The organism is Aliikangiella sp. G2MR2-5 (genome assembly GCF_015687155.1).
GTDB lineage: Bacteria > Pseudomonadota > Gammaproteobacteria > Enterobacterales > Kangiellaceae > Aliikangiella.
In genome coordinates this window covers 346029-403699 of record NZ_JADPQF010000001.1, presented here as the reverse complement: position 1 = coordinate 403699, position 57671 = coordinate 346029, and the positions used below count along the sequence as shown (strand labels likewise).

The window sequence follows — 57671 nt, the reverse complement described above, 5'->3', positions numbered from 1 at the left end:
GTCATTCAAAATAGGCATTTCCTGACGACATGGACCACACCATGATGCCCAGAAATTAAGTAATACAACACTACCACGCATTTCTGAGAGGCGCACATTTTCACCACTGCGACTTTTCAAAGTGAAATCAGGAGCTGGAATTTTCTTTTCAGCCAAAACTGAACCAGCACCGCCAATCAGTAAAATTGCAACTAAGCTTCTTATCCACTTTATCTTTAACATTACCTTTGGTCCTATAGTATCTGTATTAAATTCACTTTACAGCAAGCATCATACATCAATGAAGTTGCTTAACTGTCTTATTGATAAGATTATAACCGGCTATCAGAAAAATATTGTGAATCCTGTAGAGAATTCCAGATCGTTTGCCGTTTTTGCACTACCGAGTAACTCAATATCATAGAAGTGATCTTTCAGCTGAAAATGAACTGAAAACCAGTCATTGAAAAGTACCTGATAGCCGCCACCAAGGGTGACACTTGAACGATTATCTCCAGCAAACTTGGTACTACCAAGTCCTCCCATTAAATAAAACGAGCTGGTAAAAGCCAGATCTCTCCCTATAAATCCTTCGCCTGGTAGAACATTAAATCCTAGAGCGACATTATAGTGACTATACTCTCGCTGCTCTTCCGTCAGCAGAACAACATTGCCACTCAACCTCTCAAAACTACTTTCGCCAGCAGTTGCTTCACCGTAAGCTGCAGTAATGAAAAAATCTTCGGTTACATGATATGAAGCAGAAAGAGTAGAGATTCCTGAAGAGCCAAAATCCTCAATACTGATGATCCCGTAGTGAACACCAATTTCCCAGTTTTCATTATCTATCGCATCTCTATCGACTTCTCTGCGCTCAACCTGAGGATCGAAGATCTTTATGTTCGAAAGACCACCATCTTTGTCTTCGCTGCTAGTTTCTTCCTGTGGCTCTTGCGCGTTCGCCGATGGCGAAAGTATCACTGCTGAGCCAAGGCCAAGCACAATGGCTGGTACTAAAAATATACGCTGAATCCTAATTTCCATTCTTCTATTTCGTCGTTATCGTTTCTACTGGTTAATATGGTATGAGCATTATACTCTGCTCTTAGAAAAAACTGCCTGGATATGTAAACCCTCATTCCCACGCCCGCGTGTACCATTTCATCTTCTCTATCTTGTGGCTGGATGATGGTCGCATTTGGAGAAATTTTTACTCGTCCCGTTCCTATTTTCACGTAAGGAGAAAAAGTCCACTCAGGAAATGGCTGATGCATGATATTCAAATTGATAAACTGAATATCTGAAACATTACCCAGCGCCTGTGAAACAGCAATTTCAGTTGAAATATTCTGAGTCCAGCTCCAGCCGCCATACAGAGTCATCACATTAGCGCCTCCGAAATCGCCCGCTAACATCCCTGCTTCAAAATTTCGATCCACAAAACCCTCCTGATCCGGCTTGTTGATCTCAAAGTTTTCACCGCTTGGTGTTAAGGTTCTTCGAAGTTGATCCTCATGTACCCAACCGAGCTTGCTACGTTTTGCAAGTACCTTGTACCATTCTGTTCGTTTTTTGATCAGCTGGATTGTTTGGCCTTTTTCAACGACATGAAAAACTGGATACCCCCGCCCGGGCCCGGTGTGCATTTCGATGAAAGGCTCGGCAATTTCGACAACCTGATAGTCGTCTTCAGCAAGCGCCGAGAGGCTCGCTACTCCAGCCAATAAAATGATGCCCTGCAGGCTCCAGCTCAGAAATCGGCCTGCGGCAATTAGAATTATTCTCAATGTTATATCTATCCCTAAAACTGACAGCCCTATTGAATACCAAATTACTGTGGTACGTCAAAGGGATTATTGTAGTATTGCCCACCGATATCTAACCATTCAGCAATTAGCTTCAACTCCGCCGGAGTCAACCATCCTTGATGAGAGCCTCCTGCATCAAACAATTGAAAGAATCGCTGATTCGCGGTCGCAGAAGCGACATTCATTATCGCCTGCGTTGTAATAGGCACCATGACAGGAATTGGATCACCGTTAGCGTCCAAAATCAGGTTACCATCTGCATCTGTCTCATAAACAGGATTGCCATCACCATCAGTAGCTTGAACTAATTGATCCACCAGAACGCCATCAACTAGCTCTTGTATATTATCGGGAAACAGTAATTCACGATACGAAGTAATTTGATCAGGTTCGTCAACACTTGGTGTGCTGACCAGTTCTAACTGGGCAACTGGAACCTGAGTCTGTCCCATTGAATCCTGATTACTATGGCATCCAGTACAAGTATTATCCTGAATTAGATTCCCCATTCCATCAGTCACCTCTCGGGATAACTCCCACAGTGGTTGTATTGTGTCCAAATAGTTAATTGTAATCCGGCACCTTCCCGCCCATTCGGTTACACAGCCGATATCAGTTGGTGCAGGAGTCAAAAGGTCACTGTATGAATAACTAAAAGACTCATCAGGAGTTCTTACAGCGGGATCTGTCCAGACATCATCAAAACGGATATCAAGCGATAAATCCCTGATACCGTTTAACCGAGACCACACCTCCGCCATTGTCTCACCTTCATCAGCAAATAAGTCAGGGTTAGTGTTTGGAAAAGGAGCTCCGGTTGATGTCGCGCCAGCATTAATTGATTGAGCCTGAGCATCCAGGCGACCATGAGGTAAACTGCTGTCTCTGGTATGACATCCGTTACACTGCTTTACTTCTCCCGCTTTGACGCTCATCCAGTTACTATGGCGGCCACCGATCCTGCGACCGTTTGCATCAAGAACGCTCAGTGAAAATGCAATATCGGCAGGAACTTTAAACATAGCAGAACCATCTGGTTCAACCATGGTATAGCCAACAATGTCTCTCATAAGTTCGGCCTGACTGCGACCAAAATCTGCGCCGTCAAGATCGACCAGATCATCGTCAGGCATAGACACCGGTTTCACAATTCTGATAAATCTGGCCGGCCTGTTCGCAGCTAAAGTCTGTGCAGGATCCGCCAGCATAGAAATACCATTAGGGCTGGTATCGACACCGTCAAAGTCATAAACACTTCGAATATGGACCACTCCCATATTTTCTTCAACAAGCTCGACTTCGGCAGAAAATTCAATATCCTGTATCACTGCCGGTAAATCTCTCGGCCCCATTGCGACAACTTCGTGTGCAATCATACCTTCTACTGGAGTAACTATCGGTAGTTGAGTCCCATCTTGTGGATCATAAATCCATATACCATAGAGTGGCTGTGCTTCTTCGACATCAGGCTCAGCAAGAGCTTCTTCAGTGCAAGGGATAATGATCGGGTTGTCATCTTCATCCACCGCATTCAGACGACATTGTGTCCAGCTAATCAATGTACGGCCACTTCCATCATACAAGGGGTAGACACTGGCAAAACGACCTCCGCTCGAAGGTTCTTCGTCAGTCCTCACATCAAACGGTGTAGCCGATACCTGGCCAGGCCCAGCCATACCTGTTGCAGGAACTGTAGTCTGGTTGATATCGATAAAATTTTCCCAATCGATATAGACTAATTCTCCACCATAATGCGTGGTAGAGTTTGGACGGATTTGAACAAGTAATCGACCGTCTTCAGCTTCCCTTGGGTTTACAAAATCGATAACGGAATCATCCGATCCGGTGTTATGGCTTTCTATTCCATAGAGAATTTCAAGATTGCTGCCGTCCGGATTAACCTGGTACAGATTAATCGAATCACGCGAATAATTATCCCAGCGGCTAAATACTATTTTACCATTAGATAAAACTGTCGGATCAGTATCATGACTTTGATTGAAGGTAATTTGCTTGATTTCACTGCCATCATCATTCATCACGTGTAGCGCTAATGCCTCTACATTTCGATCTTCATCCAGTCCAGCATATTGAGGCTTACCTTCATCTAGCAATACAGCTTTTGCTAAACGTTGTCTGGTTGATGCAAAAACAATTCTTCCGTCAGGTAAATAATGTGGAGCAACATCCTGACCTTCTTCAGCGGTAATATCAGAATCAATGATTCGTCTTAATGTTTGAGTTGCTCGATCATATTCCCATATATTCCAGGTTGGTTGCTCATCATCATCGACTCCCTCAATTTCTGGTGCTCGCATCGCAAAAACCAGCTTGAGTCCATCAAAAGAAACCTCTACATCTTTGACATCATACAGCGCTCCTTCATCAAAAGCTGATGAAGTTATATCCACTTCTGAAGCACTTGGCGTAGCCCTGTCTTTAAGCATCAGCTGCGCGCCAGGGTTAAAGCCAATAGGTTCTCTTAAATCAGAAGGGATCGGCGTACTGTTTCCAGCATCATCCATTTCTTGTGGTAAAGGTCTTGTCACAAAGGCTATTGGAAAATCTACTACAACAGGATCCGCGTCCTGGCCTCCCTGTTCGCTACCAGACTGTTGACCACAGCCAGATAAAAAAGCGACTAATAAGGCACAAAAAGGCCCAAACCTTTTTAATTTCAAATCGACTTCTGAAATCTTCATTCCTGTGCCCTACGAAAATTATGTGGTTAATCTGAATTACCTAAATACAAATGACTTTAACTTTTCAAAAATTTCTTCGCACAAAATAAATAAAAAAAGCTGGCCTTATATCAAAGTTACTAAACACTTCAATTTAGCGCAACTCGATACAAGTTTATGAGTTAACATCAATAGCCATTTGATTTTTAGTGCAATAGCCAAATCAATTTTTATACCGTCGGTACTTTAATGTTTGGCCCTGGCTGAAAAGAATCATACCGAAAATGCAGACTAATTCGTTAATTGAATTAACAGTTTGCATAGTTCATCTTGTAAAACTGGCTAAACGGTTTCTTTTCTCTATTGGACGGTATTATGCACTTCTTCATTATTGATTTCTGTGCAAGTAATCACGAAAAACTTGGAGAAATTTAGCTATGCTAGCCTCTTTATAGTGTTGGCCGTAGAAATAGATTATCACTCAATAAGGATATATTAGCATCAACAGACATCTCATGACGAGAACAACAAACAATAATAACACAAGGCCTTTATTAGAAAACTTCGGATTTAATTAGTTCATTTATAACGAAGTTCACAGGATCAAGAGCATGAAATTGAATAACCTCCATATTGAGCAGAGAAAAAAATTTCTCGTTAAAAAATCGCTCGCAGCCACGGTCGCGTTTGCGATCGGCTTATCCTCTATGACTTCGACAGTTCAGGCTGGAGCAAGAGAACAAGCAAAACGAATCCACGACCGGCTCGCGGGTATTCCACCAACAGAAGCTGTTCTTGATCAAATGGAAGCGTCTATCAATGCCAGCGATCCTGTCGGCGCTGCGTATACCGCAATGGATAATGACAGGTTTTATACAGTAACCTTGAAAAACTGGGTAACCCCCTGGACCAATGAGTCACAAACGGTGTTTGCTCCACTTAATGACTATTCTGCTACTGTAATTGGGATGATTCGAGATGATATCGATATTCGCCAAATGCTGTATGGCGATATCATTTATACGGGCCAGTCAGGAATGGGGCTTCCAGCATACTCTAATAATAGTAATGCGCACTATGAACAAATTGAAATGCAGGCCCTGCCTCTTAGTACAACATTAGCCCAAGCGGCACAATCTAGCGTAACCGGTTTGGAAACAGCTGCCACAGCGGGAATCCTTACCAGTAGGGCATCAGCAAAAGCTTTCTTAATCGATGGAACCAATAGAGCTTTGTTTCGATTTACCCTGATCAACCATATGTGTGATGATCTGGAGCCACTTAAAGATATCGAACGTGCTGCTGACAGAATTCGTCAGGATGTTTCTCGCAGTCCCGGTGGTGACAGTCGTATCTTTATGAACTCCTGTTATGGCTGTCACGCAGGCATGGATCCTATGATCCAGTCTTTTGCCTACTATGATTATGACTATGACATTGAGGCCGATCCCGAAGGAGAGAGTGGGCGCCTGACATACAATAGTGCCGGAGTAACAGATCCAGAAACAGGTACGCGTGTCGTCTCAAAATATCACAATAACAAGTTCAACTTTCCACCCGGTTTCATTACTGAAAATGACGACTGGATAAACTATTGGCGTAAGGGCCCTAACCAGCTCATAGGGTGGGATTCTAGTCTTCCAGGCAGCGGCAGCGGCGCCAAATCCATGGGCCAGGAACTGGCGCACAGTGATAAGTTTGCTCAATGCCAGGTGAAAAAAGTGTTTGAGAATGTTTGTCTGAGACGGCCCGTCGATAGTAGCGACAGAGCGCAAATTGAATCAATGGTCAATTCATTAAAAACTAACGGATATCAGCTCAAGCGAACCTTTGCTGAATCAGCCGTTTATTGTATGGGAGAATAGCAATGCGATTAATGGAAAAAATCACTATTCTTCCGGCAAGCTATAAAGTAGCTATTCGAGCAGGACTATTAAGCGCTTCAGCTGTTCTGATTTCAGCATGTTCTGGAGGAGGTGCCGAGGTAGAAGATAACCCACTGGTTATTGACGAGCCCTCCTCTAACTATTCAGGTCCACCGCCTGCTACAGATGACGTCCAGGCATTTAAACTAAATGTGTGGGACAACTTGTCTGCACAAAACCGATGTGGAGAGTGCCACGGAAATGGTCAATCACCGGAATTTGTTCACCTGGGAGACGTCAATATTGCCTATGCTGAGGCAAATACAATTGTAGACCTTGACAGACCAAGTGAGTCTAGGATGGTAACTAAGGTTGCAGGTGGCCACAATTGCTGGCTGAGTAGTGACTCGGCCTGTGCAGATACCATCACCAGCTATATTACTGCCTGGGCAGGCGGCGCCAGTGGTGCGAGCACTCAGATAGAGTTTACCGCCCCGCCAATCAGAGATCCGGGAGCAACTCGCTCATTCCCGGAGTCTCCAGCACTATTTGCAACAACAGTTTACCCATTACTTGATCAATATTGTTCCGGTTGCCACGATGAAAGCTCACCAAATCCAATTTCACCATTCTTCGCCAATGGTGATCGCAACACAAATCCCAACGAAGGTATTGATTCTGCATATGCCGCGGCCAAAGCCAGAATCGATCTCGATACAGCTGCAAATTCGCGATTCGTCCAACGCCTGAGAAGTGAGTTTCATAACTGCTGGAGCGACTGTGAAAGTAACGCCAATGAAATGCAGGCAGCAATAGACGCCTTTTCAAGCCAAATCCCCTTGACTGAAATAGACCCGAATCTATTGATCAGTAAATCTCTATTTTTAACAGACGGTATTGTTGCCAGTGGCGGCGGAAGGTTTGATTCTCATGTTATCGCTATGTGGAATTTTAAAACAGGTCTAGGAAACACTGCTTTCGATACCAGTGGTGTTGAGCCTGCCATCAACCTTAACTTGCAAGGCCAATATAACTGGGTCGGTGGTTGGGGTATCCAGATCATCGATGGAAAAGCACAAGGCTCGACCAGCTCAAGTAAAAAGCTACATGATCTAATAAAATCCACTGGCGAATATTCGATTGAAGCCTGGGTTGCACCAGCCAATGTTACCCAGGAAGGTCCGGCGGTAATTGTAGGTTATTCTGCAAGTACCAGTGAACGTAACTTCACTCTGGGTCAAACCATGTACAATTATGAATTTCTCAATCGAAGTAGCGAAACAGATGGAAATGGTGAACCATCTTTGTCTACGGCTGATAACGATGAAATCGTTCAAACCGCACTACAGCATGTAGTTGCGACTTTCTCACCTACAGAAGGCAGAAAACTCTATGTTAATGGAGAGCTAGTTGCCGAAGAGCAGGTAGAGTCAGGCGGCAACCTGAATGACTGGAATGATACCTATGCTTTTGTATTAGGACAGGAAGCATCAAATTCACGCCTGTGGCAAGGTACCTATCGCATGGTTGCAATACATAATAGAGCCTTGTCAATGGAGCAGGTAACACAGAATTTCGATGTTGGTGTTGGCGAAAAATTCTTTATGTTGTTTAGTATTTCTCACCTAATCGACATGGAAGAGTCATACGTGGTTTTCGAAGTTAGCCAATGGGATAGCTATGGTTATTTGTTCGATAAACCCTTTTTCCTCAACCTGAATGACCAATCTATTCCCGATAATATTGATATGGAAAAAATCAGAATTGCGGTCAACGGGAAAGAAGTGAAGAACGGTCAAGCCTACAAAAATTTATCTTTGGTTCTTAACAGCTCTGAGTACACACCAAAACTGGGTCAAGCTATATCAAGGTTAGGAACGATAATCGCTTTGGAAAAAGGTACGACATCCGACGAGTTTTTCTTAACTTTTGAAAAAATCAACGGAGCAGAAAATCCGTTTGTGGAACCACCCCCTCCTTCCCCTTCTACACCTGTCGACTTACCGGCACGTCCTGAGTTTGGGGTAAGAGACTTCTATGAAATACATGCGACACTATCGAAAATTACCGGCATTAGTATGGCACAAACTGATGTTGCTCAAACTTACGAGAGAGTCAAACAACAACTGCCGACTTTGACTGATATCGACTTTTTCAGCAGTGCACATCAGATGGGAATAACACAGCTTGCCATAGAGTATTGTAATGTTCTAATTGAAGATACTAGTGCAAGAGCCAGTTATTTTCCCGGTTTCGACTTTGGGTTACCGGCCAGTCAGGCATTTGATACTCAGGCGGAAAGAAACCTGCTGCTAGATCCTCTGATTTTAAATGCAGTTGGTACAAACCTGTCTGTGCAACCAACCGATGCAGATATCAGAACTGAACTAAACACTCTGATTGATAACCTAACGGCTTGTGGTGGAAGTTGCGCAGCAGACCGCACTGAAACTGTGTCCAAAGCGGTTTGTGCAGCGGCAACCGGCAATGCAGCCGTGTTAGTACAATAGTGGTAATAATGGAGCAAGTAAGATGAAGAAGCTGACAAAAGAACAACTACTTAATGCACCATTGTTGCATAATAATCACAAGCGCCCAGTTACTCGAAGAGACTTTATCGGCCAAGGATTTCTCGCGGGAACAGGGACTATCTTAGGTCCATCTTTATTATCAATACTGACCGGCACTGGAAATGCCCACGCGGCGCTTTCTACCGAGTTAGAGAATATGAAAGTGGCTTGTGGCCTGGACGTAGCTGGAGCAGATAAAATCCCTTTCATCTGTTTTGACCTTGCTGGTGGCGCCAATGTTGCGGGCTCCAATGTGCTAGTTGGTGGTCGTGGCGGACAGCTTGACTTTATCTCTTCTGCCGGTTACGCAAGACAGGGGTTGCCCGGAGACATGGTTCCCTCAGTCGTTAACCCACAAACGGGACTTTCAGATTTTATCAACACAGATTACGGCCTGGCATTTCACAGTGACAGTGCTTTCTTGCGAGGAATACAAGATAAAAGTACAGCAGAAACTGCAGCCAATACCAATGGAGCAGTTATTCCCGCTCGCTCGGATAATGATACTGGCAACAATCCGCATAACCCTATGTATGGGCTCAACCACTATGCTACCAGCAATTCGGGTTTAGTCTACGGAGAGTTACTCCCCTTAATTGGTTCGCAGAATAGCGACTCGGGCGGTAACTCCATGTCGCCAGCTTCAATGATTGATTTAACTTACCGACCAACCAAAGTTGATCGACCGAGTGATGTAACCGGTCTAGTGGATGTTGGTGACCTGGTTGGACTATTGAGTCAACAGGATGCGGTTCATGTAATGGAATCAATGGCAAAAATCTCGAATCACAAGCTCAACCAAATGGGCTATGGTCCTCTTTATCCAGCTGACCCGGCTCAGGCACACACGATCGGTAAACCAGTCAGCTGCGGTTACGTCAAGAGTGCCGATCTTGCCGATCGTTTTGGCGACCCGACATCACTTGACCCTTCAATCGACCCTGACATAGTTGGACCGAGCGGAATCTTCACTCAGGAAGAATTTGATTCAGATTCTGAGTTCAGAAAAACCGCTTCAGTAATGAAAATGGTACTTAACGGCTATGCAGGCGCTGGAACTATCACCATGGGAGGATATGACTATCATGGACAAGGCCGCTCAACAGGAGAAGTTCGAGATTTTAGAGCAGGTCGCTGCATGGGAGCCTGTCTTGAATACGCCAAGCGACTCGGAAAGCCGCTGATGATGTACGTTTTTAGCGATGGTTCAGTGAGCAGCAATGGTGTGGTTGATAACAGCGAAGAAGGTCGGGGCAAGTTTATGTGGCAGAGCGACAACTCTTCAACCGCAGCCTCTTTCTTTATGGTTTACAACCCCGATGGCAGAGCCCAGCTCATTGGCGGCACGCCAGATGAACAGGCAATACATCAACAAATAGGCTATATGCGAACCGATGGCTCAACAGAGACTGCAAGTTCACCCGCAGCTAACAACCCTAATTTGCTGGTTGAAACTGTGATACTCAATTATATGGCGCTTCATGGTGAACAAAACCAGTTTGAAAGCTTTTTCCCTAATCACGGCTTGGGAAGTTCAGGTTTAAGAGACAGTTTGACTGCCTTTGAACCTATCGTTAATGGTACTATCGGAGGCTAGTTTAATTAGCTTCCGATAAAATGAATTACACAGAAACTCTCGACAAGGCTTTATCGTTCATTAGAGAACTAGATTTCGATAAAGCCCTTGCTCTTTATTATCAACTACTCGAAGAGCACCCTGGAGATATCCAGCTAATCAAACGCATTTACCCAATTGAGAAAAAACGTCCACATAGTGACGGCTTCGAGCGTATTTCCAAGCGTATCTTCAGACTTAAGAGCAAGCAACCAGAATGCAGGCAATTACTTGAGCAGGCATACATTGATTTTCTCTCTGCCAAGCGCCCTTTGCCGACCGACGACTTTACCATTTTAGGTAATTTAATGATTCAACTACCTTTCAAGCGATTTAAAAAAGAGCTGGAAAAAATTCATTCAATTATTAAGAGTCAACATCCTAATCACCAGGATACTCCAAATTTACTTATGCTTTACTGTGAACGACTTATTGAAAATAGTCACCTGATCGAAGCTAAACAGGAGCTTAAATACATGATGACTTACTATGCAGAAAGCAGTGCTGGTCGTTGGGCAATCAACCAGCGGAAACTTGTTGAAAACTTGATAAGAAAGTAACTTTCGACAGTCATAGGTATGACCAGAACTCACGGTATTGTGTCTAAGTAAGTCTGAGCCCTGTCAATAGCCTCTTGTTCCCCTCCTCGTTCAACAATAGTCGCGAGAATAACTTTTGCTTTATCACCTTTATTCGCAAACTCATTCAGCAACTCAGCGTAAACTTGATAGAGCCTTTCCCAACCAGGGACATATGGTTTTTCATCAATATAACTTTCTATCGCTTCACAGGCCGTCAAGAACTGTTTTTTGTTTTTCATTTCCTGAGTAATTGCGGTTAGAACATCAATCGATTCTATATGGTATTCTAGATGTCTGGCCTTTAGTTTATGAAAAAAGTCTGCGGCATGACGAGACTTATTATGCTGAATTAAATTAAGAAAATATTTATCTGCAATTTTTTTCAAAAAAGAATTCTTTTCTTCCACAGCATAAAGCAAAATTAGTTTTTCACTTGCCTTATAGTCAAGCGGATTATCAGAAATTTTTGCTAATAATATTTTTCTCGCGTCTTCAAATCTTCCCTCCTGCAACATGATGTCAACCTCAGCCATTGCGTTAGTTCTTGCATATGGAATCTGTTCTCTGATACTGCGACGATTAATCGTAAAGTTCAGCTCTTTATGATATTGATAAACCAGGTAGCCAGCCATCAGAAATACTGATAAAACCAGATAGAGAATTAATAAATTTAATATCAGCGCCTTTAAAAAGCCTCCCGAATCTAGTGCTAATTCAAACGACACGACGGACAGGTATGTAGCTAAGCCTATAGCTCCATAGAGCACAAAATAGGCACTACCAAAGCAACGTATTATGTAAATTATCTTGACGGGGTTCAACATTTCCTTAATCGATTTTTCCATCATCAGAATGATACATGCGGCGGGAAACCCCAAAGCGAAAAATGCTGCAAGCGCAAAGGCAATTAGTGGTAAAGAGCTGCTCAACTTAGCCACCAGCAACACGATAAAAACATAGGCAAAAAGCAACTTCAAAAACATGCTTTTGTTTTTAAACTTAAGAAAAGCTGACAATTTAACATTCAATTTATCGCCACTGGCAACCAACTCCATGTTGCTAAACAGATACTCGATAACGGGGATAAGCGAGAGTAAAAAAAGAATTGCTCCAATTTTGCCAGTAGGTAAAAGAGAAAACACAAATGCAAAAATAAAAATAAAACTTAATTGACTAACAGCAAATGGCAATTGAAGTAAATGGCCAAGCCTCCGCCAAAAAGGAGGGATTTTTTCTGCAATACTTAATGACTGAAGGCTGCGACGACATAGTACACATTTAGGCAAGTACTCATTTTCTGGGTGTGGTGCACATGTATTGCAAAATTTCACATTACAGGTTCGACAATACCAATGGGCATATTCCTTAGGGTGATATTTACAAAAGTCCGTCATAGATAAAATATTTTTATTAATTTTGTTATTGCCAGATTAGCTTATCCCCGCATGTTTTTTTCATTTTTTCCAGGAATTCTCGGTGAGCAGCTTCCTCTTCTGAGCTTGCAGTCAAGACTTTAAATGCTTGACGATTCTTCGATAAACGACGAATTCCACCATCATCTTTTGGCGCACTATAGTAGTCCTGCTTCTGAATTAAACTCAAGTCAGTCTGACCACCTGTCATTTGAAGATATACATCCGCCAAAATCTCAGAGTCGAGTAAAGCGCCATGCAATTCACGATGTGAGTTATCAATACCGTATCTTTTACAAAGCGCATCCAAACTATTTTTTTGTCCAGGATGCATTTGACGAGCTAGTACTAATGTATCTAGTACTGTACAGTGTTCCTCGAGCTTACCTAGTGAGTTATTTAATAAACCAAGCTCATGATTCAGGAAGCCGACATCAAAGGGTGCATTATGGATTACCAGCTCAGCGCCTTTTACGTACTGCATAAATTCTTCGGCAATATCTTCGAAAAATGGTTTGTCTGCGAGAAACTCATTGGTAATTCCATGAACTTCTATCGCACCATCATCAATTTCTCGTCCAGGATTAATATAGACATGAAAATGATTTCCGGTAAGTCGCCGATTAACCAGCTCGACACAACCAATTTCAATGATTCTATGTCCCCGGGTGGGTTCAAGACCCGTAGTTTCTGTATCTAGTACAACCTGTCTCATCTTTACTGTCTACTTCTTGACTATTTGCTTTTGATTAACATTATTTACTTAACTGGCATGAGCAAATTACAGCTCATCGATACCTCTATTAGCCAATTGATCGGCAATCTCATTTTCAGTATGTCCGCTGTGACCTTTCACCCATTTCCAGGTAACCTGATGGCGTTCATTCTGTTCATCAAGCAACTTCCATAAGTCGGCATTCTTTACCGGTTTTCTTTGCGAGTTTTTCCAGCCCTTTGCTTTCCACCCGGTTAACCACTCAGTAATCCCCTTTCTCACATATTGTGAATCAGTAGTTAATACCACCTGGCTCGGATTTTTAATTTGTTGTAGTGCCTTAATGGCCGCAGTGAGTTCCATACGATTGTTGGTAGTTTCCTTTTCTCCACCATATATTTCTTTCTGGTGCTTGCCTGCTCTAAGTAAGGCCCCCCATCCGCCAGGCCCGGGGTTACCACGACACGCTCCATCGGTAAAAATTTCAATTTTACTCAAAAAGGATATTCCCTGAATTTCATGCTTAGAATAACAGGCAATTTATCACAGATTGCCTGAAAACGGCAGTAGAGGCTCCACTTAGCAATAAATTGTTCGCTTTTTAAGAGCCTCCAAGTCGCTTAAACCAATGTTCTACCTGGGAACGTACACTTGGTTCCGCTAGCCTGGATGGGACAAGCTGTTTATTTCGTCTCCAGCTCGGACGGATGGGTGTTAAAGTAGATACTTTTTTCTTCGCTATAATGATGTAATAACTACAAAATAGATTGCAAAAGGACTGCCCTATTTTTTTGAGCCAGTTGTAAAATATTCCTTTTTGTAAGCGATCATTAGTGGCGCTGACATTGATCAGCCTTTCAGACTCAAACCCAAGCAGGTTGAACCAGTCATCTATTCTACGCCTACTAATATCCCGCTCGATAGCATTCGGCTCGTTACGCCACTGCCAATAACGTTTGCGGAGTCCTTTCCAACTAAAGGGATTACGTCCAACGATTATCGCAGTACCTTCGGGGATAAGAACACGTTCTACTTCTCTAAGAATTTGATGGGGATTCTCGCTATTTTGCAGAATATTGGGCAACACGACCAAATCTATTGAGTCTGAAGCAATAGGCAGCTCTTCGAAGCTCGCTACAAGATCGAGGCCAGATTCATCATACCCGATTAAAATCTGATGCTGAATTGCAAGGTTGTCCCTGCATATTTCATGGGCCAAATTTGAATAAAGTAATGCGTGGTAGCCAAATATTTGAGCTAGGTGCTCTCTTAACTGGTCCTGGATTATACGGCGGTAATGACTGGAAATATGATTCCAGTACTCAAAGTTTTTGGGTGACATAAATGCCTCCTTACTCAAATAGGAAACCAAGCTTTGACTAGCTTGACTAATCCTTACCCCACCGAAACAATTGGTAGTAGTAAAAAGCTGACTCGTGCTTAAGCTATTCGCATCAACTTGCCAAGTCCGCTAAAATTGGCTCACCTTATACACTATTAATGATAGCGCAAGAAACTTATGTTCTCCATCACTCCTGTACCCGCATTCAATGATAATTACCTATGGGTTTTACATAACTCCAAGCATGCACTAGTAGTTGATCCAGGTGATCCGGTACCGGTTATCCGCTATTTGACAGAAAAGAATCTAAAACTTTGCGCCATTTTAATAACTCATCATCATGCGGATCATACCGGAGGAATGGCAAAACTAAGTAATGAATATAAATGCCCAACTTATGGACCCGAAAACGACCCTGTAGCTAACTTGGACCACGCACTAGTTAATGGCAATACCATCGAGATTCCAGAACTTGAGTTGGGCTTCAATATTTTGGGGGTACCCGGACACACACTGGGTCATATCGCATATTACTCTGACTCTGCAACCTTGCCCGGACCAATTTTGTTTTGTGGCGACACCCTGTTTTCAGGCGGTTGCGGTCGTCTATTTGAAGGTAGTCCTGAGCAAATGTGGGACTCGCTCCAAAAACTCCGCGCTCTTCCTGACAGCACACAAGTATTCCCAGCCCATGAATATACACTGGCAAACCTGAAATTTGCTCAAGCCGTTGAACCCAAAAATAAAAAACTTGCAGACTACTTGATAAAAGCTCAGCAAACTCGCTTACTGGGAAATCCCACATTACCCTCAACAATAGAGCTCGAAAAGCAAATTAACCCGTTTTTAAGAGTCAATGAGGATACAGTAAAAATGGCGGCGGAACTCCACTCAGGACACTCTCAACTGGAAAGTACCGAGATATTCTCGGTAATTCGTCAGTGGAAAGACAATTTTTAACGCTTTTTAACCAATTTGTGAGCCAGAATTTGACATGATTGAGTATTAAAAATAACATTTGACGCGCTTAAAGCTTTTGAGATTATTTTCGCATCAAAAAATACTAAATCTGGCTCTGAGTTACCCGAGAAGAATTCCTGTTGAGGTTGGTTCGTTGAATTTGCAGTTTACGCTTAAAATATTATCGATTTGTCTGACAACTCTGTTGTTTTCAGGCTGTAAGACACTAGAGTTTACCGATGCTTCACAACAAACTCAGACAATAGAGCCCGCTGTTATTTCGGAGCCTCTCCAACACAGCAAACCATCCTTCTATGAAGAGATAGGCTTCTGTGCCAGTGAATCAGATCAGGTAGATCCAGAAGCTTACTCTGATGTTTGGGAGCGAGTACAGAAGCAACTGAACTTCGAAATTCCTGATAATCGTAGAGTCAGAGCTCAGAAAAGCTGGTATTCCAGTCATCCAAGCTATATGAAACGAGTAACAGAACGGGCGACACCTTACCTGTTTTACATTGTTGAAGAGCTTGAAAAGAACGATCTACCACTGGAACTAGCCTTATTGCCCATTGTTGAAAGTGCATTTGACCCTTTCGCTTATTCGCACGGCAGAGCATCAGGAATGTGGCAGTTTATTCCCGGAACGGGAAAGAACTTTGGACTTAAGCAAAACTGGTGGTATGACGGAAGGCGTGATGTCTACCTTTCAACCCAGTCCGCGATTCAATTTTTAAAATACCTTAATAAACGGTTTGACGGTAACTGGTTGCATGCACTAGCCGCCTATAATTCAGGCGAAGGCAATGTCAGACGAGCAATCAGGAAGAATAAAAAGCGTGGAAAACCTACTGATTTCTGGTCACTTAAATTACCCAAAGAAACCAAAGCCTATGTTCCCAAACTTCTGGCCTTAGCGGAGATGCTTTCAGAAAGAACAAATGGAGATGAAAACTGGACACCAGTTGCGAATTTACCTGTTTTTGAACGTGTCGCTACCGAAAGTCAGATAGACCTCAGTCTAGCCGCAGCTCTGGCCGATATTTCGATGAACGATTTTTACCAGTTAAACCCGGCATTCAATCATTGGGCAACCTCTCCCAAAGGTCCTCATTACATCCTGCTTCCGCTGGAAAAAGTTGAGACCTTTAAGGAAAACTTAAAAACGATTCCACAAGATCAACGAATATCCTACAAAAAATATACTATAAAACAAGGCGATAGTTTGATCAGTATCGCAAGAAAGTTTCGTACTACAGTTGAATTATTGCGTGAAAACAATGGCATACGCGGCAACCAGATACGAGCAGGAAAATCACTCCTTATTCCAGTTGCATCAGAAGCAAGAAGCAAGTATCACAAAAGCGCTGCACAAAGATTGATAGCTTCCCAAAATACCCAGAGAAAGGGTCAGAAATTAACGATAACAGTTAGTGAGGGGGACTCTTTCTGGGACCTGTCTCGTAAATACAAAGTCAACATTCGTCGCCTTGCAAAGTGGAACAACATGGCTCCGACGGATCCATTAAGAATTGGACAGAAACTGGTAGTTTGGACAGAACAGCCTCAAAAAGTAGCAAGCCTGTCAAGCAGCGATCGTAAAAAACTAAGAAGATTTACTACAAGGTAAGAAGAGGTGACTCCCTGGCCAGAATTGCCGACAAATTCAATGTAAGTCTTGCGAGTGTAAAACGATGGAACAAAACCGCTGGTCGTAAAAAGTATTTACAACCAGGAGACTCTCTAACACTTTATGTAGATATTACCAGACAGTATTAGTTATTGTTCAACGCGATCAGATTGGCCTTCATGGAATACCATATAGATATCTGCTCTGGCGTAATGCGACTGGGTAAAAGGTGGCTCTTCTTCAACAAAACCGAGTTTTGAGTAAAGGTTCAACGCAGGGGTGAGCTTGCGATTTGACTCCAGATATAATTGAGTAAACTCGGTAACCTTGTATTGTTCAATAGCCGCTTTTGCCAACTTCTCTCCTATTCCCAGTCCCTGATAGGACTCGTCGACACTCATTTTTGATAACTCCAGTCTTCCCTGTCCATTGTTTATCAGTGCCGCAGTGCCGATGATCCTGCCATTAAGGCGCGCGAGTAGCACAAAGCCTCCGGGCTCAATGATGTGTTTCTCAGGATTTGACAAAACTTCTTCGTCAATAGACTCAACGTAGAAATATTTCTCCAGCCAATGGCGGTTCAGCCTGTAGAAGTCCTGTCGATAGATTGGCATATAATGGATAATTTCAACCAGCTCTCGCTGACTTTTCTTTTCAAACTCTTCTACCCTGTCGGTCAGTGAACGCTTCTTTAATGCTCTCTCCAGAACACCAATACCGTCAAGCAATGAAAAACCCGTCGTCCTCAACACATTATTAAGCACTTGCTGCAAGCTTTTCCAAAGCGGCTGCAACCGGTCAACCAGCTCATAGCCTTGCGGTGTTAAAGACAGCATTTTCTTTCTTTCATCCAGTTCATCAACTTCAAAATATAGCCAACCACTTTGTTTAAGTTTTTTGCTTATTTGGCTAATCGCGGGATGAGTCTGCCCTAACTGCTCAGCTAAGCTGGTAACTGAGGTTGGGCCGTTTGCCTGAAGAAGCTGCAGTAAAGGAAAACTTCTGGAAGATAAATCAATACCCCGACTTTGATAGAGCTCATCAGTCTGCTTAAATAATAGCTCGCTTGCTCGCTTTAGACGACTCCCCAAGGATAGTAATCCTAAGTCTTCCAATTCCATTTTCATCTGCTGAAACCCCTGCAATATTTTTATCGCGCTACAATAAATATTACATATTACGTAAATACTTACGCTTATACAAGAACTTAGAACTTATGACTCGTGACTCGTGACAGATTTCGCCAAATCACAAAATGGGATATTTAGATAATTAATTGATATTTAAGATGTTCTTACCTCAGCTTTTGGAAAAAAAACTTTGCCTGCGCAACGAAGAGTTCAAAGCACTCCTGTTGATCTGCGGTAATTTCCGGGCCATTCTCTCCATTGTCCGCATATAAACAACCGATAACTTTGTTTTCTACAATTAGAGGCCCCCAGATCGCATTCTTAATACCGGTGCGACGAATTATTTTTTTTATTGTCATGCCGCCTTCTCTAAACTCTGACTGAAGATAAACCTGACGGTTAGTCATTACCTTTTGCTGTACTTCTGGAATTTCTTCATAGCAATTAAAATAGAAATTTTCCTTAGTCTGACTCTTACCCGAATCTATTGCTTGCTTGGCTTTAATACGCTTCTTGTCCCGGCTTAAAAAGGCTCCTATGGCACAAGAAAAACTTCCACCACGCTGAATAGCTTCAAGGATAAGGGGCAGCATTGCAATTAAATCAACTCGTTCCATTGCAACACTGGAAAGTTCTTGCAATATTTCCAGTTGCAATACTTTGTCAACTTCAACTATGTGGTTGCCTTTTCCCACGGGTTTAAGCTTTTGCGGACTTTTAACATCCAGTTTAATGCCGAAACCGTTCAAGCTTTTCTGGGTTTCTTCAGTCGCTTTTTCAAGCTTTTCACTGACCATCTCAGGATCTTTACCCGTATAACGAACAATTGATTTCAAGTGTGTTTTCAATGAGGATTCAATCCCTTGAAGTTCGCATGAATTAGCAAAGCTGTTACCAAGAAGAATACTCCTAACCGGACTAGATTCTGAATAATTCCCCCCCATCAGTTCAGTTATCATTGGAGCTATATTCCAAGCCTGACATAAACCTAACGTTAGGTCGGTAAAGTAGCAACCAATCAAATCTTTCTCTTTACCTGCAGAGATCGGATAAGAGCCATACAAATCTTGCGCAATCTGATCCATTGGATCTAATGAAGAGTAGACAGCTATTTCGCCCAGACTCATCAACAATGAAGAGATAAACACTTCTTCTGAGTTTTTAATACCACTCAGAAGCGCTATTTCTTTAGCCTGAATAGCTGCGTGATACGCTCTTGCTATGAGCGCCTGAATATTCTTCGACGCCCCCTGTTTCAAAAATTGCTCCATTAACAAACAGCTAGCGCAGATCTCTTTGATAGAACGATGTCCCAATACCATTATGGAACGACTAACAGTTCTTATCGCCCTGCCATAGGAATTAAACTGCGCACTATTAGCTAATTTCAGGACTGAAGCGGTCAGATTGGGGTCCTTCAGAATAGTGCGGGCGAGTTCTGATGAGTGAGTATTGGTATACTCTTCAACGTTAGAAAGAGCCTGAATGCTGGCATTGAAACTAGGTATAGACGTTTGCTGAAGTAGCTTTAACCAGGAGTCTTTGTTGTTAGGCGTTTTACTCATCCATCGATTGTTGTTGACTAACATAGAACTAAGTATAGTCGATGATCACCAAGACAAGGTTGTATCCTTGAAAATAGGCACAGAAAACGGCGGTATAATTACCGCCGCAGACACAACGAAGAATAAAAAATGAGAGGATTAATTGCGGAAAAGCACCTGCTCTCGCTGGAACCACCAGTTGCACAATGCTAATAACAATCCAGCAATGATAGTTGTTGAAAGGAATATAACGCCCATCATCCCAAGATCTATCGTTCCCTTAAAAATTTCCTTAATTGCAAGTGCTACATTGGTAATTGGTACTGAAGCCCATACCCAGTCGAGTTTAACACCCGGTAACATAGCCAAAATTAACGGGAAGATAGCAACCATCATAATTGGCGACATATAGTTTTGCGCTTCTTTAAAAGTTCGGGCGTAAATAGAAACACTTAACATCAGTGAAGCAAAAATTGCAGCCACCGGAATCAACATACTAAACATCAACAGAACATCGATAATCGAAACATTCGCCAACGCGGCCATCACTTCCGAAGCCCCTTTACTGGCAGAGGATCCAAGGTTTGCGATAAACATAGGACCGAGAACGCCGGTTACAAGAGCAAAACTTAACAAACTCAGAAATACAGCGAGGAATGAAGTCGTGAAAATAACGGCAAACTTGGAAAATACCAGGTTAAATCGCGAAACGGGGGTCAACAAAAGAGTTTCCAATGTCCCTCTTTCTTTTTCTCCAACACCCAGGTCAATCGCAGGATACATGGCTCCTGATAACCCGACCAGAATTAAAATATAAGGGAGGAATGCACCAAATTTCTCGCCAAAGGATTCTCGCTTGTCGGCGGTTGAGATTTTCTCTAAATCAATTGGTTTGCTGAAAGCTTTACCCTGCTCTTCGGTTAGCCCCAACGACCTGTATCGCTCAGCAAGCAATGAGTCTTTCAATGGCTTTAGCGCATTTTGTACGCGGCTATATATCAGAGCACTAGTTGTTGCTGAATCGTTATATTTAAAACTTACTTTGGCAGACAGCCCTTGTTCGATCGATGTAGTTACATCTTCAGGAATAATGATAGCGAAACGTATTTTTCCTTCATTAATCATAGTATCCACATCATCGGACGCGGACAAATTGACAAGCTTAAAGTTTATATCATCGCCATCTTCATCTTTTTCTCGGGTAAGAACATTTTCTACTTCTGGTAAATATTGACTCCCCACAATGGCAAAATTAAGCGTTTCAACCTTGGCCTTAGTGGCTATTTTGGCCGCCAGGGTCATAAAACCAATCATGATCAAAGGCATTATTAATGTTGGCAATAAAATTGTGAAAATCAGCGTTTTCTTATCCCGAGTTAGTTCTAGTAGCTCTTTCAGATACACTTGAAACATTTACGCAGCCTCCTTTTTTTCAACTAATTTAACGAATACTTCATACAAATTTGCGCTGGAGGACAGTTGTTTAAAATCTTCCAGAGTCCCGCTAAATTGAGTTGTTCCTTCATTAATTAAAACAACACGATCACAAAGTTTTTCAACTTCATGTAAGTGATGAGTGGAAAAAACTACCGGAACATCGCTACCTTTATAGGACTCAATGAAATCCAGAATAGTCTTTGCAGAAATTACATCTAATCCTGTAGTTGGCTCATCAAGAACAATAACTTCTGGTCGATGGATGACTGTTCTGGCAATATTGGCTCGTTGCTTCATACCTGTAGAAAGAGAGTCTGCCTTCTTATCAGCAAAAGAGTGAATATCCAATAAATCAAATACTTTGACTATTTCACTTGCCAGCTCTTCTTCTTTCATTCCGTGAAGGCGTCCAAAGTACTCTACATTTTCCCTTACCGTTAAACGATGATACAGGCTGGTAGTACCAGAAAGGAAACCTATTCGTTTACGCATTGCCAGAGGGTCTGCAACCACATCGTCGCCGTTGATTACTATCTGCCCTGAAGTAGGCTGTAATGCAGTAGAAAGCATTCTCAAACTTGTCGTTTTACCGGCTCCATTTGGACCAAGCAATCCAAGAACTTCACCTGAGTTGCAACTAAAACTTACATCCTGAACCGCGTTAAACCAATGGCCTTCCTCTCTGGGATCCAGAGCGGACCGAGGCTTTTTTTTGTTTTCCTTAATCGTCTTGTTGTCTAGACGGAATCGCTTCATTAAATTTTTGACTTCAAGCATTATGTTTTCCTATATGAATTGCTATGGTCGTTGAGTTTCCACCCTGAATACCGCTCAATCTTACACCGAATCAATCTTGTCTAAGAACTGATTACGTTGTTAGTCAGAAATAATTCCTATTTATTACAGAAATATGCAAAATTTTTCATATATTAAATCATTCGAGCGTTGAGAAGCCAATAACGTAAAAATTACCGATTAACTTAAAGCTTGTTAAATGCGGGATTACAGTCAGTCATTTGCACTAAAACCAAGTCGGCTATTATTATGGTCATTGGCATAAATTCGATGGCAGCCATATATGATTTCGCACGAGAAGCATCATCTTCGATGGAGTACTGTGAAGCTTTAAGTACTGCCGATTTCAGGGCTTCAAATCGTGGTTTAATCGCTACCATTTCATTTTTGCAGCTCTCTAACAAGCTATACTCGTCAAAGGGATTAATCAGACTGGAGCCAAGTTCAACAATTCGACGACTATTGATGTCAAATGTCTCTTTCAGTTCCGTGGGATATTTTACGTCTCTAGCAATTACAGCCCAGTCAGCGTCATTATAATTACTTTTTAAGTTGGCAAGTTTCAGCCGCATGGCCTCACCATTTAGCTCTTGTAATCTCGATACAACTCCATCTACTTTAGCTACAGCATCATTTAAACTATCAATCGTTTCAAACTGTTTGGCTCGAGCATCAGCACTTGAACAAATATCCAAGAATAGAAAAATCCCCAATAAGATTAAGATCCGCTTCATATTTTCATGTCCACTCTCTTAGCTCGACTCGTACAACAGCTGAAATAAAGAAGGAATTCTATCTGAAAGAGAAACATATTGATGGAACTATCAATCAAAAAACTGGCGAGACGAGTGAAAATAGCACCAAAGAACTAATTGTTATCTTAACTAGGGCTTTTTGTTCTATCAAAAAATAGAAAACGGCTTTTTTAAGTTCCAGTAAACGATCAAATGAATGTTAAAAACTCTATTGCTCAAAAAAATGTGAATATTCACAATCATTTCGGGAATAAATTCGATATTAAATCGATTATTGATGTAATAAAAATTTTAAGTTGAAGACTAACAACATAAATCTTCCAGGTTTCGAACTAAATTTTTAACAAGGAAACAACTATGTCCGACAATATTTATTCCACTCCAGCGAGTGAGGAAAAGAAAGAGTCACCTTCTAACTTGACGATTATTTCTAATCTTCTGACATCTCCAGCGCAGGCATATAAGGATATTCAAGCTAGCTACAGCATCTTATTCCCTATCTCTTTATTTTTTGTTCTGATGGTTGTATCAACTTTACTATATATGAACTCGATTGATTTTGAGTGGTTCGTAGAATACCAGGTAGAACAAGCTGGCGCAGATCTTTCAAATGCTGAAAAAGATGCAATGAGAGCTAACCTTACGATGATGTCTCCAATGATTCAAGGGGTAATCGGGAGTGTATTTGCAGTAATTGGCTATGCCATTTTATTCGCACTTTACAGCGCCTATTATGTGATTAACTCCAACATAAGCAATGACGGTTATGACTTCAAACAATGGTTCAGCTTTTTGACCTGGTCATGGATTCCAAAATGTCTTTTACTAGTTATGACTATCGTGATCATTCTACTCTCTGACAATGGCCAAATTACACAAGACTCTCTTAATCCAATTAGCCTTAATGCACTATTTTTTAATCTTAGCCCTGGTACAGGAATGGGCTCTCTTCTATCCAATATAGATCTGGTCACCTTTTGGTCCTGGGCGATTATGGCGATAGGCTACCAGACCTGGACAAAATGTTCGACCGCTAAGGCCTGGATTATCACGCTGCTTCCTTATGTAGTTGTTTACTCAGTTTGGGCTGCAATTGCAGCCTAAACTCGGGTAATTCCCCTGAAGCTAACTCAGCATTACTAGCAACCAAGGCTAAACTAGAATGAAGAAGAATTTAATACTCGTCATTATTTTACTCGCGATAATTGGAATTCCGGTCGCTAAAAAGCTTTTTAAGCCTGACTCAGCCAAGGAAGTAAAAACTCAAGCAGTAGGTAAACGTATTATCAAAGCTTCAGTTTTAGCATCAGGTCAATTGAAGCATGAAAATCAAGTGAAACTTTCAGCTGAAGTAATTGGAAAAGTCAGTAAACTCTATGTAGTAGAAGGACAAAAGGTTTCTAAAGGCCAGGTTGTTCTAGAAATCGACGATCAGGAATACACCTCAGCGCTAGAACAACAAAAAGCGGTTGTCGATCAACAAAAAATAGCCATTGAGAGGCAACAGCTGGTGGTCCTTAATATGGACAAACAGCTTTCAAGAAAACGAAAACTGTTTGAGCAAAAACTGCTGGATAAAGATGCTTATGAATCAGCCCTCCACCAATATAAGGTAGCTGAGGTCGATCTAAAGGTTGCAAGAGAGCAACTTAAACAGTCTCGAGCAGCCCTCGAACAAGCCAATGACCGTCTACTCAAAACGAAAGTAACTTCCCCTATCGACGGCAGGATTACCTCCCTTGATATCAAAGTTGGAGAGACAGCAATAGCCGGAACAACTAATATTGCTGGCTCGTCTCTCATGACAATCGCTGACCCTGACAGTATGCTTGCAGAAATAAGAGTTGACGAAGCTGATATAGCAAATATTCAAGTAGGACAAAATGCTGAAATCATTGCCATTGCTTATGATAACAAGCCAATAAAAGGTCAGGTGTTACAAATAGCCTCTTCAGCAAAACAAGCCCAGGGTCGCCAAAGCTTGAGCTTTGCAGTCAAACTAGCATTATCTGAAGAATCAAAATCCTTGAATCTAAGACCTGGTATGAGTTGTCGAGCGGAAGTTTTCACACGCGGTGAACAAGAGCTTCTGGCGGTTCCGTTAAGAGCTTTGAGAACAAAAGAAGACAATGACTCTGACAGTGTTGAAAACTATGTGTTTATCGCTGATGGTGATTTAGCCAAGAAAGTAGCGGTACAGGCAGGAGTGTCTGATGACAGCTTTCAACAGATTATTGAAGGTCTCGATATAGGGGCTCAAGTTATTACAGGGCCAGACAAGATACTTCGTCACCTCAAAGATGGCGACAAAATATCAGCGACTCTTCAAGATGGAAATAATGATGCCGCTCATTAATCTAATGAATATATGTAAGTTTTACCATATGGGCGACCAAACTGTAAAAGCGCTTGATCACATAAATTTAGCGATCGAAGAAAATGAATATGTTGCTTTTATCGGCTCTTCTGGCTCTGGTAAATCGACTATGATGAATATCCTGGGCTGCCTCGACAAACCAACTGAAGGTGAGTACCTACTCAATGGCAAACAAGTATCTAGCCTAAGCCAAAACCAGTTAGCTGAAATTCGCAATCAGGAAATTGGATTTATATTTCAAAGCTTTAATCTTCTTCCCAGGGCAAGTGCTCTGGACAACGTAATGCTTCCTCTGGTCTACAAGGGGTTAAAATTATCAGAACGAAGAAAGCTGGCCATTGAAGCTTTGGAAAAAGTAAATCTTGCTGACCGAATGGGTCATATACCTAGCCAGCTATCTGGTGGACAACGTCAGAGAGTTGCTATCGCGCGAGCTCTGGTTACCAAACCTTCCATACTTCTCGCGGACGAACCCACAGGCAATCTTGATACACAAACAACGCGTGACATTATGGTGCTTTTTGATGAACTCTATCATGAAGGGCAAACAATCATCATGGTAACGCATGAAGATGATGTAGCCAGTCATTGTCGCCGGGTCATTCGTCTAAGTGATGGCCAGGTCAAGGATGACTACCAAAACGAGAAGGAAAAGTGTTGTGTTTAGTTTAATAGAAAGTTTCAGAAGCGCACTAAACTCCGTGAGGGCTCACGGTTTTCGAAGCTTTCTGACGACTCTCGGCATTATCATCGGTGTCGCTTCCACTATTGCAGTTGTATCTGTAGTACAAGGACTGAGTTATTCTATTAACCAGCAATTCGAAGGTTTTGGTGCTAACTCCATTTCAATTCGCTCCTTTACTCCTATGCAAGAGCGTATGAAAGGCAAAATTGCGCAGATTACAGCAGAAGACGTTGAAGCAATATCCGAACGGGTAGACGGAGTTGAATACATCACACCAACTCTTCAATCACAAACCTCAAGCCCGGTAAAATACAAGGAAAACCAGTTTTTTGCACAGGTAGCAGGTACAACATACACTGCCCAGGATGTTCAGAAAGTTGATATCAAATTTGGCAGGTTTTTATCTTACAGTGACAACAAGTTTCGACGCAAAGTTGTTGTTATCGGCGAAGATCTTCGAAAAGATCTGTCACTACCCGCAAATCCAGTTGGACACTTTGTTAATTATGCTGGGGAATGGTTAAAGATTATTGGTTTAGCCGAGCCGAAAGGTTCACTACTTGGATTTAGTCAGGATAATTTTGCGATCATACCATACACAACAATGCGCGGGCTCAACGGAAATATGATAGAGCCAGATATATTTATTCAGTTGCAACTAAAAGACTTAAATCAATTAGACGAAATTAAATCAAGTATCAAACAAATCTTAAGAAAACAGCACAAGCTGGGTCCAGATGAAGATGATGATTTTAAAATTGAAACTCCTGAACAGCTAACTTCTGGAATATCAAATTTAATAAACACGATGACAATTGTGCTTGGCGGAATAGTCAGTATTTCATTAGTCGTTGGTGGAATTGGCATCATGAATATCATGCTGGTATCAGTTACCGAACGCACCAGAGAAATCGGGATCTGTAAGGCTATCGGCGCTAAGAGACACCATATTTTGCTCCAGTTTCTAATTGAAGCTGTAGTCTTATCAGTTCTCGGAGGAATAGTTGGAATATTAATAGGTTATGGTTTAGGGGTATTGGCCGCAGCTTCGATACCTAACTTTCCGCCAGCTAATGTGCCACTGTGGGCAATCGCACTCGCGTTTGGTTTCTCAGCGTTTGTTGGCATAGTCTTTGGTATATTGCCTGCGGCCAAAGCTGCTAACCTTGATCCAATAGATGCTCTCAGATACGAGTAGAGGAAGCCTACGATTTTTTGAAGTTTACAGACAAAATAGATTTTATTTTATAGAAATTTGTCTCATCGACAGGAACTAAAATAAAGCCTGTTGATGAGCCTTATACTTTTGACATATGCGGTTCAACAAAACAAGACATAACAATAGTTTTATTCAAATCTTCTTAGTGTTAGAAAAATAAATGCCAGGAACTAAGGAATTATTCTCTTAAGAAATTGTTGTCAAATGGCTTAAACTTTAATTCACTGAGTGCTCTAGGAGCAAGCGTCTTTTCCTGATAGAAAGGATGTATTTCAACAAGCAAGCTCCTCTTTAACAAGCAGAGTTTTTACAACAAAAGATAGAGCTACTCAAGTGAAAAGCTTATTGAGTTCTAAGGCTTGGTGAAAGATAGCAGCTATTCTCATATTCGATTCTTGCAAACTAGCAACAATAACAAACTTTAAAGAGAGTCAGATAGAGATGCTTCAAGCTTTAGAATGCTTAAACTATTCTACAGCAAGTAACAAAAAAGCCGCTTTTAAGCGGCTTTTTTGAGAACTAAAACTAACTAACATTTTTCATTACGAATTCTGTCTTTAGCAAAATCAGTCCACTGGCTTGCTCTCTGTCTGTACTTCTTATATTTAGAAGCAGTTTCAAGCACGCTCATTCCAGAGTCACAGCGCCCCATACTAATCAGAGCTACCCCCTTGCGGAAGTGTGCTCTACCAGGATCGTCTAGTTTACCTTTTTGAAGGGCCTTATCATAAGCTGCAACAGCATCTCCCCAACGCTCTTCGTCAGTGAGAAGTTCTGCCTGTTTAAGATATGACTCTCCGGTATCTGAAAGTTCTCCAGTCTTGCCAAAAGCAACAATAGCTTTACTGATTTCATTGCTAATATGGTAATTATTAGCTATTGCTTGCCAAATCTTTTTCTCAGACTTAACAAGCTTTTTATTGAGTCCTTCTTCAAGAACTTTTGCTGCGCGATATGGCACTTCGTTGTATGAAAAAAGTGCCGATAACCACGTATAATCAGTCTCTTTATTGAAACCGCCGTTAAGATAAAACATCTCCATAATTGCCAAAGCATCTTCAATTTTGTCTAATTGAAAATACACCTGAGACAACTGGCGCCAGTAATCTTTTTCAGCAGGAAAGAGAGCGACCATTTCTTTCAGTAAATCTCCAGCCCCTTTAACATCTTTCTTTTCCCAGTGGAATGCCAATAAAGCTTGATAATAGTCTTTCTTTGGCGTCGGTGCAGATTTAACTGCATAATAGGCTGGGCAAAGAGCTTTGTCATAATTACCATCTTCAGAATAGAAAGCGGCAATCATATAATAAGCAGTATCGTCATCTTTAACAGCATTATCAGCCCACTCCAACATCATGTTGAGTGCCTTTTTCTTTTCTCCTGCAGAATAGAGCATAGAAGCAACGTTAATTCGTAACCCTTGAACTCTCTCATGCGGAAGCGTAGTTTTTCCATACTCCAATGCTTGTTTGAAGAAAGGCAATGACTCTACTTGTTTACCTTGCTGTGCATATGCATACGCCAGATTTAAGTTTACAGTTGCCTTTTCATAGTCAGAGCGAACCGTATCCAACAAGCTTTTGAGTCTTTCAACAGCTTCTGCATATTGATCTTCAGCTAGCAGCTCCAAAGCTTTATTAAGCCGCTTGTGAGTTCTCTCATTTAAACCTTGAATAGAAATCTTAGGCGGCTTTTTTGACTTATCGATTAATGGCTTACAGGATTTAGTCGACTGGGTTACTGGTACGGCAAACGCAGACAAACTAAACAAGCTCGCTACAAACGAAAGTAGTAGAACTTTTAAATTCAATTTCATCTTCATGTCAAACCTTATATTTATTCGCCAGTCAGCTTAAATTCCATGGTATAGCGCATATTCGGTTGCTCGATCGCTTTACCATCAACTATTTTTGGCTTGAATTTCCACTTATAAATCGCCTTACGCGCATCTCTCTCAAAAACCCGCTTAGGTTTTGCATCGATAACTTCGATGTCCTTTGGAGTACCATCAGGGGATACCGTAAATTTAAATCGTACCCACCCTTCAATACCTTCCATCGCAGCTTTTCGAGGATAGCGTGGTTGAATCACAACCATTGGGATGGCATCACCGTCAGACATATTGCCTGGGTCACCAGCACTACCCAAATAAGTATCACCAACAACACCAACTGAAAGCTTAGCCATTTTAATGTTCATGTTTTGCGGATTAGGCTTTTGAACTTTACTAATCTTTTGTGTTTGTGGTGGTGGTGGATTCTTCGGTGGTGGTGGCTTCTTCGGAATCCGGCGATCACGAATCTTCAATTCGTCATCAGGCTCGACCATTGTTATCTGAATCGGTGGCGCATCGCTCTTTTCCGGTGGCTCAAGCTCAGTTTTTATGAGAAAAGCCATCAGAATAAAGAGTCCAAAGGTCACACTGCCTCCGATTCCTAATCCAATTAATATTCTTTGCATATCAGTTCTCCGCCGCTACTGAAATATTCTTAACGCCGGCTTTCTTAGCTGCGTCGATTACATCAAGAAGCGTACCTGATTCACTGTCAATATCAGCTTGAATAACCATTGAACTTTCGGGGTTCTCCAAAAGCATGTTTTCGATAGTCGAGCGAACATCGTCCTTTTCGACCTTTCGTTTCAACATGAAGACTTCGCCTTCTTTAGTTATCCCAACAAAAATATTGGCTTTCGGTTTCTTCACGGCTGTTGCAGCTGTTGGTTTCATAACATCTACACCAGCTTCTTTTACAAAAGAGGTAGTAACGATGAAGAAAATGAGCATGATAAACACGATGTCGAGCATCGGTGTCATATCAATCGCCGCTTCTTCCTCTTTTGGTTTTAAACTCTTTTTAGCCATGAAATATGATTCCTTCGCTAGTGATGTGGCATATGGTCAGCTAACTCTTGTGCATGGACATTTGCTGAATACTCAAACTCAAGTCTTGAACTAATAAACAGTCCAGACAACGCAGCAACCATTCCCGCCATTGTCGGGATTGTCGCTTGAGTAATACCAGCAGCCATCATTCGAGCATTTCCTGTACCTGCTAATACCATGACTTCAAATACACCTACCATCCCGGTTACCGTACCAAGGAGTCCTATCATCGGACAAATAGCAACAACGGTCTTAATAAGCAACAGCCCCGAATGAAGCTTTTCATTCATCTGAGAAATCCAGGCTTCACGGATGCGATGAGCTCGCCAAGACGTAGTATCCTTGCGAGACTCCCACTTTGCTATTAGAAGTCGAGCCTGCTTAGGGTAGGTATAAGAAAAATACCAGAGGCGCTCAATAATCATTGTCCACATGACAATAAGCGCCGCAGCGATAAACCATAATACATCGCCTCCCGCTTCAAAGAAGCGAGAAACTGTGTCATATAGGTCTTGAAAAAATAGCATTAATTATGCTCCCGCCTCTTCTTCATGCTGAGCGATTAAGCCAGTGCTTTGCTCTTCAAGTGTGTGAATCAAGCCTTTAGAGATACCTGATACGACACTGTGAGTAAGAATTAATGGTAATGCTGCAACAATTCCCAATACGGTTGTTATCAACGCAGACGAAATACCGCCAGCCATAATTTTCGGGTCGCCCGTACCGTAGAGAGTAATCGACTGGAAGGTTTCGATCATACCGGTTACGGTTCCAAGAAGCCCCATAAGTGGAGCTACCGCTGCGAAGACCTTGATTACTGTGATACCACGCTCTATACGAGGAGTTTCCTTAAGCACAGCTTCATCTAGCTTAAGCTCTAAGTTTTCAACATCGTCATCTTTATTTGCCAGATATACAGCCATGATACGACCAAGCGGGTTATTACCTGGTGTACTTGATTTAGCCTGTGCACGCATCTTGCCTCTTAAGCTCAATAGAGTGAATAGTCTTTCAAGAACTAACAATAAGCCAAGAGCTAAGACGACACCAATCGCAGCACCTACAGGTCCAGCGTAATTCATAACACGCTCAGGCCAGCTTTCACGCTTAACTTCCTGAGTAAGGATATTTCCACGTGAAGGGTCCAAGGCTAGAGGAGCATATGTACCGTTAGCACTGATAAAAGGCTCTACCATGCTTAAGTAGCGGCCTACCGGCTGACGAGTCAACTGCTTGATATCCTGAGATTCGTGGTCGAACACCAAGTATTCACCTTGAGAAACGATATTAAATACACCAACTCGGGTCATATCTCTAGGCTCTGGAGCGCCTTCAGTATTGATAATCTGTCCAGAGAATTTGATTACCTTACCCTGTTCAGTCATCTCTGTTTGCATCGCTTCCCAAAGGCTTCTGATTTCAGGTATTTGAGGAAATTCTTTTGCTTGAGCTAAAGTTTCCAATGCAGTATAGCGTTCAGGTAACTGAGCACTAACAATGGAACGACGTAAACGAGAAGCAGTGTCACCAGCAACTTGACGTACAACACCGACCATCTCGCCCAATGTACCAGCTTTCAGGTGAAGTTCATCTTCAAGCTCAGATAGCTTTTTCTCGTTAGCTTCGTACTGAGCTTTTAAGCGATTCATACGCTCTTCTTCAGCTTGCTTCTCTGCAAGTGCCTGATTCAAAAGACTTCTTTGATTATTTCTGTCTCTTAAGAAAATGGCTTCGCGCTCTTTGTTAACATTAGTTTGACGAATCTTATTTTGCTTAACCATTTGCAAAAGTTCATCAAGTGTTTGTGCAGCAGGCTTCTTAACCGCGCCAATATCTTTCTGCTCGGCAGCAGAAACATTTACTGCAGCGCCTGCCAACATGGCGGCAATAAGGATATTTTTGAATTTCATTTTAATTAGCCCCTTACTTAGCTGTTGGTACAGGTAATTTGATTAGTTCTGGCGCAGCTTGTTTATTAGCCATTTTGATAGCTAACTCGATACCGCGAATATATTCTTTGTCAAGTTCTTCCCATTGACGAGTTTCAGCATTGAAATAACCTGCCGACTGACCATCTAAAGAAAGGAATACCAACATAACACGACCAAATCTCATAAAATCTACGCGAATTTTGCTTCCATCGGCAGCATCAATATCTCCTTGATATGTTGATACAGATTCACCGTAAGCAATTTCGGTTTGGTAGGCTTCTAGAATTTTTCTGTACTTTTCAGAATTAGAGATATCTGCTCTTAACATATTGTTTTTTAAGGCTTCAACTCTGTCTTGACGCTTTTCCAGGTCAAATGGAATGTCCAGTTCAACGAACGCTTCAAGAGAAGCAATCATTTCATTCATTAATGGAATAACGCCGCGCTCAGTGGTATCAATTGTATCCATCTGATTCTGAATAGATACCATCTCTGACTCTTGTGACTGAATCAAATTTTCAAGCTGATTGTTGTATATCTTCAAGCTTTCGATAATGCGTAATGTATTTTTATATTCGGCAGCGAGTTCAATAGTTGTTTCGGCATATCGGTCAATCTTCTTCTGAGAAGACGCTGAAGCCTTTGTTATTTGTTTTTCAATCTTAATAGACTGATCAACCACAGGGTTTGCTGCTGCACTCCCCATCCAGAATGTAGCAAACAATCCTAAGACTGCTGCTTTATTAACAGTAAATTTATAGCGATTAAGCATGTGACTTCCTAATTATTTTTAGGGTTGAAAATAAAAACGGCATTATTCGCAACACTTTTGTGCTACAAACGGACCCAAGTCGATTAAGGGTTTAATTATTATCTAAACTTGGTTAAAAATCCTTAAAGTGCGAGAGAGTCTGCACCTCACGCACGATAAGGCCGACTATAAACATTATGAAAGAACGAGTCAATGGATTATGTCTAAAGATTAGTATCGACTCAAACCGGCTTTTACACTTTAAAAGATGTCATTAAAATCAGACCATTTCGTGAATTTTCCGTGAATAATCGCACCAAATACGAAATTTGACGTAGATTTCTCAACAAATCGACCAACATGGATTGTCCAAATGGAAGGTGGTTAACTATCTCAATTAATACAGCAACACATCTGACCAGTATGTCAAATTCAACTTTTAATCCATACTTTTAAACCATATGAGACTGAAATAGAAGTTTTAACTTATCACTCAAATATGGTTCATAGTTTTTCCAACGCCTAACTGACGTTGTATAAACCTCTTTACGTACCTGTGAAATACTGGCTGTTCTGACAAATCGCTCGCTAGTCTTAAAATTCATGCAATCACTTTCCCACTCCAAGCCAATATTTTTTACCATATTTTGAGCGGTGTCTTCAGGAGCATTGACCATTTGTTCGTAAGGCACCTCATGAATGTCCTCTCCAAACAGACTTCGCCAATGGGCCATTAATGAATCACATTGCTGGTTATAGTGAAAAAAATCTTCCAACGAAGTCGAAAACGTAGATAAGTCATTCAATTGTTGAAAATAAACCGAAAGCCCATTGTCTAATAAATTTCGGGTGGTATGGATGAACTTTGCATCTGGAAATAGCTTTTTTATTAATCCCATGAAGAGAATATTTTCTGGTCTCTTGTCGGTAAAGCATTGGGTATTTATATTCATCGATTGAATCAAATGAATATATCCTTCTGCGCAACCGGAAAGAAAAACATTGTTAATAGCAGGTTTAAGCTTTTCCCAATAGCGGTTAAAATTTTCATAGTAGTGGCGGGTAAAATATTCTATTTCCCCTAGCGCCGTAATTTGACTATGCCGAGATAAAATCTGTTCCACGAGAGTTGATCCCGAACGGAAATGACCAACAATAAATACTGGTTTAACGTCTTCAAGTTCATGATGTTTTCCTAACCAGTCTTTTGAAATTACTTCAACTGAGAGTTTGACAAATTGTTCAATCGTTTTAGGCTCGTATTTCTGAATACGCTCGGCATTAAGTTTATTTGCATACTCATAAGCGGCAAACGCTTTATCATATTGCTTCAGATCGTCTAAGGCTTTTCCTTCCGCATATTTCAGACTTTCCTTGTCGAGCATAGTTGTTTGTGAGCTTCTAAATCGACGATTTATCATTTTTAAAAGCTCATGATCGCTTTCTTTTATTTTTTTTGCGTAGATAACTCGAACAAGCGCCTCAACAAGCTTTGGGTTTAGTTTGATTACTTGTTGATATAGCTCAATTGCTTTGTCCTTGTTTCCTTTTGCCTGTTCCAATGAAGCCAAATTAAATAGTGCTTCGTAATGCTGCGGCTTGATGTCCAGAACCTTATGAAGATAGAAGATTGCCTTTTCCTCCATTCTAAGCTCAACATACATTAACGCTATCAGTAGATAGCATTCACATTGGTCCCTGTAGTCAGATTTTACAGCTAACTCAAATTCTGAAACGGCTTTATCGTAAGTGCCCTGCTTCTTGTACAGCATACCAAGATAGAAATGAGCTTCAGCTTCCTCTTGTTTTAATGCTAAAAAAGACTTTATTGCGCTAATAGCTACCCCGATCTGACCATGGGAGACCAAACCATTACAGAGCTTGCCGAAAAACAGGTTAAAGTCATACTTTTCAATCTTTAGCAGGGACAAAGCGATTTCAATGGCCTTTTCGAATTGTTTCAAATTTCCGTAAAATACTATGGCAAACCTCAACACCGATGAGTTTACCGGGTTATTATCTATCAACTGCAGAAGTCTGGCCTCAGCTGCAGGACGTTCTCCCCCCAAAGCAAGAGCCTCTACCTTTTTTAATTCTTCTTTAAAATCCGCCATTCCAATGCCTTAATTGTCAAAATTCACCTTGAACTATGCTGATTATTCCTGATAATGGACGGTGGAATTTAACATATATGTAAATCTAATACACTATATGTCTAAATGAAGGCCTGTCGGGCCTCAACAATAAAAAACTTATGTCAAACCAGGGAATTAGATAATGAATTTAAACCGCATTCTCATTGTGCTGCTTTTCGTTTTTACGAGCAATCTCGTTAATGCGAAAGACAGCCAATCACTTATCCCCGTTGAGCACTTTGCTAAGCATGCTCAATATATGAATATCAAAATATCTCCAGATGGAAAGCATCTAGCTTTTAACTATCGAGATGGTACCCAAGTCAAACTTGCCGTTCTGAATAGAAAATCCAAAGAAATCACTGCAATGTTTGAGTTCGGCGAATGGAAACAGGTTTTGGGTTTCCATTGGGGTAACAATGAACGAGTCCTGATGGAGGTTCAAAAGCGTGTCGGATACCTGGATAAAAAGGGCGGTGCACGGCACCTATACGCGGCCAACATTGACGGAACACATAGAAAGCAGATTTTTACAACTCAAAGATCTGGCTACAATCTGGCTTCCCTGTATGAAGAAGATCCAAAGAATGTTCTGATCATTAAATCTCACTCTGCAGACTATGACCCTGTTCATGAGACATCTAGCGTTAAAGCTGCCAAGCTAAACATTTATACGGGAAAAGTCCGAGTGTTAAGTGGCCAGCCGAAAGAAGACGTAAGTAACGTCTTACTGGACAGTAATGATGAAATGCGTGTTGCAGTTCAATACATTACTGACAAAGAAAAATTTGGTTGGGGTGAATACAAGATCTACATCAAGGAGCCCGGAAAGGACTTCTGGAAAGAGTCTGCGCTTTCTGAACATACAAATGCCAGGCTAGGATTCAGAGGTTTATCCAAAGATGGTACCGTTGCCTACATTACAAGTGACAAAGAGTCCAAAAATAAAACATCCGAGCTTTATGCCTATAACCTGATTAGTGGCGAAAAGACTAAGGTCTTTTCAAGTGAACTGGTCGATGTTGGAGGACTTATAACTTCAGAAGAAGAATCGATACTTGGCTTCCGCTACAGCCCAAATTATAACGAAGTTGTTTTTCTGGACAAAGAACACCGAGAGTCCAAAGCTCTAGCGGCGCTGATGAAAGCATTTCCAGGTTCTGATGTGGGCTTTACCAGCTACACAGAAAATGGAGATCAGGCTGTTGTTTCAGTATCCAGCGATATAAACCCTGGCGACTTTTATTTGTTTAACTTTAAAGATAACGCTTTGAAGTATCTTGCAAGCAGGTCTTCCTGGATTGACCCTAAAAAAATGGCACAAATGCTTCCTATCGAGTATACAGCTAGAGATGGTGTAAAAATTCAGGGCTACCTGACACTACCTAAGGGCCAGGATAAAAACTTACCACTAATCATTAATCCTCATGGTGGCCCTCATGGACCAAGAGATAACTGGGGTTACAACCCAGATGTACAGTTTCTCGCTAACCGTGGATATGCAGTACTGCAAATGAATTTCAGAGGTTCTGGCGGCTACGGTAGAGCATTTGAAGAGTCTGGCTATCGTAAATGGGGTAGAGAAATGCAGGACGATGTTACCGACGCTACTCTTTGGGCAATCGAAACCGGTATTGCAAACCCAGAAAAGATTTGTATCTATGGTGGAAGCTATGGTGGCTACGCGACGCTTATGGGCGTTGTCAAAGAGCCTGATTTGTATAAGTGTGGTCTAGGTTATGTCGGCGTATATGATCTAGAAACTATGTTCACTGCTGGAGACATCCCAACTAGAGAAAGTGGTGTTAGGTTCCTGCAACATGTATTAGGCGAAGATAAAGATGAGCTCAGAGCTAACTCTCCTGCTAGAAATGTTGAAAAGATTAAAGCAGCACTATTCATCGCACACGGTCGAGAAGATGTCCGAGTTCCGATGGAACAGTATGATGTTTTAATTGATGCTCTGGACAAAGCCAAAATACCATATGAGTCCATGGTACGTGACGAAGGTCATGGCTATCAGAAAATTAAAAACAGAATTGATTTCTATGTTGCTATGGAAAAGTTCTTTGCGAAACATCTGAAATAAGAACCAGCCAGTCAAAAAAGCCTCTTGTATAAGAGGCTTTTTTTATCTAACTGCTCAAAATTACACGAAGTATTTCCTAGTCAAGGTTCAATCGCCGCCAATTCTGCGTCGCTCAGGAAAGGCCTATAATTATCAATACGATTTACCGATGATCGATATAGGGGCTTCTTCACTTGTACTGTACTTGCCGTTCGAGCATAAGTTGTACTTTGATGAAAGTTAAGACACTGCTCCTGATAATCCAGGCCAAGGAAAGACAACATCTTTTCGGTTTGAGTCTTGCAATCATCCACAACATCTTCATAGTTAATTTCAAGGATGGCATCACCGTGCTCTTCTTTCCATCGAGCCAAAGCTTTTTGAAGAACTGAGTCATATTCTCTAATACTTTGAAAGTCAGATGAATAATTAACCAAGCTATCCAGATGTTGAAAATAGGTAGAAAGCGTTATGTCAGCAATATTTCTATTAGATACGATAAACTTTGCTCTAGGGAATATTTTCTTTATTAATCCAATAAACATCCAGTTGTCTGGACGCTTATCAATCACCATGCACTGCGGTGACGATAAAGTAGAAAACAATGCTTCATATTGTTTGTGTAGTTTTTCAAGCGCAATGCTGTCGACCAATAGCTCTTTACCAACATATTGCCTGATTAGCTCAGGAAAATAATTTAACTCTCCAAGAGCCTCTACCTGGCTATGAGCACCGACTATATGCTCTATTAGCGTTGAGCCAGATCGAGGGTGGCCAATTACAAACAAAATCTCTCTTTCCATTTCAGGAAAGCCCTGAGAAATGTCAGTTGACGACAACTCGAAAATTTTCTCCATGAAACTGTTAAAATTCTCTTTCGAAAATCGTCCTCGTCTATTTAAGATCATTTCATTGGCACTTCGATAATAGTCCAAAGCCTTTCTGTAATCTTTAAGATCATCAAAGACTTTACCCAAAGCAAAATACAATCCCTCTTTATCCAGTGGTTTTACATTAGCAGACCGAACTCTTCGCTTTAATTTCTTTATTATTGGATCACTATGTGAATCAATTTTTTTTGCATAGGCCAATCTTGTCCAGGATAAATCCATGGAAGGATCTTGCGCTACTATTTGCTCATATATATTAATAGCTCGGCTAGTGTTACCCAAAGAAAGATACAATCCAGCTAACTCATGTTTTACCAACTTATCCGCCGGTTGAAGCTCTAATAGACTCTCCAAAAGCTCAATCGACTTAGCTTCATTTCTTAACTCTTTATGAATTAAAGCCAAATACTTATAACATTCAATAATTTCTTTTGTGTGTTTCTTAGCGCAAGAAATTTTTTCGAAGAAAGACTTTGCTCGCTCATAATCCTTCAGGTGATATAAAACGATCCCTGTTTTGCATAAATACTTTTCATTATCCGGCGTAATCTCTAAAATTTTTTTGAGTTGCTCGTAAGACTTATCTAATTGATTCAATTTAAAATAGGTATTTGCCGTGAGTTCTATTTGTTGGACGGTCAAGCCGTTTCTTTTCGATAAAATATCAAGAGCTAAAATAATGTTCTGTTTATCTCCTAACAATAGACTCGTTTGAATGAGTAAATCTATTGCACTATTCTCTAAGCTTTCGTGAGTTTCATAGTTAGAAACATAATCATATATAGTATGAAATGCTTCTTTATTTTGTCCTGAAGCAAGTAAACGATTAACTTCTTCTGTTTTATTAAAATGCATTGAGATTAATTTCAGTTAAAAAATTGTTCAAAAAAGGTACTCAACAATTGACTAGCAAAATACCACCATCAGACGGGCTCAAGATCAAGTGCTACTGTAATCCGACTCTGTTCTGACTCAAACGGTATTGTTCCATGCCACATATAGGAAGGAAAACGTACCATTAATCCTTGCTCAGGTTTTACAAAAAGCTCTGGAGGTAAATCCAAAACACATTCAATTCCTGGTTGACCAAACTTGACCCAGCCTTCCTGTTTTTCAGACTTATCGACTATATCGGGAACCTGCACATAATAAGGCCCACTATACCAGCCTAACGAATGAAAGTGATTATTATGAAATCCTTCTCGTTTTAAGATTACAGACCATGCTCCGGTATACCTGAACATACCTGTATTTCTTGAGAAAACAGGGTGGGTATTGCTTTTGGGAAATTTAGATATGAATTCGAGCATTTTCTTATCAAACTGCTCTCTTAATTGCTTGATTACCGGTATATCCGTATCAAATAGATTTCCGACGGATTGAGTCCCATTCATTAGCGACTGATCCAGAGGCTGTTGTACACTACTATGGAATCTTTCCAAATGATCAAACAAATTCTGATTGAACGCATTTAGATCTTTATAGCCTTGTGGAACCTCAATAAATTCACGAAGAACAAGCTTCTCAAAATCATAAAGGTCATAATATTCTTCGTTACCTAAAATTCTTAATGCGGTAGCTTTTAAAGCCCAATAGCCCTGATGAGATGAATCTCGCTTAATAAGTTGATTTACGCGCTTTAGAGCTGACTCGGCTTCAGCGTTTGAAAGTAGTGAAGTTACTAACTCTTCCTGATAAACAAGTGTTGAAGGACTCAACTTTACCGCTTGTCGGTGAGACTCGATTGCCTCTTCGAATAGTCTTTTTTTCCGGTAGACCGTACCAAGCAACTTAAAGTTCATTGGCTCACTCTTATCATTTAATATAAGCCATTCAAGAATTTCCTGAGCTTGATCATACTCCTTGGCCAAAATGAGTTTGTAAGCAAGCTCCCGTTTTAGCGGATAAGCTTGAGGATTCTGTTTAATTATTTTTTTGTAGGAAGATAGGAAGCTATCACTTCTTGTAACCCATAAGAGTTGGTTCAACCAGTGGTGATGAGAAGCATTGAGAGGTTCTTGTTCAATAGCCTTTTCAAAATAATCCTGTGCTTTAGTGGCCTCTCCCATCGAAGCATGAACACTTCCTAAAGTCTGATAAATATTGGCCGGCTTACTGGTATGTTTTAAAGCTCTCTCTAAAAGTTCAACTGACTCTTTAAACTTTAAACAATTTCTATATATGATCGCAAGATTATGTAGTGCGGGTGTAAAATTCGGTTCTAAATCAAGAATATCCTGATAGATATTTTGAGCTGCTTCTACTTTATCCTGCACTTGATATATTGCAGCTATGTTAAATTTAATATCGAGATTATTTTCATCTTGAACACCAGCTTTCTTAAAATATTTCAATGCTGCAGAGTAGCTACTTTTTTTCTTGTAGGCATGCGCTAATTTTAAATTTAACTCCAGTGAGTCGGGCTTGATTGTTAATCCCTTTTTGTATGCTTTAATCGCGCTGTCTAGTTCATTTTTTTGTACATACAGGTTGCCTAAACTGATGTGACCGTCGATAAAATTAGGAGATAGTTTAAGAGCCTTTTTAAAAGCTTTTTCGGCATAAGCAAAATCTCCGGAAAAGCACGCAGCAACTCCACTCATGTTCCATAACTTTGTATCGGCAGGAATGTTCTTCAATAACTGCTTAAGAATAGATAATGCTTCTCGGTAATATCCCGACTGCATCAGCCGATTAGCATTTAAAAGTGACCGATTATGTCCTGAAGCCATCATAAGTACTTATATTTATTATTCTAAATTTACATTGTTACAAGCAAAAAAAACGGCGGTTAAACCGCCGTTTTTATATGTCTTTCTATATTAGAAAGATTGAGTGTAACGGAAGAAGAGAGTACGACCTTCTGGACTATAAAGAGTCGTATTGTAGTTTCTCCATCCTGCACTACCAGTGTAGTACTGAGTATCTTCATCAGTTAGATTACGGATACCGATTACAGCTTCACCGTTCCAAGGAGTGTACATACCGAACTGGATGTTATGAGTCATAACGTTGTCGATATCTACATAGCTAGCAGAAGTAGCATCTTGTCCTTTGATGAAGTTCATACGCCATGCAGCATAGTAATCATCTTTAGACCAGCTAACTTGAGCATTAGCTTTCATTTCTGGAAGGTCAAGCAAACCAGTTGCATCACGACCATTTCCGTCAGAATCAACACTCATATAATCGATAACACGAGTCAAATCAGCTTTGACAACAAACTTACCGATATCTGTTTCGATGTTATAAGCAGTCGCAAAATCCCAACCAGAGGTTTTTTGACGTGCTAAGTTAGCAGTACCAGCCTGGATAGAAGTGATTTTGCCGTCGCTACCACGAGTTACCGCAGTAGAAGTACCACCAGCAACTTGATCCAACAACATTAATTCGTTGATAGAGATATTAACGATTTTGTCGAAGTAATCGATTCTGTACCAGCCTAACTCAAGAGACCAGTCGTCAGTTGCGTTCCAGACAACACCGAAGTTATCAGTATCGGCATTTTCAGACTCAAGCAGGATGTTACCACCGTACCAAGCAAGATGCTGAGGTTGGTTAGTCGCATTACAGTAAGTTGCATCATTACCTGGGTTACCTAGAGTATCACAGTAGTAGTAATCGTAACCAGATGGGAAACCGAATGACGCGCTTGCAAACAACTCAGGCATAGTAGGTGCACGGAAAGCTTCACCAGTTACTGCACGAATCAACAAGTCATCAGTAGGTCTGTACAACGCACTAATCATTGTAGTTGTATCAGAGAATTCTTTATCAGCAAGAGCATCTAAACCAACATCACCAGACTGTTCGTATTTATCGTAACGAGCAGCTGCACTAACTTCTAAACCGAAGTCGAAGTTGAATGCGAACTCAGTGTATAGAGAAGTACGGTCACGTGATGCGAAAACATCGTCACCACCTGAACCACCAGAAATGAAGCCTTGGCCTGATTCTGGGTCAGAAATCTGAGTGAAATCAGTTTGCTCAAACTCGCCACCAACAACAAATCCAACAGACATAGTGTCATTAGACATGATTTCCCCACCGATGTTTCCGTCGATGATGTCTTTTACCTGATGAACTTCGAAAATTCCGGTATGCGCAACACTTTTGTAGAAGTCAATAGCATGCTCTTCCCACTCAGCAGTAGTGAAAGGCGTACCACCGTTCAAATAACCAGTATTGAACGGGTCAAACAACTCGTCATCAAGACCTTGTTGGAATGCAACGTCATTGATCAGGTTATGGTTGAACAAAGTTTCGTCTTTCAAAGTACGCTGGTAGTTAGCGGTCCAATCAAGTCCAGCACCTACGTCCAAGAAACCTTCAAGACCAAATACCATATCGAAAGAGCTGTCATTGAAGTAAGCATCACGATTACCCAATAATGCAGATCTGTGGTACAAGTACAGGTTAGACCAAGCATCAGCAGCTGTAGCTGCAGGAACACCAGGATGTGATGGAGCCATAGTTACCAGGTTAGTAGAAACTGGAGTTGGCGCGTAACGTGAGTGAGTTTTGGTACCAACATAGCCCAAACGTGCATTGAACTCGATATCAGAAGTCAGCTCATAAGAGAACTTAGTCCAGATAGAATCCATTTCTTGTTGTGGGTACAACCAGGTTACATTTGAGTAAGCGTATCCACAACGTCCACCAAGAGCAGTTGCAGTTGGTTGAGGAACAGTATTAGCTACGCTTCCACAAAGGCCAGCATCCCACTCAGACGCCCAGTTATTTTGATCGTCAGCATATTGCTCTGCAGCAGTATATGGAGAAGGATCGCCGTCAGCATCTACAAAGTCTACGTACGGAGTACCGTCGTCTCTTAACTGAGTACCATCGTATGCATTAAAATTGGCAGTCCATGAAGCAGCACTGTAGTATTGTGCATTTGCAACAGGAGAGTACCAAGAAACACCATTGTCGAAGCCAGATACTTCGTTGTCAGCAAGTTCGTCAATGCTTGTGTGCTCAGCAACAACTAACATGCTTCCTTTGTCGCCAGATACACCAGCAGCAAATTCGTATTTAGTTTTCTTACCGTCGTCAATTCCACGCTTTTCGAAAGTAGCAGAAATGCTTCCGCCTTGAACTTCAGAACGAGTAATAATGTTAACAACACCAGCAACAGCATCAGAACCATAGATTGCAGATGCACCGCCACGTAGGATTTCAATACGCTCTACGATAGCTAATGGGATATTGTTTAAGTTCTGAGTAGCACCACCGTCATAACCTGCACCAGGCATACGACGTCCGTCAACAAGTACTAATGTAGCGCCAACACCACGTAAGTCAATTTCTGCAGAACCAGTTGCACCAGCGCCGTAGCCTGATTGACCTTTCCAAGAACCGAAGCTATTTGCAGAAGTATTTCTCAATGCATCAGCAACACTTGTGTCACCAGACATGTCTAACTCTGCACGAGTAATGATTGTTACAGGCTGTGCAGTTTCAACGTCAGTTCTTTTTAGGCGAGAACCTGTGATAGTGATTTTTTGCTCTTCAGCTTCTTCTTCAGCTGCAAAAGCTGAAGGAGCAGAGTAAGCAGTCACCGCTGTTCCAGCAAGTAAAGCGTACTTTACTGCTTTCGCAATTGGATTGCGTTTATCTAATGTACTCAATTTATTTCTCCCTGGTTGTCATGGAGGTTGTTATTAAAGCGACATTCCAGCTTTTTGTTATGCTCAAAAAGTCCAAAACTCGCATCTTTTGGCCATTAGGCCTGATCTGCCAACCCAGATACTAACCGCAATTGTTCTCGAAGGTCAACACTTAGTTACACATTTTATTTTGAGTAAAAACGGCTGTTTTCGGGGGCTTGAGCTAGGTTTTTGAACAAAAAACAATCACTGGAATTTGGTAAAATGCACACTTAAATAGGTAGATATATCAGTATTTGAAAGTGAATATTGCAAATATTTATTTGTTTTTGCAATAAAATAGCCCCTTAACCGGGGCACAATTAAAGTAGTCGAGGGGGATGACGAGCGGAGAAAAGCTTTAGGATTCCATTTTGTTAAATTCTTTTTCTAGTTCGTACTGCTTAGAAGTCACAAAAGATTCCATAGACTGGAGCTTCTTCTCTATTTTAGAAAATTTACTCTCAATGTTGCTAAGCATCTCCTGAGGTGAAGAGCCTGAGCGCCAAACATCCTTAACAGTCGGATTGTATGGCTGACTGTTATCGGGTTCACCGGTCGAAAAATGTGTCCTTTTTTTCTCTTTTGAGGCTTTTCCTTTTTTAGAACCGGGCTTTTCATCCAAAACAAAGCATAAAATAATGTAACCCAGTACCGCTGCACCATTGGCAAATAATAAAAGAGAAACAGCTATTATCCGCACTACCCATGTCTCAAAACCCAGATATTCAGCAATTCCTGAGCAAATCCCACAAATTTTGGCATCATCCGGCTTTTTGTATAACTTCCTTCCGGACCCGGAAAAGTCGCTATTCGGCGTCATACTTTTGCCTCCATTGCGGAGTTTCCTGATCCAGGATGGACTCCAGAGTCTCTATTCGCTCCATCATACTATCTGCTATTTTTGTGAGTTCCTGCAGTCTATAGTGCTCTGCTTCGGATAGTCCCGATCCCTTCTGATTTTTAGAGCGGTAATGCATGATAACCCAGATAGGCGCCACAAAAATCGTAAAAAGAATTATCGGCACAAACATCATATCTTCCATGTTTTACTTCTCCTCTTTAGATTGTGGCTTGCTATTAACACGCTTTTTAAGTTCGGCTAACTGCCTGTCAATTTCATCTTCTTTCTCAAGGTCATCGATTTCGTCCGCCAATGACTTGTTCTTGCCCAACTCAAATGACTCAACTTCGGACTCCAGCTCATCCAACTTCCGCTCGAAACGGTCGAAACGGCTCACTGCATCTTCACCTGAATAATGCATAGTCTGCTTAACTTTTAAACGAGAGGAAGTTGTTTTGTGACGCATTAGCAATGCTTTTTGCCTGGCTTTTGCGTCATTTAACTTATCCTGAAGCTGTGTAATCTCGGCAGATAAGCGAGCCAACTCCTCTTCAAGCTTATTCAGCTCTCCCTGAAGTTCATTAGCGGCATCATCAGCTTTGTTTCTTTCGACTAGAGCAGCCTTAGCCAGATCTTCTCGACCTTTGGAAATCGCTAATTCAGCTTTTCTCTCCCACTCTTGAGCTTCAGCTTGAAAGCTTTCTATTCTGCGGGAGATATCTTTCTTATCCGCAATAGTGCGAGCCGATGCAGTCCTGACCTCAACTAGCGTATCTTCCATTTCTTGAACGATTAACCTGATTAACTTTTCGGGATCTTCAGCTTTATCGAGCAAGGCATTGATATTCGCATTCACAATATCAGCAAATCTTGAAAAAATTCCCATGAACACATCCTCCCAAGGGGTTTAAATAAATTCTCTACTAAAACAACACTAAAATTTGAAAAGTTAAAACAATATTTCAAGCCAATCTATTTTTGTAGGCACCTGTACTACTTTAACAACTTCGCCACTCACATTAGTACCTGTCTTCATATGGCTGTCGTGAGCTGACTGAGCGATTAAAATACCAAGAAGTCCAATGATGCCAATAATAACCTCGGCGAGTAATTTACTTCCTCTTCGTGTCAGCACCTTTTCCGATTTCACACTAAACATTTTTGGTCTTTCCTATGGAACTATTGGCCTTTAATTAGAACCTTAATTACATTCAGGCCTATTTACTAATCATATAGTTGGTTAAATTCACTAATATCAACCTGTTTTTCTATAGATACTTCAGTTTTCGTGCCAACTTTGAGAAAATTATAAGCCATTGTATTTTATTATGTTTTTACAATTTAAATCTAGCGAACCAACTTACGGTGTGTAAGAATAGTGTAACTGTTAGTCAATTTGACTATTCATTCCAAAACATTGCTGACTATTTTACATTTACAAGAGACTTAAGTATGCAGATCCACAAGGACAACTTGATCGGCGAATCCTCCAGTTTTTTAGAAGTGATAGAGAGAGTATCCTTACTTGCCCCTATAGATAAACCCGCACTAATTGTAGGAGAAAGAGGAACCGGCAAAGAACTTATCGCAGCAAGGCTGCATTTCCTGTCGGGTCGATGGGAACAACCTTTTGTAAAGCTCAATTGTGCTGCAATCAATGAGAATCTTCTGGAAACAGAGCTTTTTGGGCATGAATCGGGAGCATTTACCGGGGCAAACAAACGCCATTTAGGACGGTTCGAGCTAGCCAACAATGGTACACTTTTTCTCGACGAAATAGGCAATAGTTCTTTGGCAGTGCAAGAAAAGCTGCTCCGCGTTATCGAATATGGTGAAATGGAAAGAGTTGGAGGTAACAAGACAATAAAAGTAGATGTTCGTATAGTTGCTGCAACCAATGAAAACCTCCCCAAACTGGCTAAAGAAGGTAAATTTCGAGCAGACCTACTGGACAGACTCGCTTTCGATGTCATTACCCTCCCCCCTTTAAGAGCTAGAGTATCTGATATTTCCATTCTCGCCGAACATTTTGCTCTGGCAATGACGCGGGAGCTTGGTCGAGATTATTTTGCCGGTTTTAGCCCTGTGGCCAATCAGGCACTGAATCAATATCACTGGCCCGGAAATGTCAGAGAACTGAAAAACGTGGTTGAGCGCAATATATACAAAACAGCTCCAGAACAGGTTATCGAAGATATCGAATTCGACCCTTTTTCTTCCCCCTATCGGTTGCATGGCGAACGATATAATCAAACAACAGAAGCAAATTCAGGTTACGAACCCCAGGCAGAAAAGACTGACGAAGAAATCGAACAAGTTCCCTCGTTGCCAACAGGCACACAGGAAGTTTTCACAAACTTTCCGATCGATTTTAAGCAGAAAATAATTGATATAGAAGTATCTCTGATCACACAGGCCTTGGAACAATCCCAATTTAACCAGAAAAAGTGTGCACAATTACTCGGATTGACTTATCATCAACTTCGCGGATATCTCAAGAAATATCAATTACTTGACCAAAAGTGATGAATTGTGATTAAGAAGTTACCAAACAGGATAAAGGCCCTTGGTGTGATTTATTTCACCGTGCTTTTAGCTTCCGGGTGTCAGTATCAGAAAAAAACAGATGTAAAAGAAAATGTGCTGGTTTATTGCTCCGAAGGCAGTCCTCAAACCTTCAATCCTCAACTGTCGACCTCAGGAACAACCTTTGATGCCTCTTCGCGTACGCTATACAACAGGCTGGTAGAGTTTAGACAGGGTACAACCTATATTGAACCAGGACTGGCTGAAAGTTGGCAGATATCAAGTGATGGCAGAGAGTATACTTTCAATCTACGAAAAGGAGTTAAGCTCCACCAAACAGAATATTTTGTACCTTCACGCGATTTTAACGCAGATGATGTTATTTTCAGCTTTGAACGCCAACGAGACAAGACGCATCCTTTTCATAAAGTTTCAAACCTGTCGTACAACTACTTTGAGTCGATGGAGTTAACCAGCCTAATTCAAAAAATCGAGAAAATTAGTGAATATCAGGTAAAGTTCTATCTCTCTCGAGCTGAAAGTCCTTTTTTAGCAACTCTAGCCATGGACTTTGCCTCAATTCTTTCAGAAGAGTACGCAGCCGAACTCCTCTCTGAGGGCGCACCTGAACAACTTGACCTTAAACCTGTAGGAACAGGTCCCTTTAAATTAGTGAGGTATCAACCTGACGCCTATATCAGGTACCGAGCACACTCTGACTATTGGCGAGGAAAAGAAAAACTGGAAAATCTGGTTTTCGCAATAACCCCTGATCCTTCATTAAGATTTGCCCGCCTCGTGGCTGGAGAATGCGATGTAATGGCCAACCCTTTACCTGTACATATCAGTTCAGCGCATAATTTTAAATACGCCAAAGTATTAAGTAGTGCCGGGCTAAATGTTTCCTATTTGGCAATGAATATGTTAAAAACACCTTTTAATAGCTTAAAAGTGAGGTTAGCTCTAAACCACGCAATTGATAAAAAGGCCATCATTAAAGCAGTCTACAAACAGACGGCTACAACGGCTAAAAACCCGATTCCCCCAAATATGTGGTCGTATGATGATTCAATTGATGACTACCCGTATGCGCCGGATATAGCAAGAAAACTTCTGGAGGAAGCAGGCTTTGAAGACGGCTTTGATATGACAATATGGACCATGTCTGCGCAAAGAGCATACAACCCTAACGCCAAAAAAATGGCTGAACTCATACAGGAAGACCTGAAAGCTATCGGTGTTCGAGTAAAAATAGAGTCCTATGAATATGGTACCTTTTTAAATAAGGTGAGGCAGGGACAACATCACTCCGCTTTGATGGGATGGATCGGAGATAATGGCGATCCCGACAACTTTTTTACTCCACTACTAAGCTGTGGCGGAACTATTACCGGAACCAACGCTTCGAACTGGTGCGAACCAGATTTTAGTCGGCTGATTCATCTGGCTCGCTCCCAGACCAAGCTCAGAAAGCGAGTCAATCATTATCGGGAAGCACAAGAACTCTTTAAATATTATTCACCATGGGTTCCTATTGCCCACGCAACTCAACATGCGATAATCAACCCAAGAGTTAAAAATTTTCACATTATTCCTGCTGGTGGTGTGCATTTTTCTGGAGTCTACCTCGATAAGGAGTTTTATCGTGATTAGACTCTTTGTCAGACAAATGCTCATGCTGTTGACCAGCTTGATGATACTGACTTTTATTACTTTCGGTATTACTCGTTTTTTTCCGCAAGAATCCTTGAACCATATTAGCTCGACAAGTAGTCAAAGCAATCTTTTAAACGAGTACATTTTCTACCTCGAACAGATATTCAATGGCAACTGGGGGATTTCCCAGGCGCATGGAACAGAAGTTTTAGATGAATTTCTTACTTTTTTTCCAGCTACCATTGAGTTATCAGTTGCAGCTCTCTTATTTGCTCTTATCGTTGGTGTACCGCTTGGAATATTTGCCGCACAGAATAAAAATACCTGGCAAGATAAATTTATTGTCTCTACCACTTTGGTCGGATATTCAATGCCAATTTTTTGGTGGGGAATGCTGCTAGTCTTACTTTTCTCTCTATCCTGGGGGCTTACCCCGGTAGCCAGCAGACTGGGTTTTGAGTACGATATTCTTCCGGTAACCGGCTTTATGCTAATTGATACACTACTCTCCGACCAACCCTATGCGTTTGAAGCTTTTTACGATGCCCTTCATCATTTAATTCTGCCTGCAATAGTACTTGGAACCGTACCACTGGCAATTTTCACTCGAATCACACGCTCTTCAATGATCCGGGTTCTTAGAAGTGATTATATCCGAACGGCAAAAGCAAAAGGCTTGTCGCAAATGCGTATAATCTGGGTTCATGCGTTAAGAAACGCAATGCTCCCTATCCTCACTATTGTAGGACTCCAAATTAGTGTTCTGATTACCGGTACATTAATAACGGAGACCATTTTTTCCTGGCCAGGGGTTGGCAAGTGGCTACTCGAAGCTGTTCACAGACGAGATTATGTTACTCTCCATGCTGGGCTGCTCGCCATCGCCAGTATTGTGGTAATAATAAATATGCTGGTAGAAGTTCTCAGCTTCTATGCAAACCCTAAACTGAGGCATAAACGATGAGACATCAGCCACAGTTTTATCAACAACAAAGAATTCCAAGCATTGCGCAGAGGCGATGGAAAAGTTTTCGTAAAAATAAGCTGGCGAGCGCAGCATTGTTAGTTTTCAGTTTGATTGTCTTCGCAGCTATTTTCGCCCCTTTTATAGCGCCTTATGACCCAACGCTTCAATTTAACGACTTACTACTTCCGCCTTCCTGGTATGACGAAGGAAAAACCAGGTTTCTTCTTGGTACAGATGAAATTGGACGCGATATTTTTTCCCGACTGATTTATGGAGCAAACCTGTCTCTCAAACTGGCATTAATTGTAGTAATAATTGCTGGCTCTATTGGCATGTCTCTGGGCTTTGTTGCGGCGTTTTCAAACCGTGTTATCGATCAGTTATTACAACGACTCATGGATCTGATTCTAGCTCTCCCTTCTTTACTTTTGGCTATCGTCATCGTCGCTATCATTGGGCCTGGCCTGCCTAATGCAATTTACGCAGTCGCACTCGTCTTAATTCCCCATTTCGTATTGGTTACTCGAAGTGCCATAATTAATGAATTAAACAAAGAATATGTTACTGCGATGATTCTAGACGGTGCAGGAAGATTCAGACTTTTTGCCAAATGCATATTACCAAATATTTTACCCCCATTGATTGTGCAAATTACTTTAGGATTTTCTACCGCGATATTAGAAATTGCAGCATTAGGTTTTTTAGGGCTGGGAGCTCAAGCCCCAAACCCAGAGTGGGGAACAATTTTATCTGAGTCGCACAACAACATCGTAAACGCCCCATGGACAGTGACTTTACCCGGACTTGCGATTTTCTTTACATTACTCTCTATCAATCTTCTTGGAGATGGCTTGAGAGATGCACTCGATCTGGATAAGTAATAAAGGGGTTACTCAACATGGCATTACTGAGAGTAGAAAACCTGAGTGTAACCTATCACAGCAATAGTGGTCCGTTACCAGTAATAGAGAGACTGTCCATTAAGATGGATGGAGGCGAAATATTAGGTATCGTAGGAGAGTCCGGTTCAGGTAAAAGTATGCTGGCACTTGCTATCATGGGGTTGTTATCCCCTAAAATGACGATGCGAGCCGATTACGTAAATCTGGACGGAGAAGATCTTATGAAAATGGATCCCGCTGAGCGTTCAGTCTATGTTGCTTCGAAAGCAGCGATCATCTTTCAGGAGTCACAATCCAGTTTAAACCCGTGCTTTACTATTGGTAGTCAACTTGATGAGACATTAGCGTTGCATCAGGGAGGGAGCAGAAAATATAGAAAAACTCGTGCACTAGAACTCCTTGACTCCGTCGGTATTTTAGACCCAGAGCTTCTCCTAAAGCTTTATCCACATCAGGTCTCTGGCGGAATGAGTCAGCGTGCAGCAATTGCTATTGCACTGGCCTGCAAACCCAAGCTGCTTATCGCCGACGAGCCCACAACAGCCCTCGATGTTACCATCCAGGCTCAAATACTCGAGCTGCTCGTTAATCTCAGCCAGGCTGAAGAAGCTGGACTGATGCTAATCACACATGATTTCGCCTTACTGTCAGAAAATACCGATAGAATTGGGGTTATCTACTCAGGACTATTAATGGAGCATGCAGCAACGCAAAATATCTTGAAGGCACCGAAACATCCATATACAAAAGCATTACTCGATAGTATTCCGCAATTGGGTGATCGGCATAAAAAAGGCAGTCGACTGTTTGCCCTGGAGGGTCATATACCGCCGATGAGTGAACTGCCTGTAGGCTGCAGGCTAGGGCCGAGATGCCCAAAGGCAGAAAAGTACTGTGTTAAAGAGCAAGAGCTGATTACCATAGAAAACCATGGAAAAGTTCGGTGTCATTTAGCGCAACAACCGGAAAAAAATGATCATAAAACACTTTCGGGAGCGCAAAAATGAGTTTGCTTGAAGTGAAAAACATCAGCAAATGCTATTCGGTTTCCAGGCGAAGACTGGGTCTGCCTCAACAAATAGAAGCCATTCGTAACATTAACTTTAAACTTGATGCTGGCGAAACACTGGCCATTGTAGGAGAGTCAGGAAGTGGAAAATCAACACTCGCCAGACAGATTATCGGGATCGAAAAGCCGACAAGTGGAAAAGTTTATTTTAATAACGAAGAGCAAAACCCAAGAAGCAGGAAGCAGAGAAAAAATCGCTTTCGGAATATTCGCATGGTATTCCAGAATCCATACGAATCACTAAACCCTCAAGCTCGAATCGGCGAAACTTTGGACGAGGTATTACAGATAAATACCAAGCTTTCTTCAAAGCAAAGAAAAGAAAAAATCGCTACTACGCTTGTAAAGGTAGGGATGCTTGCTGAACACCAATATCGTTATCCTCATATGTTCTCTGGTGGACAGCGACAAAGAATTGCGATCGCAAGGGCAATAATTTTAGATCCGCAAATAATTATTGCTGACGAACCCCTCTCCGCATTGGATGTTTCTATTCAGGCACAAATTCTAAATCTTCTTCAGGAACTTCAGGAACAAATGGGGATTTCCTATCTGTTTATTTCTCACGACCTGAACATCGTAGAGCATATCGCAGATAGGGTAATGGTAATGTTTAAAGGAGAAGTAATTGAATATGGTGGCGTCGATCAAATTTTTGATAACCCGAAACATCCATATACTCAGACGCTTTTTGCGAGTACCCCTATGTATCGTCAAAGGTTTCCAGAGTTTTCTACGCCTAAAACTGTAGGTAAGGAAAGTACGAAGTCTACAGGTTGCCAGTTTGCCGGCAGATGTAACTATTGCTCTCAAAAGTGCTTGGAAGAAAAGCCGGAATTATTCGAATTGGATAGCGGACACCGCGCAGCCTGCTTTAAGACGACAAAGTAGTCATTAGTCACAAGCCATAGTTACTAAAAAGCCGCTATAAAAGCGGCTTTTGCTGACACTAATGTAAACTTACTGAGCAAGTGCATCAAGATTTCGTCTTACATCAGCTTTTAAGCGCATCGTTTCTATAAATCCTGAGTGCTCTGAATTGGCAAAGTACCGGTTAGTAAATAATTCTCTTTGCTTTTTAACCGCCTCTTCAGCTGAGCTCCAATCACCTGGCTTGACTTCAGTTAAAACCAAGATTGCAAAGCCTTGGAAGTCTTCCACCATATCGATGGTAGATTCTCCTTCAGCTGGCGGAGTCAACTTGAAGAACTTCTGGTTAGTCATGTATGACAGAGAAGCATTGTTACGCTGAATATCATCTAATTCTGTCCAGGAAAGAGAGTTTTCGGTTAACATCTCTTCTACTTCTTCTTTTGCCTTTACTTTTTCAAGAATAATGTTTGCTAACTCACCAGCTTTTTCCTTAGCCTTGGTCTGAAGAATGGTGCTAGACACTCTCTCTTTAACTGCCTCAAATGGTTCAATAGTACTAGGCTTGTGCTCCTTAAGACGTAAAATCACAAGATGATTTTCGCCGATTTCAATAGGCTGTGAATTCAACAGCGCCTCTTTAACATCTGAACTAAAAGCAGCATCTTTAATCAGTTGATTTGCAAAGATACCTTCTCTGCTAGACAGTCCAAAAAGAGGGCTGGTTTCTACCTGAATTCCGCTGGCATTTGAAGCTTCCTGCAAAGAGTCAGAGAATTCGAAAGCTTTTTCTTTTAACAACTCTGACTTGGCGTAGAAATCCTCTTCTGCTTTTATCTTTTTAAGTTCGACGATGAGCTCGTCTTTAACTTGCTCCAAAGATTGCACTTCACCAGCAATAAGATTTGTCAGCTTCAGGATCTGATAGCCATCTTCTATCTTGACTGGTACTGATACCTGACCAACCTCAGTTAAAGCTTTAGCAGCTTCGTCCGCCGCAGGTTCAAGTGCTCCTTCAAGAAGAATCCCTAAGTCGCCAGCTTCATCGGCTTCAGCTTCACCAATTGCAATAAAGTCACCATCTGCTAACTTTGCATGAATCGCTTCGGCTTTTTCTTTAGCGGCATTTTCATCACCATTACTAAGGATAAGAATATGTGAAAACTGCTTCTGATCTTCTCCCTGAAAGCGAGTGATATTATCCTGATAATAACTCTCAATTTCTTCATCAGTTGGCGCTTGAGCAGCCTTAAGCTTGTCTATTGATAACTCAATGTAGTCAACAGACACTTTCTCTTCTACCCGGTACGCTTCCTGATTTTCATTATAATACTTTTGAACTTCCTCTTCGCTCACCTCTATTCCGCTTTTGAACTGTTCAAAATTTAGCTTCAATGCTTTACCACTACGTTTTTGCATTAACAGTTCAAAATCTTTTCTCGCTTCCTCAGGTAATGAAAACTCTGTGCTGGTAATCCCGTCCACCAGATGAGTATATGTTTCTTGAAACTGGAAAGTACTCTTGAGCTCAGCATCATTCATTCCGTTTCTGACAAGAATTTGATTAACTAAAGAGCGAGAGTAATTTCCTTCTGAGTCTTTAAAAGCAGGAAATTCGTGAATAACTTTCCTCAAAGCACTATCTGAGAGTCTCATGCCGAGATCCGCGGTTGCCTGCTGTGTCACTTCTCTATTGATCAGATCCTGAAGAACTCTTTCCTGAAATTCACGCTCATCTTCTTCTGTTTTCACATTAGCATTATAGTAGTCAGCTTGCTGTGCTTTCACTCGCTGGTACTCTCTTTGAAAGTCAACGCGGGAAATACTTTCTCCATTCACAATTGCGACCGCATTAGGGTCACCCAGGAAGAAAGAAGATGTGAAATAACCAGCAAAGACAAACGATATTACTATCGCAAAAACTACAATTTTTACCCAGGGCTTTTTTACCCCTTCTCTGATACTTTCTAACATAGCAGATTGCTCTTTATTAATATTCTGTTCTTGTTCGTCAAATTCTTGATAAAAAAACGCGCCAATAAAGGCGCGCTTATTTTGGCGGAGCGGACGGGACTCGAACCCGCGACCCCCGGCGTGACAGGCCGGTATTCTAACCAGCTGAACTACCGCTCCAATGACTCAACAACAATCTAATCCAATAATCAGGGTCAATAATTATTTCAATGGAAAGATTGGTGGGCACTGCTGGGCTCGAACCAGCGACCCTCGCCTTGTAAGGGCGATGCTCTCCCAACTGAGCTAAGCGCCCATAAAACGGTGCGCTAGTTTACCGCGTCTTTAAGACCTTTACCAGCTTTAAAACCAGGAACTCTTGCAGCAGGGATTTCAATAGTTTTACCTGTTTGAGGATTACGGCCTGTACGAGCAGCACGCTCTTTTACAGAAAAAGTACCGAAACCAACTAAAGCTACTTGATCACCTTTGCGAAGAGTTTCTGTGATTGAGTCAAGCATTGCGTCCAGAGCACGTCCAGCTGAAGCTTTAGAAATATCGGCACCTGATGCGATTGCATCTACTAGTTCAGATTTATTCACTTAATTCCCCTTTAATTCTTATCAGTTAATTTGAGAGCATAGATTGGAATTCATTAGTATATGCCCCTCGCGGATAACTTTATACCAATCCAGCAAATTATCTGTCAAGCAACAAATCGCCTTAAACCCAGAAAATCCGCGGCTTTGGTCAATTTTAGTGCGTTTTTTCTCCGAATTGACCAGCCTTAAATGTTAATCCGGAGATATCCTGGAAATAGTTAGTGAGGTTTAGCTTCGGATGTATTGTCACTTTCCACCTCTACAGCTTCCTTTTGGGCTACAGAGGACTCGCCTTCCTTACTTAATGGGGAGGGCATACTAACCAAAGCTTTCTCCAGAACTTCGTCTATCCATTTGACAGGAATAATCTCTAAATCACCGATAACATTGTCAGGAATCTCTTTCAAATTTCTAACATTCTGATGAGGTATTAAAACCTTTTTAATACCTCCGCGGTGAGCTGCCAATAGTTTTTCCTTTAGACCGCCAATTGGTAAAACTTCTCCTCTCAAAGTAATTTCACCTGTCATCGCAACTTCTCTTCGAACAGCGATGCCGGTAAGAGCTGAAACTAACGCAGTGCACATAGCACAACCAGCACTGGGTCCATCTTTGGGAGTGGCTCCTTCAGGTACGTGGACATGAATATCTTTCTTTTGGTAGAAATCCTCTTCAATCCCAAGTGACTCAGCTCGACTCCGAACAACGGTCATGGCAGCTTTGATTGACTCCTGCATAACATTACCTAGATGGCCGGTTGATAAGGCTTTTCCTGAACCGCTGGTAACTGCAGCTTCGATTGTCAACAAATCACCACCAACTTGAGTCCACGCCAACCCTGTAACTTGACCGACTTGATCGTTCTCACCGGCCTTTCCGTAATCATACTTTTCAACGCCGAGAAACTTTGAAATGTTCTTGGTATTCACCTTTATGCTCTTACGCTTTTTATCAAATAAAAGTTGCTTAACAACTTTCCGACAAACTTTTGATATCTCGCGTTCAAGACTACGAACTCCCGCTTCTCTTGTATAGTAGCGTACGATAGATGTGATAGCTGATTTAGATAACTGTAGGTCATCGTCCTCAAGCCCATTAGCTCTCTTTTGTTTCGGAAGAAGATACTTAGTAGCAATATTTAACTTTTCATCTTCCGTATAGCCTGAAAGATTGATTACTTCCATTCGGTCAAGCAGAGGCCCGGGAATATTCATGGAATTGGCTGTACATACAAACATTACTTCGGATAAGTCGTAATCTACCTCGAGGTAATGATCGTTGAAAGAAGAGTTTTGTTCCGGATCCAGCACTTCAAGCAGCGCAGATGCGGGATCGCCGCGCATATCCATTGCCATTTTATCGATCTCATCCAGCAAAAACAGCGGATTTTTAACTTTAACGCGGCTTAACTTTTGCAAGATTTTGCCCGGCATTGAACCAATATAGGTTCTTCTGTGACCTCTAATTTCAGCTTCATCTCTCACCCCGCCGAGTGACATACGGACAAACTTTCGGCCCGTAGCTTTGGCAATTGACTCTCCAAGCGAGGTTTTACCAACACCAGGAGGGCCGACCAGGCACAATACTGGCCCTTTCAACTTCTTCACTCTGGTTTGAACTGCCAGATATTCCAATATCCTGTCTTTTACTTCTTCAAGCCCATAATGGTCGGCTTCCAAAGTATTTTGCGCCTTTTCAATGTCACTATCTAGCTTGCTACGTTTCTTCCAGGGTATATTCAGCATCCAGTCTATGTAGCCTCGCACAACTGTAGCTTCAGCAGACATCGGTGACATCATTTTTAGCTTTTTAAGTTCTGATTCTGCTTTTTCTCTAGCTTCCTTAGGCATTCCGGCAGAAGTAATCTTTTCCTTAAGCTCCTCAAGGTCAGCCGTCCCATCATCGTCCCCTAATTCTTTCTGAATAGCTTTCATCTGCTCATTGAGATAATAGTCTCTTTGACTCTTATCCATTTGCTTTTTGACTCGACCACGAATTTTTCGCTCAACATGTAGCAAATCGATTTCAGATTCCATTAGGCCCATAATGTACTCTAGACGCTCGGAAACACTATCAATTTCTAAAATAGCCTGCTTCTCCTTAATTTTTAAGACAAGGTGGGCAGCTATTGTATCTGACAACTTTTCGACATCTTCAATTGCCGAAACAGTATTAAGAACTTCTGACGGTATCTTTTTGTTGAGTTTGATATAGTTTTCAAACATTGCCTTTACTGAGCGAGACAATGCATCTTTTTCCTGCGGCGCTGGACTTTCCGATGGCTTGTCGCGAAAATCAGCCATCAATAAACCGTCATCATCAGTTAACTTTTCAATACTGGCTCTGGATTCTCCTTCAACCAATACTTTAAGGTTGCCGTCGGGTAGTTTTAGCATCTGCAATATATTGGCTACACAGCCCTGAGTGTAAATATCCTCTGCACCCGGGTCGTCCATATTGGCGTCTTTTTGCGCAACCAGCAGAACTTTATTGCTTCCCTCTGAAGCCAACTCAAGTGCTTTTATGGACTTTTCACGTCCAACAAAAAGCGGAATGACCATATGCGGAAATACCACTACATCGCGTAGTGGTAATACTGGTAACTGATTTTTGCTGCTTACGTCAGACATAGTTTATCTCTTAAGTCTCGAAATTCTTAATATTTAGCGCTTATGCGCCAGCTTTGTCTCGCTCCAACTTACACTTTAATCAGAGCTTATATCAAATCGCTTACTTCAATTAGATTAGTGCATGACAAAACGATTTAGTTCGTTTTGCAGAAAAACAAATAAAGAAAACTCTTACAGGGTATATTGGGGTGATTAGTTTAGTTTCAACGACTTTGTTTGCAAAAAACTGACTTTCGCCAGTTTTTTGC

At 41.5% G+C, this 57671-nt stretch carries 48 protein-coding genes and 2 tRNA genes (1 of these 50 only partly in view); 18 read left to right on the top strand and 32 right to left on the bottom strand.

Going from position 1 to position 57671, the window contains the following annotated elements; genetic code table 11:
- From IYN84_RS01715 to IYN84_RS01700, 4 genes are all read right to left on the bottom strand, one after another.
- On the bottom strand, positions 1 to 222 hold the start of the coding sequence (locus tag IYN84_RS01715) for a TlpA disulfide reductase family protein (RefSeq protein ID WP_196137437.1). Its footprint begins 276 nt before the window's first position; only the first 222 of its 498 coding nucleotides appear in the window; its start codon is at positions 220 to 222; its stop codon lies off the left edge, out of view.
- Positions 223 to 324: 102 nt separating this feature from the next.
- Positions 325 to 1023, bottom strand: coding sequence for an outer membrane beta-barrel domain-containing protein (locus IYN84_RS01710; protein WP_196137436.1), 699 nt, complete (start codon positions 1021 to 1023; stop codon positions 325 to 327).
- Positions 993 to 1766: an outer membrane beta-barrel protein gene (locus IYN84_RS01705; protein ID WP_196137435.1), complete on the bottom strand. Its 774-nt coding sequence runs from the start codon at positions 1764 to 1766 to the stop codon at positions 993 to 995. Before IYN84_RS01705 ends, IYN84_RS01710 begins: the two co-directional genes overlap by 31 nt.
- A gap of 44 nt (positions 1767 to 1810) precedes the next feature.
- A complete protein-coding gene (locus IYN84_RS01700; RefSeq protein WP_196137434.1) occupies positions 1811 to 4489 on the bottom strand; it encodes a hypothetical protein in 2679 nt (892 codons plus the stop codon).
- A 590-nt stretch (positions 4490 to 5079) separates the two neighbouring features.
- Here IYN84_RS01700 and IYN84_RS01695 point away from each other — a divergent pair.
- Genes IYN84_RS01695 through IYN84_RS01680 form a run of 4 tightly spaced genes read left to right on the top strand, consistent with a single transcriptional unit; the run spans position 5080 to position 11078 of the window.
- Positions 5080 to 6333, top strand: a complete 1254-nt coding sequence (locus tag IYN84_RS01695; protein WP_196137433.1) for a DUF1585 domain-containing protein — start codon at positions 5080 to 5082, stop codon at positions 6331 to 6333.
- 2 nt (positions 6334 to 6335) lie between these two features.
- Entirely contained in the window at positions 6336 to 8843 is a 2508-nt protein-coding gene (locus IYN84_RS01690; RefSeq protein ID WP_196137432.1) for a LamG domain-containing protein, read from the top strand.
- 22 nt (positions 8844 to 8865) lie between these two features.
- Positions 8866 to 10500, top strand: a complete 1635-nt coding sequence (locus IYN84_RS01685) for a general secretion pathway protein GspF (protein ID WP_196137431.1) — start codon at positions 8866 to 8868, stop codon at positions 10498 to 10500.
- A gap of 20 nt (positions 10501 to 10520) precedes the next feature.
- Positions 10521 to 11078, top strand: a complete 558-nt coding sequence (locus IYN84_RS01680; RefSeq protein WP_196137430.1) for a hypothetical protein — start codon at positions 10521 to 10523, stop codon at positions 11076 to 11078.
- A 29-nt stretch (positions 11079 to 11107) separates the two neighbouring features.
- Here the strand turns inward: IYN84_RS01680 and IYN84_RS01675 are convergent, their stop codons facing one another.
- The 4 genes from IYN84_RS01675 to IYN84_RS01660 form a co-directional block, all read right to left on the bottom strand.
- On the bottom strand, positions 11108 to 12430 hold the full coding sequence (locus IYN84_RS01675; protein ID WP_196137429.1) for a hypothetical protein: 1323 nt from the start codon (positions 12428 to 12430) through the stop codon (positions 11108 to 11110).
- 88 nt (positions 12431 to 12518) lie between these two features.
- Positions 12519 to 13226, bottom strand: a complete 708-nt coding sequence (gene dnaQ, locus IYN84_RS01670; protein ID WP_196137428.1) for a DNA polymerase III subunit epsilon — start codon at positions 13224 to 13226, stop codon at positions 12519 to 12521.
- Between the two features lie 66 nt (positions 13227 to 13292).
- The gene (gene rnhA / locus IYN84_RS01665; protein WP_196137427.1) at positions 13293 to 13724 is read right to left on the bottom strand and encodes a ribonuclease HI; all 432 of its coding nucleotides are present in this window, start codon (positions 13722 to 13724) and stop codon (positions 13293 to 13295) included.
- 103 nt (positions 13725 to 13827) lie between these two features.
- Positions 13828 to 14568: a methyltransferase domain-containing protein gene (locus tag IYN84_RS01660; protein WP_196137426.1), complete on the bottom strand. Its 741-nt coding sequence runs from the start codon at positions 14566 to 14568 to the stop codon at positions 13828 to 13830.
- Between the two features lie 177 nt (positions 14569 to 14745).
- On the opposite strand from IYN84_RS01660, the gene gloB reads away from it, so the two are divergent.
- From gloB to IYN84_RS01645, 3 genes are all read left to right on the top strand, one after another.
- Positions 14746 to 15528 (top strand): hydroxyacylglutathione hydrolase, encoded by a 783-nt coding sequence (gloB, locus tag IYN84_RS01655; RefSeq protein WP_196137425.1) that lies wholly within the window; start codon positions 14746 to 14748, stop codon positions 15526 to 15528.
- A 154-nt stretch (positions 15529 to 15682) separates the two neighbouring features.
- A complete protein-coding gene (locus tag IYN84_RS01650; protein ID WP_196137424.1) occupies positions 15683 to 17155 on the top strand; it encodes a LysM peptidoglycan-binding domain-containing protein in 1473 nt (490 codons plus the stop codon).
- On the top strand, positions 17140 to 17304 hold the full coding sequence (locus tag IYN84_RS01645) for a LysM peptidoglycan-binding domain-containing protein (protein WP_196138532.1): 165 nt from the start codon (positions 17140 to 17142) through the stop codon (positions 17302 to 17304). Before IYN84_RS01650 ends, IYN84_RS01645 begins: the two co-directional genes overlap by 16 nt.
- Here IYN84_RS01645 and IYN84_RS01640 read toward each other — a convergent pair whose 3' ends face one another.
- The 5 genes from IYN84_RS01640 to IYN84_RS01620 form a co-directional block, all read right to left on the bottom strand.
- The gene (locus tag IYN84_RS01640; protein ID WP_196137423.1) at positions 17305 to 18282 is read right to left on the bottom strand and encodes a bifunctional helix-turn-helix transcriptional regulator/GNAT family N-acetyltransferase; all 978 of its coding nucleotides are present in this window, start codon (positions 18280 to 18282) and stop codon (positions 17305 to 17307) included. It lies immediately after the preceding gene.
- 167 nt (positions 18283 to 18449) lie between these two features.
- Positions 18450 to 19850, bottom strand: a complete 1401-nt coding sequence (locus IYN84_RS01635) for an HDOD domain-containing protein (protein ID WP_196137422.1) — start codon at positions 19848 to 19850, stop codon at positions 18450 to 18452.
- Between the two features lie 138 nt (positions 19851 to 19988).
- Positions 19989 to 21242 (bottom strand): ABC transporter permease, encoded by a 1254-nt coding sequence (locus tag IYN84_RS01630; protein ID WP_196137421.1) that lies wholly within the window; start codon positions 21240 to 21242, stop codon positions 19989 to 19991.
- Positions 21243 to 22043, bottom strand: coding sequence for an ABC transporter ATP-binding protein (locus tag IYN84_RS01625; protein WP_196137420.1), 801 nt, complete (start codon positions 22041 to 22043; stop codon positions 21243 to 21245). It lies immediately after the preceding gene.
- Positions 22044 to 22246: 203 nt separating this feature from the next.
- Entirely contained in the window at positions 22247 to 22795 is a 549-nt protein-coding gene (locus tag IYN84_RS01620) for a hypothetical protein (protein ID WP_196137419.1), read from the bottom strand.
- Between the two features lie 378 nt (positions 22796 to 23173).
- Between IYN84_RS01620 and IYN84_RS01615 the strand changes: the two genes are divergently transcribed.
- From IYN84_RS01615 to IYN84_RS01600, 4 genes are read left to right on the top strand one after another with little or no spacing between them, the layout of a single operon-like run.
- Positions 23174 to 23920, top strand: coding sequence for a YIP1 family protein (locus tag IYN84_RS01615; protein ID WP_196137418.1), 747 nt, complete (start codon positions 23174 to 23176; stop codon positions 23918 to 23920).
- Between the two features lie 58 nt (positions 23921 to 23978).
- Complete coding sequence (locus IYN84_RS01610) at positions 23979 to 25172, top strand: efflux RND transporter periplasmic adaptor subunit (protein ID WP_196137417.1); 1194 nt, start codon at positions 23979 to 23981, stop codon at positions 25170 to 25172.
- Positions 25156 to 25860, top strand: coding sequence for an ABC transporter ATP-binding protein (locus IYN84_RS01605; RefSeq protein WP_196137416.1), 705 nt, complete (start codon positions 25156 to 25158; stop codon positions 25858 to 25860). Before IYN84_RS01610 ends, IYN84_RS01605 begins: the two co-directional genes overlap by 17 nt.
- The gene (locus IYN84_RS01600) at positions 25853 to 27076 is read left to right on the top strand and encodes an ABC transporter permease (RefSeq protein WP_210330261.1); all 1224 of its coding nucleotides are present in this window, start codon (positions 25853 to 25855) and stop codon (positions 27074 to 27076) included. The genes IYN84_RS01605 and IYN84_RS01600 overlap by 8 nt, the downstream gene beginning before the upstream one ends.
- A 550-nt stretch (positions 27077 to 27626) precedes the next feature.
- Here the strand turns inward: IYN84_RS01600 and IYN84_RS01595 are convergent.
- The 7 genes from IYN84_RS01595 to IYN84_RS01565 all read right to left on the bottom strand — a co-directional run bounded on the left by IYN84_RS01595 (position 27627) and on the right by IYN84_RS01565 (position 34777).
- The gene (locus IYN84_RS01595; RefSeq protein ID WP_196137414.1) at positions 27627 to 28913 is read right to left on the bottom strand and encodes a tetratricopeptide repeat protein; all 1287 of its coding nucleotides are present in this window, start codon (positions 28911 to 28913) and stop codon (positions 27627 to 27629) included.
- Positions 28914 to 28933: 20 nt separating this feature from the next.
- Positions 28934 to 29557, bottom strand: a complete 624-nt coding sequence (locus IYN84_RS01590; RefSeq protein WP_196137413.1) for an energy transducer TonB — start codon at positions 29555 to 29557, stop codon at positions 28934 to 28936.
- Position 29558: 1 nt separating this feature from the next.
- Positions 29559 to 29960: a biopolymer transporter ExbD gene (locus tag IYN84_RS01585; RefSeq protein WP_196137412.1), complete on the bottom strand. Its 402-nt coding sequence runs from the start codon at positions 29958 to 29960 to the stop codon at positions 29559 to 29561.
- A gap of 17 nt (positions 29961 to 29977) precedes the next feature.
- Entirely contained in the window at positions 29978 to 30508 is a 531-nt protein-coding gene (locus IYN84_RS01580) for a MotA/TolQ/ExbB proton channel family protein (protein WP_196137411.1), read from the bottom strand.
- A 3-nt stretch (positions 30509 to 30511) separates the two neighbouring features.
- A complete protein-coding gene (locus IYN84_RS01575; RefSeq protein WP_196137410.1) occupies positions 30512 to 31891 on the bottom strand; it encodes a MotA/TolQ/ExbB proton channel family protein in 1380 nt (459 codons plus the stop codon).
- Positions 31892 to 31904: 13 nt separating this feature from the next.
- A complete protein-coding gene (locus tag IYN84_RS01570; RefSeq protein WP_196137409.1) occupies positions 31905 to 32684 on the bottom strand; it encodes a DUF3450 domain-containing protein in 780 nt (259 codons plus the stop codon).
- 431 nt (positions 32685 to 33115) lie between these two features.
- A complete protein-coding gene (locus tag IYN84_RS01565; protein WP_196137408.1) occupies positions 33116 to 34777 on the bottom strand; it encodes a sulfotransferase in 1662 nt (553 codons plus the stop codon).
- Between the two features lie 163 nt (positions 34778 to 34940).
- On the opposite strand from IYN84_RS01565, the gene IYN84_RS01560 reads away from it, so the two are divergent.
- On the top strand, positions 34941 to 36887 hold the full coding sequence (locus IYN84_RS01560) for a S9 family peptidase (protein WP_196137407.1): 1947 nt from the start codon (positions 34941 to 34943) through the stop codon (positions 36885 to 36887).
- Positions 36888 to 36967: 80 nt separating this feature from the next.
- On the opposite strand, the gene IYN84_RS01555 is transcribed toward IYN84_RS01560, so the two are convergent.
- The 7 genes from IYN84_RS01555 to IYN84_RS01525 all read right to left on the bottom strand — a co-directional run bounded on the left by IYN84_RS01555 (position 36968) and on the right by IYN84_RS01525 (position 45407).
- Complete coding sequence (locus IYN84_RS01555; protein ID WP_196137406.1) at positions 36968 to 38611, bottom strand: tetratricopeptide repeat-containing sulfotransferase family protein; 1644 nt, start codon at positions 38609 to 38611, stop codon at positions 36968 to 36970.
- 68 nt (positions 38612 to 38679) lie between these two features.
- Positions 38680 to 40491 carry a tetratricopeptide repeat protein gene (locus IYN84_RS01550; RefSeq protein WP_210330260.1) on the bottom strand — a complete coding sequence of 604 codons (1812 nt, stop codon included), beginning with the start codon at positions 40489 to 40491 and terminating at the stop codon, positions 38680 to 38682.
- 87 nt (positions 40492 to 40578) lie between these two features.
- Positions 40579 to 43386, bottom strand: a complete 2808-nt coding sequence (locus tag IYN84_RS01545) for a TonB-dependent receptor domain-containing protein (RefSeq protein WP_196137404.1) — start codon at positions 43384 to 43386, stop codon at positions 40579 to 40581.
- A 379-nt stretch (positions 43387 to 43765) separates the two neighbouring features.
- A complete protein-coding gene (gene pspC, locus IYN84_RS01540) occupies positions 43766 to 44227 on the bottom strand; it encodes an envelope stress response membrane protein PspC (RefSeq protein WP_196137403.1) in 462 nt (153 codons plus the stop codon).
- Positions 44214 to 44450: an envelope stress response membrane protein PspB gene (gene pspB / locus IYN84_RS01535; protein ID WP_196137402.1), complete on the bottom strand. Its 237-nt coding sequence runs from the start codon at positions 44448 to 44450 to the stop codon at positions 44214 to 44216. The genes pspC and pspB overlap by 14 nt, the downstream gene beginning before the upstream one ends.
- Before the next feature lie 3 nt (positions 44451 to 44453).
- Positions 44454 to 45134 carry a phage shock protein PspA gene (gene pspA, locus IYN84_RS01530; protein WP_196137401.1) on the bottom strand — a complete coding sequence of 227 codons (681 nt, stop codon included), beginning with the start codon at positions 45132 to 45134 and terminating at the stop codon, positions 44454 to 44456.
- Positions 45135 to 45197: 63 nt separating this feature from the next.
- Positions 45198 to 45407 (bottom strand): hypothetical protein, encoded by a 210-nt coding sequence (locus tag IYN84_RS01525; RefSeq protein WP_196137400.1) that lies wholly within the window; start codon positions 45405 to 45407, stop codon positions 45198 to 45200.
- A gap of 293 nt (positions 45408 to 45700) precedes the next feature.
- Between IYN84_RS01525 and pspF the strand changes: the two genes are divergently transcribed.
- Genes pspF through IYN84_RS01495 form a run of 6 tightly spaced genes read left to right on the top strand, consistent with a single transcriptional unit; the run spans position 45701 to position 52259 of the window.
- Positions 45701 to 46774 (top strand): phage shock protein operon transcriptional activator, encoded by a 1074-nt coding sequence (gene pspF, locus IYN84_RS01520; RefSeq protein ID WP_196137399.1) that lies wholly within the window; start codon positions 45701 to 45703, stop codon positions 46772 to 46774.
- Positions 46775 to 46780: 6 nt separating this feature from the next.
- Positions 46781 to 48427: an ABC transporter substrate-binding protein gene (locus IYN84_RS01515; RefSeq protein WP_210330259.1), complete on the top strand. Its 1647-nt coding sequence runs from the start codon at positions 46781 to 46783 to the stop codon at positions 48425 to 48427.
- Positions 48420 to 49394 carry an ABC transporter permease subunit gene (locus IYN84_RS01510; RefSeq protein ID WP_371734720.1) on the top strand — a complete coding sequence of 325 codons (975 nt, stop codon included), beginning with the start codon at positions 48420 to 48422 and terminating at the stop codon, positions 49392 to 49394. Before IYN84_RS01515 ends, IYN84_RS01510 begins: the two co-directional genes overlap by 8 nt.
- Complete coding sequence (locus tag IYN84_RS01505) at positions 49391 to 50278, top strand: ABC transporter permease subunit (RefSeq protein ID WP_196137398.1); 888 nt, start codon at positions 49391 to 49393, stop codon at positions 50276 to 50278. The genes IYN84_RS01510 and IYN84_RS01505 overlap by 4 nt, the downstream gene beginning before the upstream one ends.
- A gap of 17 nt (positions 50279 to 50295) precedes the next feature.
- Positions 50296 to 51306 carry an ABC transporter ATP-binding protein gene (locus IYN84_RS01500; protein WP_196137397.1) on the top strand — a complete coding sequence of 337 codons (1011 nt, stop codon included), beginning with the start codon at positions 50296 to 50298 and terminating at the stop codon, positions 51304 to 51306.
- Positions 51303 to 52259 carry an oligopeptide/dipeptide ABC transporter ATP-binding protein gene (locus IYN84_RS01495; protein WP_196137396.1) on the top strand — a complete coding sequence of 319 codons (957 nt, stop codon included), beginning with the start codon at positions 51303 to 51305 and terminating at the stop codon, positions 52257 to 52259. Before IYN84_RS01500 ends, IYN84_RS01495 begins: the two co-directional genes overlap by 4 nt.
- Before the next feature lie 69 nt (positions 52260 to 52328).
- Here the strand turns inward: IYN84_RS01495 and IYN84_RS01490 are convergent, their stop codons facing one another.
- From IYN84_RS01490 to lon, 5 genes are all read right to left on the bottom strand, one after another.
- Positions 52329 to 54212: a SurA N-terminal domain-containing protein gene (locus IYN84_RS01490; RefSeq protein WP_196137395.1), complete on the bottom strand. Its 1884-nt coding sequence runs from the start codon at positions 54210 to 54212 to the stop codon at positions 52329 to 52331.
- Between the two features lie 82 nt (positions 54213 to 54294).
- Positions 54295 to 54371, bottom strand: a tRNA-Asp gene (locus IYN84_RS01485).
- Positions 54372 to 54431: 60 nt separating this feature from the next.
- Positions 54432 to 54507: transfer RNA gene (locus tag IYN84_RS01480), tRNA-Val, on the bottom strand.
- A 13-nt stretch (positions 54508 to 54520) separates the two neighbouring features.
- Positions 54521 to 54793: a nucleoid-associated protein HU-beta gene (gene hupB / locus IYN84_RS01475; RefSeq protein ID WP_196137394.1), complete on the bottom strand. Its 273-nt coding sequence runs from the start codon at positions 54791 to 54793 to the stop codon at positions 54521 to 54523.
- 218 nt (positions 54794 to 55011) lie between these two features.
- Positions 55012 to 57423 carry an endopeptidase La gene (gene lon, locus IYN84_RS01470; protein ID WP_196137393.1) on the bottom strand — a complete coding sequence of 804 codons (2412 nt, stop codon included), beginning with the start codon at positions 57421 to 57423 and terminating at the stop codon, positions 55012 to 55014.
- Between the last annotated feature and the right edge of the window lie 248 nt (positions 57424 to 57671).

Bases quoted from the DNA above. Each gene is read 5' to 3' on its own strand.
- IYN84_RS01710 (WP_196137436.1), bottom strand. From the start codon at position 1,023: ATGGAAATTAGGATTCAGCGTATATTTTTAGTACCAGCCATTGTGCTT.
- lon (WP_196137393.1), bottom strand. From the start codon at position 57,423: ATGTCTGACGTAAGCAGCAAAAATCAGTTACCAGTATTACCACTACGC.
- IYN84_RS01625 (WP_196137420.1), bottom strand. From the start codon at position 22,043: ATGCTTGAAGTCAAAAATTTAATGAAGCGATTCCGTCTAGACAACAAG.
- IYN84_RS01700 (WP_196137434.1), bottom strand. From the start codon at position 4,489: ATGAAGATTTCAGAAGTCGATTTGAAATTAAAAAGGTTTGGGCCTTTT.
- IYN84_RS01560 (WP_196137407.1), top strand. From the start codon at position 34,941: ATGAATTTAAACCGCATTCTCATTGTGCTGCTTTTCGTTTTTACGAGC.
- IYN84_RS01495 (WP_196137396.1), top strand. From the start codon at position 51,303: ATGAGTTTGCTTGAAGTGAAAAACATCAGCAAATGCTATTCGGTTTCC.
- IYN84_RS01630 (WP_196137421.1), bottom strand. From the start codon at position 21,242: ATGTTTCAAGTGTATCTGAAAGAGCTACTAGAACTAACTCGGGATAAG.
- pspA (WP_196137401.1), bottom strand. From the start codon at position 45,134: ATGGGAATTTTTTCAAGATTTGCTGATATTGTGAATGCGAATATCAAT.
- IYN84_RS01490 (WP_196137395.1), bottom strand. From the start codon at position 54,212: ATGTTAGAAAGTATCAGAGAAGGGGTAAAAAAGCCCTGGGTAAAAATT.
- IYN84_RS01550 (WP_210330260.1), bottom strand. From the start codon at position 40,491: ATGATGGCTTCAGGACATAATCGGTCACTTTTAAATGCTAATCGGCTG.
- IYN84_RS01590 (WP_196137413.1), bottom strand. From the start codon at position 29,557: ATGCAAAGAATATTAATTGGATTAGGAATCGGAGGCAGTGTGACCTTT.
- IYN84_RS01610 (WP_196137417.1), top strand. From the start codon at position 23,979: ATGAAGAAGAATTTAATACTCGTCATTATTTTACTCGCGATAATTGGA.
- dnaQ (WP_196137428.1), bottom strand. From the start codon at position 13,226: ATGAGACAGGTTGTACTAGATACAGAAACTACGGGTCTTGAACCCACC.
- IYN84_RS01680 (WP_196137430.1), top strand. From the start codon at position 10,521: ATGAATTACACAGAAACTCTCGACAAGGCTTTATCGTTCATTAGAGAA.
- IYN84_RS01580 (WP_196137411.1), bottom strand. From the start codon at position 30,508: ATGCTATTTTTTCAAGACCTATATGACACAGTTTCTCGCTTCTTTGAA.
- IYN84_RS01595 (WP_196137414.1), bottom strand. From the start codon at position 28,913: ATGAAATTGAATTTAAAAGTTCTACTACTTTCGTTTGTAGCGAGCTTG.
- pspB (WP_196137402.1), bottom strand. From the start codon at position 44,450: ATGGAAGATATGATGTTTGTGCCGATAATTCTTTTTACGATTTTTGTG.
- IYN84_RS01505 (WP_196137398.1), top strand. From the start codon at position 49,391: ATGAGACATCAGCCACAGTTTTATCAACAACAAAGAATTCCAAGCATT.
- IYN84_RS01585 (WP_196137412.1), bottom strand. From the start codon at position 29,960: ATGGCTAAAAAGAGTTTAAAACCAAAAGAGGAAGAAGCGGCGATTGAT.
- pspC (WP_196137403.1), bottom strand. From the start codon at position 44,227: ATGACGCCGAATAGCGACTTTTCCGGGTCCGGAAGGAAGTTATACAAA.
- IYN84_RS01685 (WP_196137431.1), top strand. From the start codon at position 8,866: ATGAAGAAGCTGACAAAAGAACAACTACTTAATGCACCATTGTTGCAT.
- IYN84_RS01615 (WP_196137418.1), top strand. From the start codon at position 23,174: ATGTCCGACAATATTTATTCCACTCCAGCGAGTGAGGAAAAGAAAGAG.
- IYN84_RS01500 (WP_196137397.1), top strand. From the start codon at position 50,296: ATGGCATTACTGAGAGTAGAAAACCTGAGTGTAACCTATCACAGCAAT.
- IYN84_RS01570 (WP_196137409.1), bottom strand. From the start codon at position 32,684: ATGCTTAATCGCTATAAATTTACTGTTAATAAAGCAGCAGTCTTAGGA.
- IYN84_RS01555 (WP_196137406.1), bottom strand. From the start codon at position 38,611: ATGCATTTTAATAAAACAGAAGAAGTTAATCGTTTACTTGCTTCAGGA.
- IYN84_RS01525 (WP_196137400.1), bottom strand. From the start codon at position 45,407: ATGTTTAGTGTGAAATCGGAAAAGGTGCTGACACGAAGAGGAAGTAAA.
- gloB (WP_196137425.1), top strand. From the start codon at position 14,746: ATGTTCTCCATCACTCCTGTACCCGCATTCAATGATAATTACCTATGG.
- pspF (WP_196137399.1), top strand. From the start codon at position 45,701: ATGCAGATCCACAAGGACAACTTGATCGGCGAATCCTCCAGTTTTTTA.
- IYN84_RS01660 (WP_196137426.1), bottom strand. From the start codon at position 14,568: ATGTCACCCAAAAACTTTGAGTACTGGAATCATATTTCCAGTCATTAC.
- IYN84_RS01635 (WP_196137422.1), bottom strand. From the start codon at position 19,850: ATGAGTAAAACGCCTAACAACAAAGACTCCTGGTTAAAGCTACTTCAG.
- IYN84_RS01605 (WP_196137416.1), top strand. From the start codon at position 25,156: ATGATGCCGCTCATTAATCTAATGAATATATGTAAGTTTTACCATATG.
- IYN84_RS01620 (WP_196137419.1), bottom strand. From the start codon at position 22,795: ATGAAGCGGATCTTAATCTTATTGGGGATTTTTCTATTCTTGGATATT.
- IYN84_RS01575 (WP_196137410.1), bottom strand. From the start codon at position 31,891: ATGAAATTCAAAAATATCCTTATTGCCGCCATGTTGGCAGGCGCTGCA.
- IYN84_RS01640 (WP_196137423.1), bottom strand. From the start codon at position 18,282: ATGAAAATGGAATTGGAAGACTTAGGATTACTATCCTTGGGGAGTCGT.
- IYN84_RS01690 (WP_196137432.1), top strand. From the start codon at position 6,336: ATGCGATTAATGGAAAAAATCACTATTCTTCCGGCAAGCTATAAAGTA.
- IYN84_RS01695 (WP_196137433.1), top strand. From the start codon at position 5,080: ATGAAATTGAATAACCTCCATATTGAGCAGAGAAAAAAATTTCTCGTT.
- IYN84_RS01565 (WP_196137408.1), bottom strand. From the start codon at position 34,777: ATGGCGGATTTTAAAGAAGAATTAAAAAAGGTAGAGGCTCTTGCTTTG.